The sequence below is a fragment of the Arthrobacter sedimenti genome, from assembly GCF_042652025.1.
In the GTDB taxonomy this organism is placed as follows: Bacteria; Actinomycetota; Actinomycetes; order Actinomycetales; family Micrococcaceae; genus Arthrobacter; species Arthrobacter sedimenti.
Window position 1 is genome coordinate 1 of record NZ_JBHSDQ010000001.1, and the last position, 50,242, is coordinate 50,242.

The 50,242-nt window shown below is 67.2% G+C and carries 47 protein-coding genes and 1 riboswitch; of the genes, 15 read left to right on the forward strand and 32 right to left on the reverse strand.

Going from position 1 to position 50,242, the window contains the following annotated elements:
- The 6 genes from ACFO0G_RS00005 to fabF form a co-directional block, all read left to right on the forward strand.
- On the forward strand, positions 1–1,598 hold a 1,598-nt coding region (locus ACFO0G_RS00005; RefSeq protein WP_417281456.1), incomplete at its 5' end, for a transketolase-like TK C-terminal-containing protein.
- 171 nt (positions 1,599–1,769) lie between these two features.
- A complete protein-coding gene (locus ACFO0G_RS00010) occupies positions 1,770–3,014 on the forward strand; it encodes a PucR family transcriptional regulator (RefSeq protein ID WP_142133576.1) in 1,245 nt (414 codons plus the stop codon).
- A gap of 88 nt (positions 3,015–3,102) precedes the next feature.
- On the forward strand, positions 3,103–4,032 hold the full coding sequence (locus tag ACFO0G_RS00015) for an ACP S-malonyltransferase (RefSeq protein ID WP_376975998.1): 930 nt from the start codon (positions 3,103–3,105) through the stop codon (positions 4,030–4,032).
- Complete coding sequence (locus ACFO0G_RS00020) at positions 4,029–5,090, forward strand: beta-ketoacyl-ACP synthase III (protein ID WP_236798645.1); 1,062 nt, start codon at positions 4,029–4,031, stop codon at positions 5,088–5,090. Before ACFO0G_RS00015 ends, ACFO0G_RS00020 begins: the two co-directional genes overlap by 4 nt.
- Before the next feature lie 77 nt (positions 5,091–5,167).
- Positions 5,168–5,413, forward strand: a complete 246-nt coding sequence (locus tag ACFO0G_RS00025; protein ID WP_009359314.1) for an acyl carrier protein — start codon at positions 5,168–5,170, stop codon at positions 5,411–5,413.
- A gap of 175 nt (positions 5,414–5,588) precedes the next feature.
- Positions 5,589–6,824: a beta-ketoacyl-ACP synthase II gene (fabF, locus tag ACFO0G_RS00030; RefSeq protein WP_286397586.1), complete on the forward strand. Its 1,236-nt coding sequence runs from the start codon at positions 5,589–5,591 to the stop codon at positions 6,822–6,824.
- A gap of 129 nt (positions 6,825–6,953) precedes the next feature.
- Here the strand turns inward: fabF and ACFO0G_RS00035 are convergent, their stop codons facing one another.
- The 17 genes from ACFO0G_RS00035 to ACFO0G_RS00115 form a co-directional block, all read right to left on the reverse strand.
- On the reverse strand, positions 6,954–7,457 hold the full coding sequence (locus ACFO0G_RS00035) for a DUF3145 domain-containing protein (protein WP_142133572.1): 504 nt from the start codon (positions 7,455–7,457) through the stop codon (positions 6,954–6,956).
- A gap of 235 nt (positions 7,458–7,692) precedes the next feature.
- Positions 7,693–8,619, reverse strand: a complete 927-nt coding sequence (locus tag ACFO0G_RS00040) for a tyrosine recombinase XerC (protein WP_376975999.1) — start codon at positions 8,617–8,619, stop codon at positions 7,693–7,695.
- Between the two features lie 46 nt (positions 8,620–8,665).
- Positions 8,666–9,802: a DNA-processing protein DprA gene (dprA, locus tag ACFO0G_RS00045; RefSeq protein WP_286404449.1), complete on the reverse strand. Its 1,137-nt coding sequence runs from the start codon at positions 9,800–9,802 to the stop codon at positions 8,666–8,668.
- Between the two features lie 122 nt (positions 9,803–9,924).
- Complete coding sequence (locus ACFO0G_RS00050; protein ID WP_376976000.1) at positions 9,925–11,469, reverse strand: YifB family Mg chelatase-like AAA ATPase; 1,545 nt, start codon at positions 11,467–11,469, stop codon at positions 9,925–9,927.
- Positions 11,469–11,825, reverse strand: coding sequence for a YraN family protein (locus tag ACFO0G_RS00055; protein ID WP_286397594.1), 357 nt, complete (start codon positions 11,823–11,825; stop codon positions 11,469–11,471). Before ACFO0G_RS00055 ends, ACFO0G_RS00050 begins: the two co-directional genes overlap by 1 nt.
- A 110-nt stretch (positions 11,826–11,935) precedes the next feature.
- Positions 11,936–12,262: a DUF2469 domain-containing protein gene (locus ACFO0G_RS00060; RefSeq protein WP_056335405.1), complete on the reverse strand. Its 327-nt coding sequence runs from the start codon at positions 12,260–12,262 to the stop codon at positions 11,936–11,938.
- Positions 12,263–12,310: 48 nt separating this feature from the next.
- Positions 12,311–13,132 (reverse strand): ribonuclease HII, encoded by an 822-nt coding sequence (locus ACFO0G_RS00065; RefSeq protein ID WP_376976001.1) that lies wholly within the window; start codon positions 13,130–13,132, stop codon positions 12,311–12,313.
- Between the two features lie 2 nt (positions 13,133–13,134).
- Complete coding sequence (lepB, locus tag ACFO0G_RS00070; RefSeq protein ID WP_376976002.1) at positions 13,135–13,968, reverse strand: signal peptidase I; 834 nt, start codon at positions 13,966–13,968, stop codon at positions 13,135–13,137.
- Entirely contained in the window at positions 13,969–14,649 is a 681-nt protein-coding gene (lepB, locus tag ACFO0G_RS00075; RefSeq protein WP_376976003.1) for a signal peptidase I, read from the reverse strand.
- Positions 14,650–14,734: 85 nt separating this feature from the next.
- A complete protein-coding gene (gene rplS, locus ACFO0G_RS00080; RefSeq protein WP_018768283.1) occupies positions 14,735–15,094 on the reverse strand; it encodes a 50S ribosomal protein L19 in 360 nt (119 codons plus the stop codon).
- Between the two features lie 235 nt (positions 15,095–15,329).
- Complete coding sequence (gene trmD / locus ACFO0G_RS00085) at positions 15,330–16,142, reverse strand: tRNA (guanosine(37)-N1)-methyltransferase TrmD (protein WP_376976004.1); 813 nt, start codon at positions 16,140–16,142, stop codon at positions 15,330–15,332.
- Complete coding sequence (gene rimM, locus ACFO0G_RS00090) at positions 16,143–16,688, reverse strand: ribosome maturation factor RimM (RefSeq protein ID WP_376976005.1); 546 nt, start codon at positions 16,686–16,688, stop codon at positions 16,143–16,145. It lies immediately after the preceding gene.
- 118 nt (positions 16,689–16,806) lie between these two features.
- Positions 16,807–17,049, reverse strand: a complete 243-nt coding sequence (locus tag ACFO0G_RS00095; RefSeq protein WP_013601399.1) for an RNA-binding protein — start codon at positions 17,047–17,049, stop codon at positions 16,807–16,809.
- A gap of 1 nt (position 17,050) precedes the next feature.
- A complete protein-coding gene (gene rpsP, locus ACFO0G_RS00100; RefSeq protein WP_056335390.1) occupies positions 17,051–17,473 on the reverse strand; it encodes a 30S ribosomal protein S16 in 423 nt (140 codons plus the stop codon).
- A gap of 171 nt (positions 17,474–17,644) precedes the next feature.
- Positions 17,645–18,100: a hypothetical protein gene (locus ACFO0G_RS00105; RefSeq protein WP_376976006.1), complete on the reverse strand. Its 456-nt coding sequence runs from the start codon at positions 18,098–18,100 to the stop codon at positions 17,645–17,647.
- Between the two features lie 151 nt (positions 18,101–18,251).
- Entirely contained in the window at positions 18,252–19,127 is an 876-nt protein-coding gene (locus tag ACFO0G_RS00110; RefSeq protein ID WP_376976007.1) for a VOC family protein, read from the reverse strand.
- Positions 19,128–19,225: 98 nt separating this feature from the next.
- The gene (locus ACFO0G_RS00115; protein WP_376976008.1) at positions 19,226–20,308 is read right to left on the reverse strand and encodes an amidohydrolase family protein; all 1,083 of its coding nucleotides are present in this window, start codon (positions 20,306–20,308) and stop codon (positions 19,226–19,228) included.
- 79 nt (positions 20,309–20,387) lie between these two features.
- A riboswitch (TPP riboswitch) is annotated at positions 20,388–20,495 on the forward strand.
- Between ACFO0G_RS00115 and thiC the strand changes: the two genes are divergently transcribed.
- Positions 20,491–22,317 (forward strand): phosphomethylpyrimidine synthase ThiC, encoded by a 1,827-nt coding sequence (thiC, locus tag ACFO0G_RS00120; protein ID WP_286397610.1) that lies wholly within the window; start codon positions 20,491–20,493, stop codon positions 22,315–22,317. It overlaps the preceding riboswitch by 5 nt.
- Here the strand turns inward: thiC and ACFO0G_RS00125 are convergent.
- The gene (locus ACFO0G_RS00125) at positions 22,314–23,048 is read right to left on the reverse strand and encodes an alpha/beta fold hydrolase (RefSeq protein ID WP_376976009.1); all 735 of its coding nucleotides are present in this window, start codon (positions 23,046–23,048) and stop codon (positions 22,314–22,316) included. The two genes, thiC and ACFO0G_RS00125, sit on opposite strands and share 4 nt — an antisense overlap.
- Positions 23,049–23,151: 103 nt before the next feature.
- Positions 23,152–24,735, reverse strand: a complete 1,584-nt coding sequence (gene ffh / locus ACFO0G_RS00130; protein ID WP_376976010.1) for a signal recognition particle protein — start codon at positions 24,733–24,735, stop codon at positions 23,152–23,154.
- 84 nt (positions 24,736–24,819) lie between these two features.
- Between ffh and ACFO0G_RS00135 the strand changes: the two genes are divergently transcribed.
- A complete protein-coding gene (locus ACFO0G_RS00135) occupies positions 24,820–26,220 on the forward strand; it encodes a glucose-6-phosphate dehydrogenase (protein ID WP_376976011.1) in 1,401 nt (466 codons plus the stop codon).
- A 120-nt stretch (positions 26,221–26,340) separates the two neighbouring features.
- Here ACFO0G_RS00135 and ACFO0G_RS00140 read toward each other — a convergent pair whose 3' ends face one another.
- Positions 26,341–26,679 carry a P-II family nitrogen regulator gene (locus ACFO0G_RS00140; protein ID WP_159631736.1) on the reverse strand — a complete coding sequence of 113 codons (339 nt, stop codon included), beginning with the start codon at positions 26,677–26,679 and terminating at the stop codon, positions 26,341–26,343.
- Entirely contained in the window at positions 26,676–28,028 is a 1,353-nt protein-coding gene (locus tag ACFO0G_RS00145) for an ammonium transporter (protein ID WP_286397615.1), read from the reverse strand. Before ACFO0G_RS00145 ends, ACFO0G_RS00140 begins: the two co-directional genes overlap by 4 nt.
- Before the next feature lie 226 nt (positions 28,029–28,254).
- On the opposite strand from ACFO0G_RS00145, the gene ACFO0G_RS00150 reads away from it, so the two are divergent.
- Positions 28,255–29,496 carry an MFS transporter gene (locus ACFO0G_RS00150; protein WP_376976012.1) on the forward strand — a complete coding sequence of 414 codons (1,242 nt, stop codon included), beginning with the start codon at positions 28,255–28,257 and terminating at the stop codon, positions 29,494–29,496.
- Between the two features lie 57 nt (positions 29,497–29,553).
- Here ACFO0G_RS00150 and ftsY read toward each other — a convergent pair whose 3' ends face one another.
- Both ftsY and smc read right to left on the reverse strand, forming a co-directional pair.
- On the reverse strand, positions 29,554–30,759 hold the full coding sequence (gene ftsY / locus ACFO0G_RS00155) for a signal recognition particle-docking protein FtsY (RefSeq protein WP_286397618.1): 1,206 nt from the start codon (positions 30,757–30,759) through the stop codon (positions 29,554–29,556).
- 87 nt (positions 30,760–30,846) lie between these two features.
- A complete protein-coding gene (gene smc, locus ACFO0G_RS00160; RefSeq protein WP_376976013.1) occupies positions 30,847–34,434 on the reverse strand; it encodes a chromosome segregation protein SMC in 3,588 nt (1,195 codons plus the stop codon).
- Between the two features lie 231 nt (positions 34,435–34,665).
- Between smc and ACFO0G_RS00165 the strand changes: the two genes are divergently transcribed.
- The 3 genes from ACFO0G_RS00165 to ACFO0G_RS00175 are packed head-to-tail and all read left to right on the forward strand — an operon-like array spanning position 34,666 to position 39,319.
- Positions 34,666–35,688 (forward strand): 3-oxoacyl-ACP synthase III, encoded by a 1,023-nt coding sequence (locus ACFO0G_RS00165; RefSeq protein WP_286397621.1) that lies wholly within the window; start codon positions 34,666–34,668, stop codon positions 35,686–35,688.
- The gene (locus ACFO0G_RS00170) at positions 35,682–38,351 is read left to right on the forward strand and encodes an alpha/beta fold hydrolase (protein WP_376976014.1); all 2,670 of its coding nucleotides are present in this window, start codon (positions 35,682–35,684) and stop codon (positions 38,349–38,351) included. Before ACFO0G_RS00165 ends, ACFO0G_RS00170 begins: the two co-directional genes overlap by 7 nt.
- A complete protein-coding gene (locus ACFO0G_RS00175) occupies positions 38,348–39,319 on the forward strand; it encodes an NAD-dependent epimerase/dehydratase family protein (protein ID WP_376976650.1) in 972 nt (323 codons plus the stop codon). The genes ACFO0G_RS00170 and ACFO0G_RS00175 overlap by 4 nt, the downstream gene beginning before the upstream one ends.
- A gap of 28 nt (positions 39,320–39,347) precedes the next feature.
- Here ACFO0G_RS00175 and mutM read toward each other — a convergent pair whose 3' ends face one another.
- The 5 genes from mutM to coaD form a co-directional block, all read right to left on the reverse strand.
- On the reverse strand, positions 39,348–40,316 hold the full coding sequence (mutM, locus tag ACFO0G_RS00180; protein WP_286397626.1) for a bifunctional DNA-formamidopyrimidine glycosylase/DNA-(apurinic or apyrimidinic site) lyase: 969 nt from the start codon (positions 40,314–40,316) through the stop codon (positions 39,348–39,350).
- Between the two features lie 5 nt (positions 40,317–40,321).
- Positions 40,322–41,050 carry a ribonuclease III gene (gene rnc, locus ACFO0G_RS00185; protein ID WP_376976015.1) on the reverse strand — a complete coding sequence of 243 codons (729 nt, stop codon included), beginning with the start codon at positions 41,048–41,050 and terminating at the stop codon, positions 40,322–40,324.
- A 20-nt stretch (positions 41,051–41,070) separates the two neighbouring features.
- Positions 41,071–41,274 carry a 50S ribosomal protein L32 gene (rpmF, locus tag ACFO0G_RS00190; RefSeq protein ID WP_009356569.1) on the reverse strand — a complete coding sequence of 68 codons (204 nt, stop codon included), beginning with the start codon at positions 41,272–41,274 and terminating at the stop codon, positions 41,071–41,073.
- A gap of 36 nt (positions 41,275–41,310) precedes the next feature.
- Positions 41,311–41,835, reverse strand: a complete 525-nt coding sequence (locus tag ACFO0G_RS00195) for a YceD family protein (protein ID WP_376976651.1) — start codon at positions 41,833–41,835, stop codon at positions 41,311–41,313.
- Positions 41,836–41,957: 122 nt separating this feature from the next.
- Entirely contained in the window at positions 41,958–42,458 is a 501-nt protein-coding gene (coaD, locus tag ACFO0G_RS00200; protein WP_286397630.1) for a pantetheine-phosphate adenylyltransferase, read from the reverse strand.
- 43 nt (positions 42,459–42,501) lie between these two features.
- Between coaD and ACFO0G_RS00205 the strand changes: the two genes are divergently transcribed.
- Complete coding sequence (locus ACFO0G_RS00205; RefSeq protein WP_376976016.1) at positions 42,502–43,731, forward strand: aminotransferase class I/II-fold pyridoxal phosphate-dependent enzyme; 1,230 nt, start codon at positions 42,502–42,504, stop codon at positions 43,729–43,731.
- Positions 43,731–44,519: a spermidine synthase gene (locus ACFO0G_RS00210; RefSeq protein WP_376976017.1), complete on the forward strand. Its 789-nt coding sequence runs from the start codon at positions 43,731–43,733 to the stop codon at positions 44,517–44,519. The genes ACFO0G_RS00205 and ACFO0G_RS00210 overlap by 1 nt, the downstream gene beginning before the upstream one ends.
- Here ACFO0G_RS00210 and rsmD read toward each other — a convergent pair.
- The 4 genes from rsmD to thiL are packed head-to-tail and all read right to left on the reverse strand — an operon-like array spanning position 44,516 to position 49,530.
- The gene (gene rsmD, locus ACFO0G_RS00215) at positions 44,516–45,175 is read right to left on the reverse strand and encodes a 16S rRNA (guanine(966)-N(2))-methyltransferase RsmD (protein WP_376976018.1); all 660 of its coding nucleotides are present in this window, start codon (positions 45,173–45,175) and stop codon (positions 44,516–44,518) included. The two genes, ACFO0G_RS00210 and rsmD, sit on opposite strands and share 4 nt — an antisense overlap.
- A gap of 42 nt (positions 45,176–45,217) precedes the next feature.
- A complete protein-coding gene (locus tag ACFO0G_RS00220) occupies positions 45,218–47,485 on the reverse strand; it encodes an ATP-dependent DNA helicase RecG (protein ID WP_376976019.1) in 2,268 nt (755 codons plus the stop codon).
- Positions 47,475–48,461 carry a DAK2 domain-containing protein gene (locus ACFO0G_RS00225; protein WP_286404454.1) on the reverse strand — a complete coding sequence of 329 codons (987 nt, stop codon included), beginning with the start codon at positions 48,459–48,461 and terminating at the stop codon, positions 47,475–47,477. Before ACFO0G_RS00225 ends, ACFO0G_RS00220 begins: the two co-directional genes overlap by 11 nt.
- 22 nt (positions 48,462–48,483) lie before the next feature.
- Positions 48,484–49,530, reverse strand: a complete 1,047-nt coding sequence (gene thiL / locus ACFO0G_RS00230) for a thiamine-phosphate kinase (protein ID WP_286397639.1) — start codon at positions 49,528–49,530, stop codon at positions 48,484–48,486.
- A 69-nt stretch (positions 49,531–49,599) separates the two neighbouring features.
- Between thiL and ACFO0G_RS00235 the strand changes: the two genes are divergently transcribed.
- Positions 49,600–50,103, forward strand: coding sequence for a DUF3515 domain-containing protein (locus ACFO0G_RS00235; protein WP_286397641.1), 504 nt, complete (start codon positions 49,600–49,602; stop codon positions 50,101–50,103).
- The last annotated feature ends 139 nt before the right edge of the window (positions 50,104–50,242 follow it).

The following is a 50,242-nucleotide window of genomic DNA, read 5'->3' on the forward strand; positions in this document are numbered from 1 at the left end:
AGGTCTACGCCGCCTACAAAGCAGCCACCGAATTCAAGGGCAAACCCACCGTCATCCTCGCCCACACCGTCAAGGGCTACGGCCTCGGCCCCCACTTCGAAGGCCGCAACGCCACCCACCAGATGAAGAAACTCACTCTGGATGACCTGAAGAAATTCCGCGACCACCTCCGGATCCCCGTCACCGACGAGCAGCTGGAGAAGGACTCATACCGGCCGCCGTACTACCACCCCGGTAACGACGCCCCGGAAATCAAGTACATGATGGAGCGCCGCGCCGCGCTGGGCGGATCAGTCCCGGAGCGCCGCAACACCCACGCCGAAATCGTGCTGCCCGAGGCGAAGTCCTACGAGGTTGCCAAGCGCGGTTCCGGCAAGCAGATGGCCGCCACCACCATGGCGTTCGTCCGGCTCCTCAAGGACCTGATGCGGGACAAGAACTTCGGTAAGCACATCGCCCCGATCATCCCCGACGAAGCCCGCACCTTCGGCATGGATGCGTTCTTCCCCACGGCGAAGATCTACAACCCCAAGGGCCAGAACTACTTGTCGGTGGACCGTGACCTGGTCCTGGCGTACAAGGAATCCCCCGCGGGCCAGCTGATCCACCCCGGGATCAACGAAGCCGGCGCCGTGGCAGCGTTCACCGCCGCCGGAACCTCCTACGCCACCCACGGCATCCCCCTGGTCCCGGTCTACGTGTTCTACTCCATGTTCGGCTTCCAGCGCACCGGCGACGCCTTCTGGGCCGCCGCGGACCAAATGACCCGCGGCTTCATCATCGGCGCCACCGCAGGACGGACCACCCTCACCGGCGAAGGCCTCCAGCACGCCGACGGCCACTCCCCCCTGCTGGCCTCCACCAACCCCGCCGTCCTCACCTACGACCCCGCCTATGGCTACGAGATCGGACACATCGTCCGCTCCGGCCTGGAACGGATGTACGGGGAGAACTCCACGGACAAGAACGTCATGTACTACCTCACCGTGTACAACGAACCCATCATCCAGCCCGCAGAACCCGAGAACCTCGACGTCGAAGGCGTCATCAAGGGCATCTACCTGCTCGCTCCGGCAAAGATCGACGGTCCCCGCACCCAGATCCTCGCCTCCGGCGTCTCCGTGCCCTGGGCCCTCGAAGCCCAGCGCGTGCTGGCCGATGACTGGAACGTCTCCGCCGACGTCTGGTCCGTGACCTCCTGGAACGAACTGCGCCGCGACGGCCTCGCCGCCGAAGAGGAAGCCTTCCTCAACCCCGGCCAACCCACCCGCGTCCCCTTCGTCACCCAGCAACTCGAAGGAGCCACCGGCCCCATCGTCGCCGTGTCCGACTACATGAAGGCCGTCCCGGACCAGATCCGGCAATTCGTCCCCAACGAATACGCCACCCTCGGCGCCGACGGCTTCGGCTTCTCCGACACCCGCGCAGCAGCCCGCCGCTACTTCAAAAACGACACCCACTCCGTGGTGGTCCGTGCCCTTGAAATGCTGGCGCGCCGCGGTGAGGTGGATGTCGACGCACCGGTGAAGGCGATCGAGAAGTACAAGCTGCTCAACGTCAACGCCGGCACCACCGGCAACGCCGGAGGCGAAGCCTAGCCCTCCGGCTGGACAGCGGTACCAGAAACGAACGACGGCGGCCCTCACCCCACCAGGTGAGGGCCGCCGTCGTTCGTTTCAAAACCAGCCGGAACGCTGTGACCCAGCGCAAAGCGGATTGTAGCCTTCGCACAAATGGAGCTTGCGCGGCGGTGGCCGTATGCTCAAAGAATGCCAGCACCAGCAAGCCCGTCTTCGAAGCGGAAACCGCCCGCGCCGAAGGTCACCCCGGAGAAGTCCGAGACCCTTAAGCAGCTCCGGGCCAACGTGGGACAACTCTCCACCACCACCATGCGCAAGCTTGAGCAGTCGCTGCCGTGGTACAGCCGGCTCAGCGCTGACGAGCGGTCGGCGCTGGGCATGGTGGCGCAGAACGGAATCGCGGCCTTTGTCACCTGGTATGAGCGGCCCAGTTCGCCGTCATGGATCCTCACCGATGTATTCGGGACTGCTCCCACTGAACTGACCCGTTCCATCAGCCTCCAGAAGGCGCTGCAGCTGATCAGGATCGTGGTGGAGGTGGTGGAGGACCAGGTTCCGGTCATCGCACCGGAGGCAGACCAGCCATCACTTCGGGAGGCGGTGCTGCGCTACTCGCGGGAGGTGGCCTTTGCCGCCGCGGATGTATACGCAAGGGCGGCCGAATCCCGCGGATCCTGGGACACGCGCCTGGAAGCTTTGATCGTGGATGCGATCCTGCGCGGCGAAAACACCGACGCCCTGCGCTCACGCATTGCCGCGCTTGGCTGGAAGGCACAGGAACGGTTCACGGTCATGGTGGGCAATTCACCGTCCGAACCCAGCGCCAGTTACGTCAGCGAGCTGCGCCGAATGGCCGGACGGTACGCCGAGGATGCGCTGGTGGGAATCCAGGGCGACCGGCTGATCCTCATCCTCGGCGGGGTCCAGGACCGCGAAACCGCCTACGTGAAGCTCAGCGACATGTTCGCCCCCGGCCCCGTGGTCTACGGCCCGGAGGCCAGCTCGCTCCTGGAGGCCAGCGGCTCTGCCCAATCAGCGTTTGCCGGGTTGACCGCAGCCCGGGCCTGGCCCTCCGCGCCCCGTCCGGTGGCCGCCGATGACCTGCTGCCGGAACGGGTTATTTCCGGAGACGATGCTGCCCGCCGCTCCCTGGTGAAGAACATCTACCGGCCGCTGCTGGCGGCTTCCAACGGCCTGGTGGAAACGCTGGGAACGTACCTGGAGCTGGGCCACTCGCTGGAGGCCACGGCGCGTGAACTCTTCGTCCACGCCAACACCGTCCGGTACCGCCTGAAGCGGGTCTGCGACGTCACGGGCTGGGACCCGCTGCTGCCGCGTGAGGCCTTCGTGCTGCAGGCGGCACTGGTGGTGGGCCGTCTTTCAGCCCCGCCCAAGGCCGCCACGGAGCGGCAGGCTTCCCGGAACCAGGCCTGAGGCATTGTAGACTTCCTACAACCTGACCCCGTGAGCTTGGTGCGGAGAAACACCGCTGGATCACACAGTAATTTGGAAAGCTGGTTACGTGCTTGCAATAGTCTGCCCTGGACAGGGCTCGCAGACCCCGGGTTTTCTGGCCCCTTGGCTGGAACTACCCTCGGTGGCAGGCCAGCTGGCCTCCCTGAGTGACATCGCAGGCATTGACCTGATAGCCCATGGGACCACCTCCGACGAGGAAACCATCAAGGACACTGCCGTGGCGCAGCCCCTGATCGTTGCCGCGGGGCTGGTTACTGCTGCTTCGCTCTTCGATGTTGAACTCAGTTCCCTCCCGGTGATCCTCGCCGGCCACTCCGTGGGTGAGATCACCGCCGCCGCCCTCGCCGGCGTGCTAACGGAGCAGGAAGCGATGACGTTCGTGCGGGAGCGCGCCAACAGCATGGCTGCCGCGGCAGCCGTCACCCCCACCGGCATGAGCGCCGTCGTCGGCGGCGACCCTGCTGAGGTGCTTGCCGCGATCGAGGCTTCCGGCGCTGCCCCGGCGAATGTCAACGGCGCCGGCCAGACCGTTGCCGCAGGTACGTTTGAACAGCTCAAGGCGCTGGCTGACAACCCGCCCGCCAAGGCGCGCGTCATTCCCCTTAAAGTCGCCGGCGCCTTCCACACCAGCCACATGGCGCCTGCAGTGGACGCCCTGAAGGCCCTGGAGCCCCAGCTGAACCCCGTGGCGCCCAAGGTGCCCCTGCTGTCCAATTACGACGGCGGGGAAGTCACCGACGGAGGTGCCGCCGTCGAAAGCCTGATCGCCCAGGTGTCCCGCCCGGTGCGCTGGGACCTCTGCATGGAAACCATGGTGAAGCGCGGCGTCACAGGGCTTATCGAGCTCGCTCCCGCAGGCACGCTGGCCGGACTCGCCAAGCGCGGGATGCCCGGCGTCAAGACCGTTGCGGTCAAGACCCCCGACGACCTTTCCGCCGCGCTGGCACTCTTCGCAGAACTGGAGGGCAACGCATGAGCGTTCCCACGCTGAAGCAGGCTCCCATCCAGGAGCACACCCGGATCGTGGGCCTGGGGGCCTACCGGCCGGACGTCATCGTCACCAACGAGGACGTATGCCAATGGATCGATTCCTCGGATGAGTGGATCCGCCAGCGTACGGGCATCATCACCCGCCACCGCGCTGCCGCGGATGTCAGCGTAATCGATATGGCTGAGGGCGCCGCCCGCGAAGCCATGGAGAAGGCCGGCATTGACGGCTCGGACCTCGGTGCCGTGATTGTCTCCACCGTGACCCACCCCTACGCCACACCGTCGGCCGCGGCAAGCCTGGCCGACCGGATCGGCGCCACCCCGGCTCCCGCCTTTGACATCTCCGCAGCGTGTGCCGGCTACTGCTACGGCATTGCCCAGGCCGACGCCCTGGTCCGCTCCGGCGCCGCGAAGTACGTCCTGGTGGTCGGCGCGGAGAAGCTGTCGGACGTCATCGACAACCGCGAACGCACCATTTCCTTCCTCCTCGGTGACGGTGCCGGCGCCGTCGTCGTCGGCCCCTCCGACACCCCGGGCATCGCCCCGTCGGTGTGGGGTTCGGACGGCAGCAAATGGAATGCCATCGGCATGACCCGCTCCCTGCTGGATGTCCGCGACCTGGGACTCGCCGCCCGCCAGTCCGACTCCACGGGCGACCTTGCACTCCTTGAAGAAGCCCAGGAGCTGTACCCCACCCTCCGGCAGGACGGCCAGACCGTTTTCCGCTGGGCGGTGTGGGAAATGGCCAAGGTGGCCCAGCAGGCACTCGATGCCGCAGGCATCGAAGCCGAGGACCTGGTGGCCTTCATCCCCCACCAGGCCAACATGCGCATCATCGACGAAATGGTGAAGAAGCTGAAGCTGCCCGAGACGGTTACAGTGGCACGGGACATCGCCGAGGCCGGCAACACCTCCGCTGCCTCCATCCCGCTGGCAACGCACCGGCTCCTGCAGGAGAACCCCGGACTGAGCGGCGGGCTGGCCCTGCAGATCGGTTTCGGTGCCGGGCTGGTCTTCGGCGCACAGGTAGTTGTCCTTCCCTAGATACGCCCAAGGGCCGCAACCGCGGCCTGGACCGTTTCCGGCAGCCCCTGCCGGCAATACAAGAAAAGGAGCCACCAATGGCTAGCAACGAAGAGATCCTGGCCGGTCTGGCTGAAATCGTCAACGAGGAAACCGGCCTGGCCCCGGAGGCCGTCGAGCTGGACAAGTCCTTCACCGAGGACCTGGACATCGACTCCATCTCCATGATGACCATCGTGGTCAACGCCGAGGAAAAGTTCGGCGTCCGCATCCCGGACGAAGAGGTCAAGAACCTCAAGACTGTCGGCGACGCTGTCAGCTTCATCGCCGGAGCACAGGCCTAGTCACAGGCTTTTCGCCGTCTTACGGCTTGGCAGGGCTGCCGGTCCGGATTGACCGGGCCGGCAGCCCGCCGCATTTATCCGGCGCAGTACCCCGACCGGGACTGGCCGATCATCAACATGTGCGGGACCCTGCGACCGACGCAGCCGGATTCCCCACCGACGAAAGAGTGATCCCATGACACGCAAAGTAGTCATTACCGGTCTGGGTGCCACCACGCCCATCGGCGGCGATGTACCCACCATGTGGAACAACGCCCTCAAAGGGGTCTCCGGTGCCCGCACCCTGGAGGACGACTGGGTAGCCAAGTACGAGCTTCCGGTCCACTTCGCCGCCCGGTGCAGCACGCCGGCACTCGACGTGCTGAGCCGTGTTGAGGCCAAGCGCATGGACCCTTCCACCCAGTTCGGCGTCATCGCCGCCCGTGAAGCCTGGGCTGATTCCGGCATCACGGAAATCGACCAGGACCGGCTCGCCGTGGCCTTCGCCACCGGCATCGGCGGCGTCTGGACCCTGCTGGACGCCTGGGACACCCTCAAGGAAAAGGGCCCGCGCCGCGTCCTGCCCATGACCGTTCCCATGCTGATGCCCAACGGTGTGGCCGCGGCAGTCAGCCTTGACCTTGGTGCCCGGGCCGGCGCCCACACCCCTGTCTCCGCCTGCGCTTCCGGCACCGAGGCCATGCACCTTGGCCTGGAGCTCATCCGGTCCGGAAAGGCCGACGTGGTGATGTGCGGCGGCGCGGAAGCTGCCATCCACCCCATGCCGCTGGCAGCGTTCGCCTCCATGCAGGCACTGTCCCGCCGGAATGATGAACCCGAGCGGGCCTCCCGTCCGTACGACACCGCCCGTGACGGCTTTGTCATGGGTGAAGGCGCGGGAGCCCTGGTCCTCGAAGCAGAGGAACACGCCCTTGCCCGCGGAGCCCGCATCTACGCCGAGCTCGCCGGAACGTCGGTCACTGCGGACGCCTACCACATCACTGCACCGGACCCCGAAGGGCTCGGCGCAACCCGCGCCTTGAAGGCTGCCATGTTCGATGGCCGGATCCACGCTGAAGACGTGGTGCACGTGAACGCGCACGCCACCTCAACCCCTGTTGGCGACAAGCCCGAGTACACGGCGCTGCGTGCCGCCCTGGGCACCCACGTGGACAACGTGGCCGTGTCCGCCACCAAGTCGCAGATGGGCCACCTCCTGGGCGCTTCCGGTGCCGTGGAGGCTGTCCTTACCGTCCTGGCCGTCCACGAGCGCAAGGCGCCGGTCACCATCAACCTCGAAAACCAGGACCCCGAAATCCCGCTCGACGTTGTCACCTCCGCCCGCGACCTGCCCGCCGGCAGCATCGTGGCATTGAGCAACTCGTTCGGTTTCGGCGGCCACAACGCGGTGGTGGCTATCCGCAGCGTGTAGCCGCTGTGGGCTAGCTGTCCCCGGGTACGAAAGGAGGCCCCGCCGGCTTGGCGGGGCCTCCTTTGTGCTATGGAAGTGTCGGTGCGGTTTTGGCCACCCTGGGGTCGCCCTGGAAAAGAACGACGGCGGTCAGCCCACCTGGTGAAGCCAGCGGACGGGAGCGCCCTCCGCGGCATGCCGGAACGGCTCCAGTTCCTCATCCCAGGCTTCGCCCAGGGCGAGGGAGAGCTCATGATAGACGGCGGAGGGGTCCCCGGCGCCGGACTCATAGGCGTACCGGATGCGGTCCTCCGACACCATGATGTTGCCGTGCACGTCAGTGACGGCATGGAAGATCCCCAGCTCGGGGGTGTGCGACCAGCGGCCGCCGTCCACGCCCTGGCTCGGCTCCTCAGTCACCTCATACCGAAGATGCGCCCAGCCACGGAGGCAGGACGCCAATTTGGATCCTGTGCCGGGTGCGCCGGTCCAGGACAACTCGGCCCGGAACATTCCGGGCGCGGCAGGCTGAGCGGTCCACTCAAGGTCCGTCCGCTTGTCCACCACAGCGCCGACCGCCCACTCAACGTGTGGGCACAGCGCCGTAGGGGCCGAGTGAACAAACAGCACACCGCGGGTCATTGCAACAGACATTCCATCCTCCATAGCTCTAGGTACGTCTTCCCCAACGACCTCTGCCTGGATGGAACTGCCATGCCCTTCACTGCGGCGGTGGTTCCCTGTATTTAGATGTATCAGATTAAGCTATGTCCGGGCTTGCCGCGCCGCGCAAAACCCTAAGGGCTTCAAGCGGTACTTGAAAGTTGCCGGACGTGACTCTTATTGTGCCGTACCTCATGGAATTACGCCAGTGCGATTAGTGCGGTGGTCAAGCCCTGGGGTGGGCCTGCTGATAACTCTTCCGCAGGCGGTCCACGGAGACGTGGGTGTAGATCTGGGTGGTGGCCAGGCTGCTGTGGCCCAGGATCTCCTGGACGGCGCGAAGGTCCGCGCCGCCGTCGAGCAGATGGGTGGCGGCGGAGTGCCGGAGGGCGTGGGGTCCTGTCGCAGAGGTATCTCCCAGCGCCTCAAAGAGCTTGTTGACCAGGGTGCGGACCTGGCGCTGGTCGACCCGCGCACCTCGGGCCCCGAGAAAAAGCGCCGGTCCGCTGGTGTCCTTGGCCAAAGCCGTGCGCCCCCGCCGGAGCCAGTCGTCGAGGGCTACGGCAGCGGGAACTCCGAACGGGACGGTACGTTCCTTGTTGCCCTTGCCGATGACCCTCAGCGTCCGGCGGTCCGGGTCCAGGTCATCAACGTCAAGGCCCACGAGTTCGCCCACACGGATGCCTGTGGCATAGAGGAGTTCGACCATGGCGCGGTTCCGCACAGCCATGGGTTCGCCCTCCATGGCGGAGACTTCGAGCCGCTCCAGGATGCGCGTGAGCTGGGAGGCCTGCAGGACACCCGGCAACGACCCTTCGCGTTTGGGCGCCTTCAAGCGCAGCGCAGGGTCCACGTCGATAAGTTCCTCACGAAGTGCCCAGGCCGTGAAAGTCCGGGCCGTGGCAGACCGGCGCGCGAGGGTGGCCCGGGAGGCACCCGATGAACTTTGGCTGCCGAGCCATCGGCGGAACGTTCCGAGTTCAAGGTCCTTCAGCGCTGCCACGCCTTCCGATGCCGCGTGGGACAGGAGGCTGCGCAGATCGCCCAGGTAGGCACGGCGGGTATGGGCCGACACCGCACGTTCTCCCGACAAGTAACCGGCAAAGCCGTCCAGGGCCTTGCCGAGTTCCATCGGCAGTTCGTCATTCTCCACTCCTCTACTTTCCCAGTTGCCTGGCCTCCGCCCCAGGGGGACACGGTCATCCCTTGCCGCGTTTCCACCCGCCCCGTTCGGACACCGCGAGTCCCAGCAGTCCCAGCCGGCCCAGTCCTGCCCGCACCGAGTCCTGGCCGAGGCCGGCCACGGCCGAGAGCTTTTCCACGGAAGTGGTGGAACGCAGCGGCAGCGCGTCCAGCAGGATCAGGTCCTCCAGGGTCAGGCCGTCCTGTACTGCTGCTTCCGCCGTGCGCTGTTCCGGCAGGGCCGTTCCGCTGGGTGACGCCAGCTCGGCCACCTCCGCCGCGTCCGTCACACAGACGGCACCCCCGTCCCGAAGGAGCCGGTGGCAGCCTGCGGAATTGGCGCTGTGCACCGATCCAGGGACGGCGCCGACGGCGCGTCCCAGGGACTCAGCGTGGTGGGCCGTATTGAGTGCCCCAGAGCGCCAGCGTGCCTCCACCACCACAGTCACCGCGGAGAGGGCAGCTATCAGGCGGTTCCGTTGCAGGAACCGGTACCGGGTGGGCGCCGACCCCGGCGGCACCTCAGCCAGCACCGCGCCCTGGTTGGCCACGATGCGGAGCAGGTCATCGTTGCCTGAGGGATAGAACCGGTCCACTCCCCCGGCCATGACTGCCATGGTGGGGACAGCGGACGAGCCGCCGGCAAGGGCTGCCCGGTGCGCATGGGCATCAATCCCGTAGGCCCCGCCCGAAACCACCGTAAAGCCCCGCTGCGCCAGAGAGTACGCAAGGTCCCCCGTCACGGCGGCTCCATAACTGGTGCTGTCCCTGGATCCCACCAGGGCGATGCACCTGTCCACCGCCGGCAATGGCTGCTGCCCGCCCCGCCACCAAAGACAGATAGGCTCCTGGATTCCCAGGTCCGCGAGTTGGGCGGGCCACAGCTCATCACCCGGAATGATGAGGCGGCCACCAAGGCGGGCCATGGTGGCAAGGTCACGTTCCGGTGCAAGATCGGGAAGCCGCGGCTGCCAGCGCTTCAGCGCGGCGGCCAGTCCCGCCCAGCTTTCGCCGGCGCCGCTGTCTGCCAGCAGCAGGGTGATCTCGCGCTCCAGGTCCGGCCCTGCCGCTACCTGGCCGGTGGCGATGCGCAGGGCGTCGGTTGCCCCTGCAATCTGAACGAGGGCCAGGCCGGCGGTGTCCTGGGGCTCCATCAGCCGTGAAAGCGCAGCCCGGGCCACTCGTTCCGCATCCAAACCCGGTTCCCTTTTCAAGCCCGGCCCCTCTTCCACGCCCAGTTCCTTCACCTTCAGCCCGTTCTGTCCTGCCACGCCTGTCATGCCGCAACCGCCGCAGCCTGCCGCAGGCCCAGCGCCTGTCCGATGTCGTTTGTGTCCGGCGCGTCCCGGTGCCCCAGGTCCGCCAGCGTCCATGCAAGCCGGAGGACCCGGTCATACCCCCGGGCGGTCAGCACTCCCCGCTCGAGGGACTGGTCCAGGATCCGGGTGGCACCTGCTGGAAGCCGCAGTTCGCCGCGAAGGACCCGCCCCGGCACCTGCGAATTCGTTTCGAGGCCGAAGCCGTGCAGGCGTTCGGCCTGCCTGGCCCGGGCGTCCAGCACCCGTCGTGCTATCGATGAGGTGTCCTCTTCCGTGCCGGCCTGTCCAAACTCGGCCAGGGACACCCGCTCCACCTGCAGCTGGATATCTACCCGGTCCAGCAGTGGCCCGGACATCCTGGCCAGGTACCGGCGGCGCATCATGGGCGTACAGGTGCAGTCCAGGCCCTTGCCCGGTGCCTTACCGCAGGGGCAGGGATTGGCGGCGAGCACCAGCTGGAACCGTGCCGGATAGGCTGCCGTCCCGGCAGAGCGGTGGATCACCAGCTCGCCGCTCTCCAGCGGCTGCCGCAGGGCATCCAGGACGCGCCGTTCGTATTCAGGCGCCTCGTCAAGGAAGAGCACGCCGCGGTGGGCCCTGGAAGCAGCGCCGGGCCGGGGCATGCCCGAGCCGCCGCCGATGATGGCTGCAGCGGTGGCTGAATGATGGGGGTTCTCGAAGGGCGGCCGGCGCAGGAGCTGTACCGAAGAGGCCGGCAGGCCGCACAGCGAGTGGATGGCCGTGACCTCCATGGACTCATGGTCGCCAAGGTCCGGCAGCAGTCCGGGCAGCCGCTCGGCCAGCATTGTCTTGCCCGCGCCCGGCGGCCCGGTGAGAAGCAGATGGTGGGCCCCTGCGGCTGCGACTTCCAATGCCCTGCGGGCATCGCCCTGGCCGGAGACATCTGCCATGTCCGGACACGGCCCAGGCTGTGGAGTCCCGTCCGCGTCATCGTCGGCGTCGTCCGGTTCGAAATCCAGGGCAAGCTCCTGGGGATCAGCCCCAAAGTCGAGGGCCAGCCGGGCAAGTGTGCGGTAGCCGCGCACCTTGGCGCCCGGGACAAGGGAAGCCTCGGCAAAATTTGCTTGTGCCACCACGATCTCCGGGTAGCCGGCCCGGACCGACGCCATGACTGCGGGCAAGATGCCCCGGACGGGGCGCAGCCTTCCATCGAGTCCAAGCTCGGCGACAAAGACAGTGCGTCCAGTGGGCTTGATGTCATTCGCCGCCCGAAGCACGGCCATGGTCACGGCGAGGTCGAACCCGGAACCACGCTTGGGCAGCGAGGCCGGAATGAGGTTGGCGGTGATCTTCCTGCGGCTGAGCGGGATGCCGGAGTTCTTTGCCGCTGAACGGATACGCTCCTTGGCCTCATTCAGCGAAGCATCCGGCAGGCCCAGGATGACAAATGCCGGCAGGGTCTGGCCGATGTCCGCCTCGACCTCGACCATGTAGCCGTTCAGTCCCACCAGGGCGATGGAGTAGGTGCGGCCGAGCGCCATCACCCCACCCCCTTGAGGTGCTCCACCACGGGTTCGCCGCCGCCGTCGTCCACTACGGCGATGACGTCCACCCGGCGCAGCGGCATCCGCAGTTCCCGGTCCCGGCACCACGCGCCGCCCAGGCGGTGCAGCCGTGCCAGCTTTTCCGGGCCCACCGCCTCAAAGGGGTGGCCGTAGTCCAGGGAGCGGCGGGTCTTTACCTCGGCGATGACCAGGGCGTCGCCGTCAAGGGCAACGATATCGATCTCACCCTCGGCGCACCGCCAGTTGCGCTCCACCACGAGCATGCCCAAAGCTTCCAGGAAGCCGGCGGCGAGGTCTTCGCCGCGCCTGCCCAACAGGTCTTTTGATTTCATTTCTACCTCCGCAACCAGCCTGGCGGCGGAGGTATACGGAGGACAGAAGGGCCTTGCCGTATGTGGACAGGGCCTGGTGTGGAGGGGAAGTGTGCCGCCTCCGCTGGGTCCTAGTTGCCCAGGTCCACGTCCTTGGGCAGGGCCAGCTCCTCATTGCGGGGCAGTTCCTCGACGTTGACGTCCTTGAAGGTCAGGACCCTGACGCTTTTGACGAACCGGGCCGAGCGGTAGACGTCCCATACCCAGGCATCCTGGAGGGTTAGGTCGAAGTAGACCTCGCCGTCGGCGCTGCGGGCCTGGAGGTCCACGTGGTTGGCAAGGTAGAAGCGGCGCTCGGTCTCGACAACGTAGCTGAACAGGCCGACGACGTCGCGGTATTCACGGTAGAGCTGAAGCTCCATGTCGGTTTCATAGTTCTCAAGATCTTCAGCACTCATGCTTCCATCTTGCACCATGTCCGGCACCCCTGGCGCCGGGCGCAGGAGTCAGTCTTCGTACGGCTCTTCCCCGTCAGGGACGTCCGCAGCCTGCAACTCCCCGCCGAGCAGCCGCCAGCTGACGCGGTGGTAGGGGGTGGGGCCGGCAGCGCGGAGCACGTTCCGATGGGCAGCGGTGGCGTAGCCCTTGTTGATGTCCCAGCCGTAATCGGGATACTCAATGTGCAGTTCCCGCATCATCCGGTCCCGCTCCACCTTGGCGATGACACTGGCGGCGGCCACGCTGAGGCACTGCATGTCCGCCTTGACCTTGGTGTGGACCGGGGCCTCGCACCCCGCTTCCAGCACGGGCTGGTCGAACAGGGACAACTGCTCCGCCGGGGAAAGCCAGTTGTGGCTTCCATCCAGCAAAACCGCGTCCGGGATGATTCCGGCACCCACAATGGTTGCCCACGCCCGGGTTCCGGCCAGCCGCAGGGCGGCAATGATCCCCAGCGAATCGATCTCATTCGCGCTGGCATGCCCCACCGCCGAGGCGACGCTCCACCGGCGCACCAGGGGATCCAGCCGTTCCCGCTCGGCCGGACTGAGCAGTTTGCTGTCCCGGACACCTGCCAGAGGCTTCTGGCGTTCCAGGTCAACGACGGCGATTCCCACACTGACAGGGCCGGCGAGGGCCCCGCGGCCCACCTCATCCACTCCGGCCAGGAACCGCACCCCCTGCGCCTTGAAGGTCCGCTCATGCCGCAGGGTGGGGGCCTTGCCGCCACGTGCCGCCGGCTTCGAGCCTGCGCGCGCCTTCGACGCCGGAGCAGCCTGTACTGCCGGAGCGGCCGGCACCGCCGAAGAAGCCTGTACTGCCGGGGACATGGTCAGCGTGCCGCCGGAACGCTCTTGAACACGTCCGGGTAGTTGTCCAAGGTTTTGATCCTGTTCAGCGGCCAGGCGATCACTGCAGCCTTGCCTTCCAGGTCCTTGAGGTCGATAAAGCCGCCGTCGGTTTCCATATGGGCGCGTGAATCAGCGGAGTGGTTCCGGTTGTCACCCATGACCCACACCTTGCCTTCCGGGACGGTGACGTCAAAGTTGCGGACCTGCGGCACTTCGGCGGGGTTGATGTAGGTCTCGTCGATGGAGGTTCCGTTAATGGTCAGTTTACCGCCGGCGTCACAGCAGACCACGTGGTCGCCGGGCAGCCCGATGACACGCTTGACCAGGTGCTGGTCGGTGTTGTCCGGCAGGAGGCCAACGAACGTCAGGCCGTCCTGGACCCAGGTGAACGGGCCCTGTGCCTTGGGCGGGGCCGGGGGCAGCCAGCCCTTCGTGTCGCGGAACACCACAACGTCCCCGCGGCTCAGGGCAAACGGTTCCGGGACCAGCAGGTTGACGAAAATCCGGTCGTCCACGTCCAGGGTGTTCACCATGGATTCGGAGGGGATGAAGAATGCCCGGAAGAGGAAGGTCTTGATCAGGAAGGACAACACCACCGCGATGACCACCACAGTGGCGATTTCCTTCAGCCACCCGAGGAAGGGGTTGCCGGTGGACTTGCCGGCAGCCTTCGACTCCGCGCGGTTCCGCCGGTGGACCGGTGCGGTTTCCTCCGGGCCCTCCCCCGAAGCCGACGTGGAGGAGGCCTGGACGGCCGGCGTTTCTGAAGCGCCGTCGTGGCGCGGTTCAGGTTTCCGCGCGTGGTTCTCGGGCATTTACCGTCCGTTCTGTGTTGTTGGCCCCGTTGCGGGCGGCCGTGCTACAGGAGCAAATCTATCAAGCGGCCAAAGGATCTGGACCGGGCGGCCGATCACCCGGTCCATTGGCACCAGCCCGCCGCCCGGGGCGCCGAGCAGGCTGCGGGAGTCAGCGGAGACGGAGCGGTGGTCCCCCAATAGCCACAGCCTGCCTTCCGGAACCACGGTGCTGAATTTTTGCGTGCTGGGCACATCCCCGGGGAAGACGTAGGGCTCGTCAAGGGGCACGCCGTTGACGTTGACCTTCCCGGCGGCGTCGCAGCAGACCACGGTATCGCCTGGAACGCCGATGGCCCGTTTAACGTAGGTGGTGTCGCTGCCGGCGATGCCGAGCCATTGCAGGGCGGAGGCGGCGGCATCCACCAGGGGGCCCTTGCCGCTGTTCAGGGGGGCGAAGCTGCCCCTGCCGTCAAAGACCACCACGTCCCCGCGCCGGATGGGTTCGGACTGGAAGTCCGTGCGCGATACCAGGATGCGGTCCCCGCCTTCCAGGAGCGGCTCCATGGACTCCGACGGGATGAAGTAGACGTCCAGCCACAGTGACCGGACCAGCCCGCTGATGGCAACGGCAAGGAGGAGCGCCGCTACAACGACAAAACGCCAGCCCTTTTTGCGGGGCTGGCGTTTTGTCTGGTGCATGGTCCGTATCCCTGGCGCTGGTGCATTGCTCCGGCGCTTGCCGGCTACGGCCGCGCTCCGGCCTGGCAATAAGTCCGGGCAGGACTTACTTGGCGGAGCTGAAGTCGCGCTTTTCCTTGATCTTGGCGGCCTTACCGCGCAGTGCACGCATGTAGTACAGCTTGGCCCGGCGGACGTCACCCTTGGTGACAACCTCGATCTTTTCGATGATCGGGGAGTGCACCGGGAAGGTACGCTCCACGCCGACACCGAAGGAAACCTTGCGGACGGTGAAGGTCTCGCGCACGCCATCGCCCTGGCGGCCCAGGACGAAGCCCTGGAAGACCTGGACACGGGTGTTCTTGCCTTCGATGATGTTCACGTGCACCTTGAGGGTGTCGCCCGCGCGGAACTCGGGAACATCGTTGCGCAGCGAGGCTGCATCGACGGAGTCGAGAATATGCATGATTGCACTCCTGGTGAACGCCACAGGTCATTCACTTTGGGTCACGGCAGGCAAGTCGGCCCGCTTAAAAGCGGGACGGGCATCACCGCCGAAGTAAAGTGGTCCGGCCGCTTCAAGGGTTGATGGGGCCGGTTGTCAGGCTGTTGGCCGCGCTACCCCCTGTGGCAGGTGCGGACCCAGCAGACACAAGGGTTAATTTTGCCACAGCAGCAGGGTTACGCCAATTCCGCCGGAGTTAGTCCTGCTGTACGGCGTCCGGTTCCGGGCGGCGGACCAGGCGGCCGTCCACGACGTCGTAACCCAGGTTGTGCAATTCGGTGCGGTCGGCACGCGGGAGGCTGCCGGCGTCGAACTCCTGCAGGAGGTCCGGGCGGCGGTCCGCCGTCCGGCGGTACTGTTCGTGGCGGCGCCACTGGGCGATCCTGCCGTGGTTGCCGCTGAGGAGCACCGGCGGCACTTCGCGGTCCCGCCACACGGAAGGCTTGGTGTAGACCGGATACTCCAGGAGCCCGTCGGAGTGGGATTCCTCCACCAGGGACTCGGGGTTGCCGACAACGCCGGGAAGCAGGCGGCCGATGGCCTCCACCATGGCAAGGACGGCCACTTCCCCGCCGTTGAGCACGTAGTCGCCCAGGCTGATGGGCCGGACGGTGAAGTGTTCCTGCGCCCATTCGATGACGCGTTCATCGATGCCTTCGTAACGCCCGCAGGCAAATGCCAGGTGCTGCTCCTCCGCCAGCTCATAGGCGAGGGCCTGCGTGAACCGTTCGCCGGCAGGGGACGGAACGATGAGCACGGGCTTGCGCTGGGCGTCCGGGCGCCCTTCCGCCACGGCGGTGAGGGCCTGCGCCCAGGGTTCGGGCTTCATGACCATTCCGGCACCGCCGCCGTACGGCGTGTCGTCCACGGAACGGTGCTTGTCGGTGGTGAAGCTGCGCAGGTCGTGGACGTGCAGGTCCAGGATTCCATCCTGGCGGGCCTTGCCAATCAGCGACAGTTCCAGCGGGGCAAGGTATTCAGGAAAAATGCTGACGACGTCGATGCGCATCTAGTCCCTGTCTTCCGTTTCGGGGGCTGCGGCTTCGTCGGAGTTCAGTTCAAAGAGTCCGTCCGGAGGGGTGAGGAGGATGTAGCCTTCCCCGACGTTGACCTCGGGCACGATTTGCTCCACGAACGGGATGAGGATTTCTTCACCGCCGGGGGTGGTCACCATGAGCAGGTCCTGGACGGGCATGGTGTTCAGCGCCGTCACCTTGCCCACCACCTGTGAGCCGACCCGTGCCTCAAGGCCGACGAGTTCATGCTCGTACCAGCCCTCGTCGTCGTCCTCGTCAAGCTCCTCGGTTTCGATGAACAGCTTGGCGCCGCGGAGGGTCTCTGCCCGGTTGCGGTCGGCCACTTCCTCGAAGCCGAGCAGGAGGATGTCCTTGTTCCAGCGTGCGCTGCTCACGGTGAGGGGACCGGACGCTGCAGGCTCAACGACGAACGTGGTGCCGGGGACAAACCGGTCCTCCGGGGCGTCCGTCAGCACCTGGACCGTGACTTCCCCGCGAATGCCGTGCGGCTTGCCGATCCGCGCCACCTGAAGCTGCATCTGTTCCTCTGTTCCGGGTTGTGGTGTTTCTGCTGAAAGAACTGTGTTGTTGAAAGCAAACCGGCCCCTCCACCTGATGGTGGAGGGGCCGGAGCAAGAACTGAATGTTGCCGAGCGCTCAGCGGCGGCGGTCGGTGTCGACGACGTCGACGCGGACCGGTTCGCCGCCGGCCAGTGCTGCCACCACGGTGCGCAATGCGCGGGCCGTGCGGCCCTGGCGACCGATCACCCGTCCAAGGTCGTCCTGGTGAACGCGCACCTCGAGGGTGTCCCCGCGGCGGTTGCTCTTGGAACTGACCTTGACGTCATCCGGGGAATCGACGATTCCGCGGACCAGGTGCTCCAGCGCTTCTGCCAGCAATCTACTCAGCCTCGGTGGTCTCAGCTTCGGCGTCGGCCGGGGCCTCGGCAGCGTCAGACTTGGATGCCTTCTTGGTGATGGCTTCCGGGATGATGACCGAGCCCTTCTCCGGCGCAACGAAGGCTTCCTTCTCGACCTTGGTCTTGAGGGTGCCTTCCTGGCCCGGCAGGCCCTTGAACTTCTGCCAGTCACCGGTGATCTTCAGGATCGCGGCAACCTGCTCGGACGGCTGGGCGCCGACGGACAGCCAGTACTGGGCACGCTCGGAGTTGACCTCGATGTATGAGGGCTCTTCGGTGGGGTGGTACTTGCCGATCTCCTCGATGGCGCGGCCATCACGCTTGGTGCGTGAGTCCGCGACGACGATGCGGTAGTACGGGGCGCGCATCTTGCCGAAGCGCTTAAGGCGAATCTTTACGGCCACTTTTGTGGTCACTCCTGTTTCAGAAAAAGGGGTGAACCCGGCTTTCTGCACCCGTGGGGCGGGCCGTACTTGCGGGTTCGAAGGACAGGATCCGGACGCGGAGAGAGGGGCCACGCAGATCGAGTACCTGTTTATTGTGCCAGATGAACGGCGTTATTTCGACTTGGCAGCTCAGGCGGACCAGACGTACAGGCCTGTCCGCTCCGAATCGTCGATGCCGGCGGCAAGCTGTGCCAGTTGCTGCACATAGGTCCGGGCCTGGCCGGCGTCGAACGGCATGTCCTCCTGGCCGGCCCACTGTTCGGCCACGTCGTCGAGGACGTTGCCTTCGCCTTCGGTTTCGTACGTGAGCAGGTCCGCAAGGGCGCGGACCATGGCCGGCGGAACGGCGAGGAGCGAATCGCTGGAGACATCCACCATGGTCAGCTCGTAGTCGGCCCCGCCTGCGTGGACGGCCGTGCCCGCCAGGTCACCCAGCTGCTCGACCTCGAAGTCGCTGATTCCCTGGATCCGCACTGCCTGGCCGGCAGGGCCGGCGGCCGCTGCGGAGCCGCTTCCTTCATCGAGGATGCCGGCGCGTTTCAGCGCGGCGTCATGGGTGGCGACAAAGATCTCGGTGAAGCCCATGGCGGTTGCCCTTCTTCCGTTGGCGGAACAGCGCGCCGGGCGCTGGTGCAGCCCGGCCGTACGGGATCAGCCTAGTAGTTGCCCGGCTGCCGGTGCACGCCGGAGCCCTTTTCTGCCGCCCTTGTGCTCAAACGGCCGCCAAGGCCGCCGCTCAGCGGACGGCGACCCGGATCCTGTTGCGCCACGGGTCCTCGAAGCGGAGCTCGGCACCGGTGTGGTGCGAGGCCACTCCGGCAACCTTGAGCCGGTCGGCCAGCGCCCCGACGTCGTCCCCTGACGGAACCTCGATCAGCACTTCCCCGAGCCCCAGCGTGTCCTTGCGGGGCCCGGCACCGCGGCTGTTCCAGACGTTCATTGCCATGTGGTGGTGGTAGCGGCCGGCGGATACGAACAACGCCTGCCCGTGCCAGCCCGCCGTCTTTTCGAAGCCGAGGGTGCCTACGTAGAAGTCCCGGGCAGTCTGGACGTCGCCCACCTGCAGGTGCACGTGCCCAACGCCCGCGGACGTCTGCCGTTGGCCTTCCAAAGACTGCTCTGTGAGGTACTGCTCCAGGTACCGCTGCGGCGGCAGGGCAAGGCTGTCCATGACCACGTCCGTCCCGTTCCAGGACCAGTTGCTGCGCGGGCGGTCCCAGTACAGCTCGATGCCGTTGCCCTCGGGATCGGTGAAGTAGAAGGCCTCGCTCACCAGATGGTCGGCGCTGCCGGTGAAGGACCGCGGCTCATACTGGGCGGCCGTGGCGACGGTGGCGGCCAGGGAAGCCTGGTCCTCGAACAGCAGCGCCGTGTGGAACAGGCCCGCCTCTCCCCTGCCGGGAAGGTGCAGCCCGGGCGCCGGCGCCAGGTGGACCAAGGGAGTGCCGAGGCGGCCAAGGTAGAGCCCGCCGTCCTGTTCGGCCACCACCTCGAGTCCCAATGCGCGCTGGTAGTAGTCGGTCATGAGCTTCATGTCGCCCACCTTGAGCATCACAGTGCCCATGGCGAGGTCGGCAGGAAGCAGATCCCGGCTGGTGGCTGCTGAGGTCATTGAAGGCTCCTTGTGTTGGAGGCCGTCCCGTTGGCGGCCTGTCACATATTAAAATTACTTGAAGCTTCAATTTATTCCAAGTTCCCGGGCCCTTCCGGTCAGCGGACGACGCGGCCTCCCAGCACCACGTGTTCCAGGCCCTTGATAGTTTCCGGTACGGCCCGCGGGTCTTCCCGGCACACCACGACATCGGCCCGCGCCCCTTCGGCCAGGCCGTCTGACCCCAGCCACGCGCGGGCTGCCCAGCAACCTGCATCCAGTGCTGCTGCCATTGGCAGGCCGGCGCTGTGCAGGGCCAGGATCTCGTCCGCGATCCTGCCGTGCCGGATCACGCTGCCGGCGTCGGTGCCGGCGAAGATGCGCACGCCAGCTGCGTAGGCTTCCGCCACGCGTTCCAGCCGGCGTTCCCACAGGGCACGCATGTGGGCGGCGTACCGGGGGAACTTTGCATCCGCCTGTGCGGCGATGTCCGGGAAGGTGGCGATGTTGACCAGCGTGGGCACGATCGGCACGCCCTGTTCGGCAAACCGGGGCAGGTGCCGCGGCAGGAGCCCGGTGGCGTGCTCGATGCAGTCGATGTCCGCGTCCAGCATCTGGTCCAGTGTGTCCTCGGCGAAACAGTGCGCTGTCACGCGCGCACCTTCGTCATGCGCTGCCTGGACGGCATCCCGTACGACGGCGGCGGGAAAGGAAGGCGCCAGGTCGCCGGCGCTTCGGTCAATCCAGTCCCCCACGAGCTTGACCCAGCCGTCGCCGTCGCGCGCCTGCTTGCGGACGGCCTCCACGAGGCCCTCCGGCTCCACCTCCTCAGCGAAGCCGCGCAAATAGCGGCGCGTCCGCGCCACGTGGCGCCCGGCACGGATCAGTATGGGGAAGTCCCGGCCGCCCTGCATCCAGCGGGTATCGGCCGGCGAGCCGGCGTCGCGGACCAGCAGGGTTCCGGCGTTGAGGTCGGCCAGCGCCTGCTCCTCAGCAGTGGCGGCGTCAACGGGGCCGGCCGGGCCCAGCCCGATGTGGCAGTGCGCGTCAACGAACCCCGGCAGTACCCAGCCATGAAGGACCCTGCCCGGCTCCGTCTCAGGCCGGGTGAAGGTGAGGCTCCCGTCCACGGACCAAAGCCCGTTCCGGACGCTGTCCGGTTCGGTAAGGACCGGACCGCGGAATTCAATGACTTCTGGCATAAGGACTTCCTTTCGCTGCCCGGACAGGCTACACCCGGGAATGTGACAAGGCAGTTCCAGCGGCCTGTGGTAGCTTCGTTCCTGACCACACGGGTGCCCCTGCAGGGGCTGAGATCGGGCTGACGCGGCCTGCGACCGTTGAACCTGTCCGGGTAATGCCGGCGAAGGAAGTGAGTATTCCCTTGAGTACGCAAAATACCCAGTTGAACCCTGCCCAAATCCAGGCCGAAGCAGCGGCGGACGGTCAGTCAGCCCTCCAGGTGACCCAATCCCTGAAGTCGCATTCGTTGGCCTTCATTGAAGATGCCGGCGCCGGAATCCGGGTGCCGGTCACGGAGATTTCCCTTGAGCCGTCCCCCAACGGCCGGCCCAACAAACCGTTCCGGACCTACCGGACGGCGGGACCGGGCAGCGACCCCGTCCGCGGCCTTCAGCCCTTCCGCTCCGAGTGGATCGCGGCACGCGCGGACACCGAGCCGTACACCGGCAGGCAGCGCAACCTGCTCGACGACGGCCGCTCGGCTGTCCGCCGCGGTGCCGCCTCCGCGGAGTGGCAGGGTGGGCAGCCGGTGCCCCGCCGCGCCGTCGACGGCCACACCGTGACGCAGATGCACTACGCCCGGCAGGGAATCATCACCCAGGAGATGCGCTTCGTGGCGCTGCGCGAAAACTGCGATGTGGAACTGGTGCGGAGTGAGCTCGCGGCGGGCCGCGCGATTATCCCCAGCAACATCAACCACCCGGAGTCCGAGCCGATGATCATCGGCAAGGCGTTCCTGGTGAAGATCAACGCCAACATCGGCAACTCGGCAGTCACCAGCTCGATCGCTGAGGAGGTGGACAAGCTGCAGTGGGCCACGCAGTGGGGCGCCGACACTGTGATGGATCTGTCCACCGGCGATGACATCCACACCACGAGGGAATGGATCATCCGCAACTCCCCTGTCCCCATCGGCACCGTGCCCATCTACCAGGCGCTGGAAAAGGTCAACGGCGAGGCCAACGCCCTGACGTGGGAAATCTTCCGGGACACCGTGATCGAACAGTGCGAACAGGGTGTGGACTACATGACCATCCACGCCGGCGTGCTGCTGCGCTACGTTCCCCTGACAGCCAACCGGGTGACGGGCATCGTCTCGCGCGGCGGCTCCATCATGGCCGGCTGGTGCCTGGCCCACCACCGGGAGAACTTCCTGTACACGCACTTCGACGAGCTATGCGAAATCTTCGCCAAATACGACGTCGCCTTCTCGCTGGGCGACGGCCTCCGCCCCGGTTCGACGGCTGACGCCAACGACGCCGCACAGTTCGCGGAGCTGGACACGCTCGCCGAGCTGACGCAGCGGGCGTGGGAGTACGACGTGCAGGTGATGGTGGAAGGACCTGGCCACGTTCCCTTCCACCTGGTCCGCGAGAACGTGGAGCGGCAGCAGGAGCTGTGCAAGGGCGCTCCGTTCTACACACTGGGGCCGCTGGTGACCGACGTTGCCCCCGGCTATGACCACATCACCTCCGCCATCGGTGCCACCGAGATTGCCCGGTACGGGACCGCAATGCTCTGCTACGTCACCCCGAAGGAACACCTGGGCCTGCCCAACAAGGACGACGTGAAGACCGGCGTGATCACCTACAAGATCGCCGCTCACGCGGCAGACCTCGCCAAGGGCCATCCGGGGGCGCACGAACGGGACGACGCACTGTCCAAGGCCCGCTTCGAGTTCCGCTGGCGCGACCAGTTCGCGCTGTCCCTGGATCCCGTCACTGCCGAGGCCTTCCACGACGAGACCCTGCCGGCGGAGCCTGCCAAGACGGCACATTTCTGTTCCATGTGCGGGCCGAAGTTCTGTTCCATGCGGATCAGCCAGGACATCCGGGACGAATTCGGCTCAGCGGAGGCCCAGGCGGCGCTCGCCGGTGTGGCGTCGGGGATGCGGGAGAAGAGCGAGGAGTTCCTGGCTGCGGGCGGCAAGGTGTACCTGCCGGAGCCTCGGGTTCCCGCGGAAAGCTAGGACGCCCGGGCCGGCTGGCTTCGGCTGACCCCGGCGATGAACTGCCGGATGGCCCGGTCGCCGTCCGGCGAGTCCTGGGGCCGGTGCCCTCCCGCGGCAACGTGGTGCAGGGCACCGGTCTCACGCAGGTAGCCGGCGATTTCCTCGTACAGCGGTTCCCATCCCCCGGTCAACACCAGCGTGGGTACGCCGGGAACGATGTGGAGCGGTGCTTCCCACGACGGTGCCTGAAGCCGGAGCCTGCGGGCAGACCGCTTCTCCTCCGTCGTGGCGGGCTGCTGGAGGTCCGTGGCGTAGACCCGCCGCACGAATTCGCGCTGGAAGTCTTCGTCGCTGAGCTGGTGGCGCACGTCGAAGAGGGGCTGCATCAGGCTGATGTGGGCGGCTGTGGCCGGCAGTTCCGCGGTCAGCGAGAGGCACGCCGGTTCCACCAGGGTCAATGAAAAGACCAGGTCCGGGCGTTCGACGGCGGCGATCATGGCGGCGATGGCCCCTTGGGAGTGTGCCACCACGTGACCGCCGGCGGCGCCGCGGCCGTCGTCCGCCAAGGACCGCAAAATGATCGCGGTGTCTTCCGCGAAGGAGGATTCCACCGGTTCCGCAACGGGATCGTAGCCGTACCGGCGCAGGAACAGCGCGTCATAGGACAGTGCCATGCCGTGCTGGCGGGGCCACGCTGCGGCGCCGAAGTTTCCGGCGCCGTGCACGAACACTACCCTCTGCTTGAACATGTCCCAACCCTATTCCACGGCACCGGCATCCCAACGAAGAAGCGCCAGGTGTCGTCTTGAGCGATCAAAACGACACCTGGCGCTGCACGATGATGGTGACCTGCTACTTACCCAGGAACTTGTCGAAGCCCTTGGGGAGGTTCAGCTGGGAGGGATCGAAGTCGCCACCCTGCTGGCCGAAGGCGGCCCCGGTGGGCAGTGCCTTGGCAGCATTGGCGCGGCGGGCTTCGGCTTCCTTGCGCTCCTGCGCCGCCTTGGCCGGGTTGCCGGACTTTGCCTTCTTCTTGGGCGCATTCTTGGCGTTCTTCCGCGCACCGCCGCCGGCTCCTGGCATGCCGGGCATCCCGGGCATTCCCGGCATGCCGCCCTGGGCCATCTTCTTCATCATCTTCTGGGCCTGTGCAAAGCGCTCCAGCAGGCCGTTGACCTCGGACACGTGGACGCCCGAACCACGGGCGATGCGGGCGCGGCGCGAGCCGTTGATGATCTTCGGGGCAAGCCGCTCGTGCGGGGTCATGGACCGGACAATCGCCTCGACACGGTCGATCTCCCGCTCGTCGAACTGCTCCAGCTGCTGCCGGATGTTCTGCGCGCCCGGCATCATCATGAGCATCTTCTTCATGGAGCCCATGTTGCGGATCTGCTGCATCTGGGCCAGGAAGTCCTCAAGGGTGAAGTCTTCCTGGTCGGCGAACTTCTTCGCCATCCGGGCGGCTTCATCCTTGTCCCAGGCCTTTTCAGCCTGTTCGATGAGCGTGAGGATGTCGCCCATGTCCAGGATGCGCGAGGCCATCCGGTCCGGGTGGAAGAGCTCGAAGTCGTCCAGGCCTTCGCCGGTGGAGGCGAACATGACCGGCTTGCCGGTGACCGACGCGACTGACAGCGCGGCACCACCGCGGGCATCGCCGTCGAGCTTGGACAACACAATGCCGGTGAAGTTCACGCCTTCGTCGAAGGCGAGGGCCGTGTTCACGGCGTCCTGGCCGATCATGGAGTCGATCACGAACAGGACTTCGTTGGGCACGATGGCGCGGCGGATCTGGCGGGCCTGCTCCATCATGCCGGCGTCCACGCCAAGGCGGCCTGCGGTGTCGACGATCACCACATCGTGCAGCTTCTGGCGTGCTTCCTCGACGCCGGCACGTGCCACGGCGACCGGGTCACCGGCAGGCTGGTCCAGCTCCGTGGAGGTGGCGCCCGGGTGCGGTGCGAACACCGGGACATTGGCGCGCTGGCCCACCACCTGGAGCTGGGTAACGGCGTTGGGGCGCTGGAGGTCGCAGGCCACCAGCATGGGGCTGTGGCCCTGGGCCTTCAGCCACTTGGACAGCTTGCCCGCGAGGGTGGTCTTGCCGGCACCCTGAAGGCCGGCAAGCATGATGATGGTGGGGCCGTTCTTGGCCAGCCTGATGCGCCGGGTCTCGCCGCCGAGGATCTCCTGGAGTTCCTCGTTGACGATCTTGACGATCTGCTGGCTGGGGTTCAGCGCGGCAGAGACCTCCGCACCCAGGGCCCGTTCGCGGACCCGTCCCGTGAATTCACGGACCACCGGTACGGCGACGTCCGCGTCCAGGAGGGCACGGCGGATCTCGCGGACGGTGGCATCAACATCGGCCTCCGTGAGGCGGCCCTTGCCGCGGAGATTCTTGAAGGTTGCTGTCAACCGGTCAGAGAGTGAATTGAACACGCGCCGTGAACTTCTTTCAGGAGATGATCGGGACTCGACTATCTAGGGTATCAAGTCAGGCACGGAAGGTGGCATGCTGGCGAAATGACGAGCCAAACAACTGTCAAGACCCTGCTCATCCTCGGCGCCTCGGGCGACCTCACCGGCCGCCTCCTCCTGCCGGGCCTGGCGCGGCTGGTTGCGGCCGGCCGGGCCGCGGGCCTCAGCCTGGTGGGGGCCGGTTCAGACCCATGGACGCCCGAACAGTGGCGGGAGCGGGTCCAGTCATCGTTCGCGGCGGCAGCCGGGGCAGCGGATGAGCCGGGCAAGGAAGCCCTGGAGTTGCTGCAGAAGGAGACGGTGTACCACCAGGTGGATGTCACGGCCAAGGGCGCCCTGGCAGGACTGCTTGGCGGCCTTGAAGGCCCGGTGGCCGTGTACTTCGCTCTTCCGCCCCGGATCAGCCAGCTGGCGTGCGAAACGCTTCAGCCCGGGGAGGTTCCGGCCGGTACCCGGCTGGTGATGGAGAAGCCTTTCGGCTCCAGCGAGGAGTCCGCACGCTCCCTCAACCAGACGTTGGCGCGGCTTGTCCCGGAGGACCACATCCACCGGGTGGACCACTTCCTGGGCAAGGCCACGGTCCTCAACATCCTGGGCCTGCGGTTCGCGAACAACTTCCTGGAGCCGGTGTGGAACCGGCAGCACGTGGAAAAGGTGGAGATCTTCTTCGACGAGGACCTGGCCCTGGAGGGGCGTGCCCGCTACTACGACGGCGCCGGCGCCCTGCGGGACATGATCCAAAGCCACCTCCTGCAGGTCATGGCGGTGATGGCCATCGAGCCCCCGGCCACCATCGGCGAGCGCGACCTCCGCGACGCGGTCTCCGCCGTCCTTCGCGCCAGCAGCGTCAAGGACCCCGTCACTGACTCCCGCCGTGCCCGCTACACGGCTGGTTCAGTAGCGGGAAAGCAGGTCCCCGACTACGCCGCGGAGGAAGGCGTGGATGCCGGCCGGGAGACGGAGACACTTGCCGAGATCCAGGTGGGCATCGACAACTGGCGCTGGCGCGGCGTTCCGTTCATCCTGCGCTCGGGCAAGGCCCTGGGCGACAAGCGCAAGGAGGCCGTGGTCACCTTCCTTCCTGTGCCCCACCTCCCCCAGGGCTTCACCGGGGTGGACTCCCCCAACCAGCTGCGGATCGGTTTTGGCCCGGACACGCTGGAGTTCGACGTCGACGTCAACGGTCCCGGAAACATCTTCAGCCTGGGCCGGGTCACCCTGGAAGCGGAACTGAGTGCCTCCGACCTGCTGCCCTACGGCGAGGTGCTCGAAGGCGTGCTGTCCGGCGACCCGCTGCTGTCCGTCCGGAGCGATACTGCAGAGGATTGCTGGCGGATTGTTGAACCGGTGCTCTTGGCATGGACGCACGGGGAGGTCCCGCTGGAAGAGTACGACGCCGGCTCGGCCGGCCCGGCATCATGGCCAACCAACCGGCATCAGGACTGAGCCGTCCACCGTAACGTGGGCGCGGCACCTTAAACGTCAGCAGGACGGGCGGGACCTTCCGGTTCCTGCCCGTCCTGCTTTCGTTTTCGGTTGCCGCCCCAGTGCCGGTGGTGGTCCGCCCTAGATGGCGGCCACCCCGCGTTCCCCTGTGCGGACCCGCACTGCCTCGTGGACGTCCATGGTCCAGACCTTGCCGTCCCCGGCCCTGCCGGTGTTGGAGCTGGCAATGATCACGTCCAGGATGTCATCGGCCTGTTCGTCCGTGGCCAGCACTTCCACCCGGATCTTGGGCAGGAGGTCTACGTTGTATTCCGCCCCGCGGTACACCTCGGTGTAGCCGCGCTGCCGGCCGTAGCCGCTGGCCGCGCTGACGGTGAGGCCCTGGACGCCGTAGGCTTCCAGCCCTTCCCTGATGGCTTCGAGCTTTTCCGGCCTGACGATTGCAGTGATCAGTTTCATGCCCCCACGCTTTCCTTGCCTGTTGCTGACTGTGCCTTCTGCGCTTCCGATGCCTGCACGGCTTCAGGGGATACGCCCTTGCCGGTGATCAGGTCGTGCAGCGGCTGGAAGCTTCCGCCGTGGCCGCTGAGGCCGAACTCGTAGGCGGTCTCGGCGTGCAGGCTGAGGTCCACACCCACCGTTTCCTGTTCCTGCGAGACGCGGAAGCCCATGGTCTTGTGGATGGCCAGGGCGATGATGGTGGTCAGGATCGCGGAGTAGGCGATGGCGATGCCGGCTGCCGCGAGCTGCGCCCAGAGCTGGGTGAGTCCGCCGCCGTAGAAAAGGCCGCCGCCAACACCGTCGGTGGGCAGTGCGATGAAGCCCAGGGCCACGGTGCCGATGATGCCGGAGACCAGGTGCACGCCGACGACGTCCAACGAGTCATCGAAGCCCCAGCGGAACTTCAGGCCAACGGCCAGGGCGGAGGCCACGCCGGCGACCACGCCGAGGCCCAGGGCACCCACGGGGCTGACGTTGGCGCAGGCGGGGGTGATGGCAACCAGGCCCGCAACGACACCGGACGCGGCGCCGAGCGAGGTGGGGTGACCGTCGCGAATCCGCTCGGTGACGAGCCAGCCGAGCATGGCAGCTGCCGGGGCTGCGAGGGTGTTGACCCAGATCAGGCCGCCCTGTTCGGCAGTGGTGGCTGCACCGCCGTTGAAGCCGAACCAGCCGAACCAGAGGATGGCCGCCCCGAGCATGACGAACGGGATGTTGTGCGGGCGGTGGTTGGGGTCCTTGCCGAAGCCCTTGCGGTTGCCGATGATCAGGACCAGGATGAGCGCGGCCACGCCTGCGTTGATGTGGACCACAGTGCCGCCGGCGAAGTCGATGGCGGGGCCGAGGGCCTTGCCGATGGCGCCTTCGGGGCCGAAGAGGCCGCCGCCCCACACCATGTAGGCAAGCGGGCAGTACACCAGGGTGACCCACACCGGGACGAACACGGACCAGGCGCCGAACTTGGCACGGTCTGCAATGGCGCCGCTGATCAGCGCCACCGTGATGATGGCGAACGTGGCGGCGTAGCCCACCTTGATCAGGCCGTCGGGGGTGTTGATTCCCTCAAGGCCGAAGGTGGCGAACGGGTTGCCGACGATCTCCATGAACCCTTCCCCGGAGCTCATGGAGGCGCCCCACAGAACCCAGACAACGCCCACCATGCCGATGGAGATGAAGCTCATCATCATCATGTTCAGGGCTGCCTTGGCGCGGGTCATGCCGCCGTAGAAGAATGCCAGACCGGGTGTCATGAACAGCACAAGGGCTGCCGCCACCATGACCCAAACGTGACCTGCGGTAAGTTCCATGGTGCACGTCCTCTCTCATCGAATCTTGCGGAAGTACTCCGCCTTCCAACGCCTTTTGCGTCCTGTAAAGAGTTTGTGGGTGGCGTGTTTCGCCCGCAGAGGATTTAGATTGCCGGTCTGTTACAACAATCTCTAGGAAGTAAATGGTGCATATCCGCCTTGTTACGGTTATGTTTCCGCATTCGCGCAGCCACCCGGCTCCCCTTCCAGCAAGGACTCCCCCAGCATGACGGCACCACCCCGCGCCAGCGGCGCCACTTCAAGGTTCTTGGCACGGCTGCGGCCGCAGCGGGAGAAGCTCCCCCGCGACATCAAGGTGATGCTGGCCGCGGCCTTCCTCATCGCGCTTGGATTCGGGCTTGTTGCGCCCGTATTGCCGCAGTTCGCCACAACCTTCGGGGTGGGCAACACCGAGGCTGCCGTCATTGTGGCGATCTTCGCGTTCATGCGCCTGGCTTTTGCTCCTGCCGGCGGCGCCCTGATCGGCAAGCGGGGAGAACGCCCTATCTACGTCGCGGGGCTGTTGATCGTGGCACTGTCCACGGCCGCGTGCGCCTTCGCCCAGGACTACTGGCAGCTGCTGCTGTTCCGCGGCCTTGGCGGGGCAGGCTCGGTGATGTTCACCGTGGCGTCCATGGCCCTGGTGGTCCGGCTGGCGCCGCCTCAAAGCAGGGGCAGGGTTTCCGGAGCCTACGCGTCGGCATTCCTGATCGGGAATGTGTGCGGGCCGATCGTGGGCGGGCTCCTGGCCGGCCTGGGCCTGCGGGTGCCGTTCCTCGCCTACGCCGCGGCCCTGCTGGTTGCCGCGTTCGTCGTTCAGACCCAACTCAGCCACCAGCGCAGGGACAGCGGAGATGCCCAAAAGCGGGCCCCGGACATGCGCTTTGGCGAAGCACTTGGCACGGGCACCTACCGTTCGGCGCTCACCTCCAGCTTCGCCAACGGGTGGGCCACCTTTGGCGTGCGGATGGCAACGGTGCCGCTGTTCGCCGCGGCCGCCTTCGGGGCAGGCCCGCAGGCGGCCGGCCTGGCCCTGGCCGTGTTCGCTGCCGGCAACGCCGCCGCGCTTACGTTCTCGGGCCGCCTGGCCGACTCAGTGGGACGCAAGCCCATGATGATTGCGGGCCTGCTGGTGGCGGCCCTGGCCACCGCGGCGATCGGCATCACCACCGACCTGCCCTGGTTCCTTGCGGCGTCGACGCTCGCCGGCGTCGGCTCCGGCCTCTTCGGCCCCGCCCAGCAGGCTGCAGTGGCAGATGTGATCGGCAACGGCCGTTCCGGCGGCAAGGTGCTGGCCGTCTACCAGATGATGTCCGACGTCGGCGCGATCGTTGGGCCCGTAGTGGCAGGCTTGCTGGCGGACCGGTTGGGCTTCGGCTGGGCCTTCGGGCTGACCGGCGGCATCATGCTCCTGGCCGCCGTCACTTGGCTTCCGACCCGGGAGACGCTTCGTACGGCCGGGTCGTAGTTTGCGGTGCAGGCCGGGAACCAGGCCAACTCAGCGGTTAGCCTGTTCAGCAGTGAGCTAGTTCAGCAGGGCGTCTACGAAGCCTTCGGTGTCGAACGGGGCCAGGTCGTCGGCGCCTTCGCCCAGTCCGATGAGCTTGACGGGCACGCCAAGTGTCTTCTGGATGGCGACGACGATGCCGCCCTTGGCGGTTCCGTCCAGCTTGGTCAGGACGATGCCGGTGATGTTGACCACCTCGGAGAAAACCCGGGCCTGGTTCAGGCCGTTCTGGCCGGTGGTGGCGTCAAGGACCAGCAGGACCTCGTCCACCTCTGCCAGCTTCTCCACCACGCGCTTGACCTTGCCCAGTTCGTCCATCAGGCCCACCTTGTTCTGCAGGCGTCCGGCGGTGTCGATCATCACAACGTCGACTTCCTGCTCGATGCCTGCCTTCACGGCCTCGTAGGCAACCGAGGCGGGGTCGGCGCCGTCGATGTCCGACTTGACGGTGGGGACTCCCACGCGCTGGCCCCACGTGGCCAGTTGCTCGGCGGCGGCGGCGCGGAACGTGTCCGCGGCGCCGAGCAGGACGTCCTTGTCCTCGGCAACCAGCACGCGGGCCAGCTTGCCCACGGTGGTGGTCTTGCCTACGCCGTTCACGCCCACCACCATCATTACGGCGGGCTTCTCGGCATGGCGCTGGACGTTTAGGCTGCGGTCCATGGTGGGATCGACGAGCTTGATGAGTTCTTCACGCAGCATGGTCTTGACGTGTTCCGGGGTACGGGTACCCAGGACCTTGACCCGCTCCCGCAGGGCGTCCACGAGCTGCATGGTGGGTTCTGTTCCCAGGTCAGCCAGCAGGAGGGTTTCCTCCACCTCGTCCCAGACACTCTCGTCGATCCGGTCGCTGGACAGCAGCGCCAGCAGGCCCTTGCCCATGATGTTGTTGGAGCGGACCAGCCGTTCGCGCAGGCGCGTGAGGCGCCCTGCGACCGGGAGCGGTGTTTCGACGGGAATGGTTTCCAGTCCGGCCGCATTGTCCGGAACCGTTGTGGTGTCCAGGCCCTCGAGGTCGACGCCCTCGGGGGCCTTGCGTTCAATGGTTCCGTCACGGTCCGCCACCGCCGTGCTGCCGCCGGAGCGGATCTCGGGGTCGTTCGCGTCGCGGGTTCCGGGGTACCGGGTGATGTTCCTTCGCGTCTTGAGCAGGACCGGAATCAGAGCGCCGATGACCACCAGCGCAGCAAGAATGGACAGGACAATGGGAAGGATGTCATTCACTCCCCTAGCTTCTCATAAACGGCATGCCCCACTGCGGCGCGTGCCAGGCGCCTGACCTGCCCCTTCGCACCGTTCCCCGCGCTGCTGCTACACCTCCGCGCCGAGGCGCTGGCTGATCACGGTGGAGACGCCGTCGCCCCTCATGGTCACGCCGTACAACGCATCCGCCACTTCCATGGTGCGCTTCTGGTGGGTAATCACGATGAGCTGGCTGGATTCCCGGAGTTCTTCGAAGATGGTGATCAGCCGGCCCAGGTTGGTGTCATCCAGCGCCGCTTCCACCTCGTCCATGACGTAGAACGGCGAGGGCCGGGCCTTGAAGATGGCCACCAGCAGCGCCACCGCGGTCAGGGACCGCTCGCCGCCGGAGAGCAGCGACAGCCGCTTGATCTTTTTGCCCGCGGGACGGGCCTCCACTTCGATGCCGGTGGTCAGCATGTCCGCGGGGTCGGTGAGGACCAGCCGGCCTTCGCCGCCGGGAAAAAGGCGGTCGAACACCCTGGTGAATTGCGCCTGGGTGTCCTTAAAGGCTTCGGCGAAGACGCGCTGGACGCGGTCGTCCACTTCCTTGATGATGTCCAGCAGGTCCCGGCGGCTGGCCTTCAGGTCTTCGAGCTGGGAGCTGAGGAACTGGTGCCGCTCCTCCAGCGCCGCGAATTCCTCGAGTGCCAGGGGGTTGACCTTGCCCAGGCTCGCCAGGTCCCGTTCTGCCTTCCGCAGCCGCTTCTCCTGTTCCTGACGGACGTAGGGCTTACCTTCAACGATCTCCTGCCCTCCCGCATCAACGGGGGCGCGGAGGGCGGCCCATTTGTCGCCTGATTCCTCCGCCGGAACGGGAACGGGGACGTGCGGGCCAAATTCCTCCACCAGCGCCTCGGGGGTGATGCCCAGCTCGTCCACGGAGCGGGTTTCCACCGCTTCGATCCTTGCCCGCTGCTGGGCCCGGGCCAGCTCATCACGGTGCACATTGTCGGTGAGCTGGGCCAGTTCCCGGGCCAGGGCCTCGTTTGCTTCCCGGATGCCACGCAGTCCGCGGTCACGCAGCTCGCGGTTCTCCTCGGCCAAGTCCCGTTCGTGCCGGGCCAGGTCCACGGAGACATCCACGAAGCCGAGTGCCAATTCCACGCCCGCGGAAACGGCGGCTGCCCGTTTGGCCTGGATCCGGCGGCGCCGGGCGCGCTCCGCGGCTTCCTCCCGGGCACGCCGCTCGGTAGCGGCGGCGCGTTCCAGCGATGCAACCCGGTTGCGGGTGGCCGCCAGCTGCTCCTCGGCACTGCGCAGGGACAGCCGTGCCTCAACTTCAGCCGCACGGGCGGCGGATGCGGCACGCGCCAGGGCATCGCGCTGTTCCGTTGAGGGTTCCTCTTCAACGGGTGCTTCCTGGGCTGCCGCCAGGCGGGCGGTGACGGCCGCGAGCGCTTCCTGCTCGGCAGCGACGTTCTCCTCCGCCCGCGCCAAGGACGCGGCCATCCGTTCGCTCTCCCCCACGGCACTGCGGAGGACGGAGTTCAGGTGGCCCAGGCGCTCAGCGACCGCGGCGAGGCGGGCGTCGGATTCGTGCAGCTTGTCCAGGGCAGCGTCCGCTTCCTCCTGGGCACCAGCGCGCCGTGCCTCGGCGCCGGCCAGGGCGAACCTGTTCCGCTCCAGGTCCGCGGTGACCGCAGAAAGGCTGCGGCCGGCGTCGTCCACTGCCGCCTGCACCTCGAGCAATGACGGTGCCTTGGCCGAACCACCGGTCACCGCTAATGCCGTGAAGACGTCCCCCTCAGGGGTGACCACCGTGAGTCCGGGCACCGAGTCCACGACCGTGGCCGCGGCGTCGATCCCGGGGACGACGGCGGTTCGGGCCAGCAGGTGCCGGACCAAGGCGACGTGCTCCGCGGGCCCGTTTACGAGGCCGGCAGCCCACTGCGCACCGTCAGGCAGCGGCTGGTCCGGCCCGTCCTCCGGCTGGCCCGCCGCAGCCGAGGCGAGGAGCAACGACGCCCGCCCGGCGTCGTCGTCCTTGAGCCGCTGCAGCACCTCAACGGCCGTGTCCTTGTCCTGGACCAGCACTGCCTCGGATGCCTGCCCGAGCGCGGCGGCAATGGCCGCTTCATAGCCGGCCTGCACGGTGATCGCGGCGGCAACGCTTCCCTGCACCCCCGGGAGGCGGGACTCCAGCACGTGCCGGGCGCCGTCCTTCCGCTCAAGGCCCAGCTTGAGGGCGTCGAGCCGGGCGGCCAGGGCATCCCGTTTGCGGACCCCTTCGTTGACGGCGGCCTTGAGGTCAGTGATCTCCTGGAGGACAGCGTCCAAGGCTTCGCTTGCAGCCTCGTAGTCGGCGTCAAGGGATTCTTCCCCCTCCTCCACGCCCGCCACCTGGTTCTCCAGTGCCGTGAACTCGGCCTGGGCACGGGCGCGGCGTTCCGTTCCGGCGGTAAGGGATTCGCGCAGCCGTCCCAGTTCCGCCTGCGCGGACTCCACCCGGGATCGGGCGGCCGCCACCTGGCCGGCCAGCCGCGCCAGTCCTTCCCGGCGGTCGGCTGCAGCACGGAGCTGGGCGGTGAGCCGCTGGTCCTCGGCCAGGGCCGCCTGCTCCGCCTCGGCCTTTGCAGCGCTGGCCGTCGCCAGGGCACTGCGCCTTGTTTCGATGTCCTGTTCAAGCTCGGCGAGCTCCTGCCGCACCCGGGCTGCCTGGCGTTCGAGCTGTTCGGGGTCCCGGCCCGGGGAAGGGGCGGCGTCTTCGGAACCCAGCAGGCGGCTGCGTTCAGTGGCCAGCGAGCCGAGCGACCTCAGCCGCTCCCGCGCCGTGGAGAGCCGGTACCAGGTGTCACGGGCGGCATTCAGGCGCGGTGTGGCCTCTGCCGCAAGTTGCTCCATGGCTGCCTGCTGCCTGCGGCCCGCTTCGAGTTCCTGTTCGACGGCGGTCCGCCGGGCTTTGAGCGCGGCTTCGTCCGCCACGTCCTGCTCCAGCGCCAGCTGCAGCTGGACGAGGTCGTCGGCGAGCAGGCGGGCGCGGGCGTCCCTGACGTCGAACTGGACGCGCTGGGCGCGGCGGGCCACCTCCGCCTGCTTGCCCAAGGGCGTGAGCTGGCGCCGGATTTCCCCGGTGAGGTCGGTGAGGCGCTGGAGGTTGGCCTGCATGGCTTCCAGTTTCCGGACCGTTCGTTCCTTGCGCCGGCGGTGCTTGAGGATCCCCGCTGCCTCCTCAATGAAGCCGCGGCGGTCCTCGGGGGTGGCGTGCAGCACGCGGTCCAGCTGGCCCTGCCCCACGATGACGTGCATCTCCCGGCCCAGCCCTGAGTCGGAAAGCAGTTCCTGGATATCCAGCAGCCGGCAGCCGGCACCGTTGATGGCGTACTCCGAGCCGCCCGTACGGAACAGCGTCCGGGAAATGGTGACTTCGCTGTATTCGATGGGCAGGGCGCCGTCGGTGTTGTCGATGGTGAGCGAAACGTGGGCCCGTCCCAGGGGCGGCCGTCCGGACGTCCCGGCGAAAATGACGTCCTCCATCTTGCCGCCGCGGAGGGTCTTGGCGCCTTGCTCGCCCATGACCCAGGCCAGGGCGTCCACCACGTTGGACTTCCCGGATCCGTTGGGACCCACCACGGCGGTGACGCCGGGTTCGAAGTCGAAGGTGGTGGCAGACGCAAAGGACTTGAACCCCCGGACGGTGAGGCTTTTGAGGTGCAAGGCTTTTCTGGTCTCCTGGAGCGGGTAGGGCATGATTGCGGGAACCGGCTCACTACAATCTACTGCGCAGGACCGACATTTCCCCGCAGCAGCGCCCGGAAGCCAACGCCTGCGCCACGGGTGAATATGCATGATCCGGGCAGGCAAAGGCATAGTTAAGCTCTTGAGCCTGCGTTTTTGTGGGTACAGTCACCGCAGGAATGCGGGACGGAAACGAAGAGGGGCTTGAAATTGGCAGGTAATGCAACCTTCCGCCACAGCAACACCGCGCTGCTCTCGGTCAGCAGCGTCGAAGCTCCAAGGATTGTGAGCTCCACCGACTTTGACCGGCGCCTGGCGTCAACCCTGCAGCGGCTGAAGTTCCCGCCGCGGCTGCTGGAACGCGTCGCAGGCATCACGCACCGCCGCTGGTGGGCCGCCGGCACGTCGTTCGACGACGCTGCGGTGGAAGCCGGCGCCAAGGCCCTGGCCGAGGCAGGCATCGAAGCATCCGAGATCGGCCTGCTGATCAACACCTCGGTGACCAGGCGCAACCTGGAACCGTCCGTAGCGGTGAAGATCCATCACGGACTCAGCCTGCCGTCGTCGGCCATGAACTTTGACCTTGCCAACGCCTGCCTGGGGTTCGTCAACGCCCTGACCCTGGCCGCCAACATGATCGACTCGGGCCAGATCAGGTACGCCGTCATTGTCAATGGCGAGGACGCCCAGCTGACCCAGGAGGCCACCCTGGAGCGCCTCCAGCGGCCCGAAACCACCCGTGCCGACTTTAACCGGGAGTTCGCCACGCTGACGCTCGGCTCCGGAGCGGCCGCCGCCGTCCTGGGACCGGCGGACGAGCACCCGGGCGCCCACCGCGTGGTGGGCGGCGTAATGCGAGCCGGCACCGAGCACCACGAGCTGTGCGTGGGCGGCATCGACGGCATGCACACCGACACAAAGGGACTGCTCGACGGCGGCCTGCAGCTCGTCGTCGACGCCTGGCATGAGGCCCAGCCGGAGTGGGACTGGGCGGCCATGGACCGCTACGTCACCCACCAGGTCAGCAATGCCTACACTCAGGCCATCATCGAGGCGATCGACCTGGATGCCGACAAGGTGCCCATCACGTTCCCGCACTGGGGCAATGTGGGTCCCGCCTCCCTCCCCATGACGCTTGCAGCCGAGTCGCAGTCGCTGGCAAGCGGTGACCGGGTCCTGTGCATGGGCGTTGGGTCCGGACTCAACACTGCGATGCTGGAAATCGTTTGGTGATGGCGGACTGGCCCGGCGTCAACGCCGAATGGTCACGCGAACTCGATGTCCCCTCCACCTCCGGCGCTGATGCGCCGGGCACCGTGCGCCGCTGGCACCTGCTGGATAACGGCGCGGAACTGGCCCGCCACGGATTGACTCCTTTGGGGACGCTGCTGTGCGTGCACGGCAACCCCACCTGGTCCTACCTGTGGCGGAGCCTGCTGGCCGCGGGTTCCAACTCCGCGCATCCGTGGCGTGTGGTGGCCGTGGACCAGCTGGACATGGGCTTTTCGGAGCGGACCGGTACGTTCCGGCGGCTGGCCGATCGGATCAACGACCTGGGCGACCTCACGGACGTGCTGGGCCTGGAGGGGCCTGTCGTTTCGGTGGGCCATGACTGGGGCGGCGCCATCAGCCTGGGCTGGGCGCTGGCGCATGAAAACCAGCTGGCCGGCGTTGTCCTGACCAACACCGCCGTGCACCAGCCTGAAGGCAGCCCCATCCCGGCGGCCCTGCGGCTTGCCCTGCATCCTGCCGTCCACAAGTGGGGAACCACCACCTCTGACGCCTTCCTGCGGGTGACGCATTCGTTGGCACACCCGCCACTGCCCGCGGAAATCCGGAACGCTTACATGGCCCCCTATCGTGGAGCGTCCCGGCGTGCCGGAGTAGGCAACTTTGTTGCGGACATTCCCGTTGACGCATCCCATCCCAGCTTTGCAGCGCTCACCGGGGTGGCTGAAGGCGTACGCGGGCTGGATGTTCCAGCCCTGATGCTGTGGGGCCCGCGCGACCCCATCTTCTCCGACCGCTACCTCAAGGACCTCATCGGCCGGCTTCCGCATGCGGACGTGCACCGCTACGAGGGCGCCGGGCACCTGGTGGCCGAGGACCGGGACATTGCCGCGCCGGTCCTCGACTGGCTTGCGGGGCGCGTCACCGGCGGCCGGATCGGTCCGGCCGGCACCCCCGCCGTGGAAGGCACTGACGGCTTTGAGCCCCTGTGGGCGCCCCTTGCCGGACTGGCGGCGGGACCAGCGGGCGACGGGAGGGCCGTCGTCGAAACGGCAACGGACGGTACCGTGGCCCGCTTCCTGACGTGGAAGCAACTGGCGGCGGATGTTGACCACCTGGCCGCGGGCCTGGCGACGGCGGGTGTTGGGCCCGGCAGCCGGGTGAGCCTGATGGTTCCGCCCGGGGTAGACCTCACCGTGGCCTTGTACGCCTGCCTGCGGCTCGGGGCCGTGGTAGTAGTCGCCGACGCGGGCCTGGGCACCAAAGGCCTGAGCCGGGCAGTCAAGGGCGCCACCCCCGATGTCCTGATCGGGATTGACAAGGCCCTGGCCGCCGCCCGGGCCCTCGGATGGGCGGCCCGCCGCATCAGCGTCCGTGAGCTCACCCCGCGGCGCCGCCGGCTCCTCGGGGTGGAAACCTCCCTCGCCGCCCTTGCCAGGGCAGGTTCAGCACGGGCCGGAGCGGCGGGGAAGGCCGCATTGTCCCTGCCGGGGCCCGACTCCCCCGCCGCCGTCCTCTTTACCTCCGGTTCCACCGGCCCCGCCAAGGGCGTGCTCTATACCCACCGGCAGCTTGCCGCCATGCGGGACACCGTGGCACAAACCTTTGGAATCCGTCCCGGGCAGCGCCTGGTGGCCGGCTTCGCGCCCTTTGCCCTGCTGGGTCCCGCACTGGGGGCAGTCTCGGTGACGCCGGCGATGGATGTCACGGCACCCCGCACCCTGACTGCACGCGCCCTGGCCGATGCCGCGGCGGCCATCGATGCCACGGTGGTCTTCGCGTCCCCCGCTGCGCTGCGAAATGTCGTTGCCACCCGCGGCGGACTCACCCCGGACGGTACCGCGGCCCTCGGACGCATTGACCTGCTCCTCTCCGCCGGCGCACCCGTTCCGGAAGCACTCCTTGCGGAGGTGCAGCAGCTGGTGCCCCGCGCCTCCCTGCACACCCCGTACGGGATGACCGAGGCGCTGCCCGTCACCGACATCAGCCTCGAACAGATTCAGGCCGCGGCCGCTGATGCCGCTGCGGGAACGATGACGGGCGCCGGCAACGGCGTTTGCGTGGGCCGGCCCGTCCACGGCACCCGCGTAGCCGTCATCCCCCTGGCGGCGGACGGCACGGCAGCCGGAGCCGCGCCGGTCACCGACGCGGGCATCACGGGGGAGATCCTGGTCAGTGCGCCGCACGTCAAAGACGCTTATGACCGCCTCTGGCTGACGCAGGAGCTGAGCAGTGGCCCCACCGGATGGCACCGCACCGGGGACGTGGGCCACTTCGACGTCCAGGGACGGCTGTGGGTGGAAGGCCGGCTGGCACACGTGGTCACGGCACCCGGCGGAGTGGTGACCCCGGTGGGCCCGGAACAGGCCATCGAAGGCGTGGACGAGGTCCGTATGGCAGCCGTGGTGGGTGTGGGACCGGCAGGGACGCAGGCCGTCGCCGCCGTCGTCGAAACCGTCCCGCCGACCTCCAAAGCCGGCCTTGCCGGGGCTGAGTTGGCGGGCAGGGTACGGGCAGCTGCCCGCAGCGCAGGCGTGTCCGTCGCTGCCGTCCTGGTTGTCCCCGCGCAGCCCACCGACATCCGCCACAACGCAAAAATCGACAGGACGCGGCTGTCGCGATGGGCCTCGTCCGTGCTGGCCGGCGGCCGTCCGGGGACGCCGTGAGGGTGCTGGTCACCGGTGCCAGCGGGCTGCTGGGCCGGGAGGTGGCAAGCCTCCTGGTCCGGAAGGGACATGCAGTCACCACCTTCCAGCGGCGCTCCTCGGGGGTCGACGGCGCAACGGACCACAGTGGCTCCCTCACCGATGATGCAGCGGTCACCGCCGCCGTCCGGGGCGTTGATGGTGTCATCCACCTGGCCGCCAAGGTTTCCTTTACCGGCCGTGCGCAGGAGTTCGACGAAGTTAACGTCCAGGGAACCCGGCGGCTGCTCCAGGCAGCACGCGAAGCGGGCGTCAGGGACTTCGTTTTCGTGTCCTCCCCGTCGGTGGCCAACTCGGGCGCCGCCATTGCAGGGCTGGGCGCAGAAAAGGCTGACCCGGTGCATGCCCACGGCGACTACTCACGCACCAAGGCGGAGGCGGAACTGCTGGCCCTTGCCACGGACGGACCGGACTTCCGTGTCGCCGCGGTGCGGCCGCACGTGGTGTGGGGGCCCGGTGACACCCAACTCGTGGAACGCGTGCTGGCACGGGCGGCGCGGAAGCGGTTGCCGCTGTTGGATGTCGGCGCTGCACTGATCGACACCACGTATGTGGACAACGCTGCTGCCGCCATTGTTGCCGCGCTCGAGCGCATGGGCCACATCCACGGCCGGGCGTTGGTGGTCACCAACGCCGAGCCCCGGCCCGTGGGCGAACTCATTGCAGGCATCTGTGCTGCCGGCGGCGTGCCCGCGCCGGCTTGGTCCGTGCCGGGCCCTGTGGCGCGGCTGGCAGGATCAGTGGTGGAGCGGGCGTGGCTTCGGCTCGGTAAGCAGGACGAGCCGCCCATGACCAGGTTCCTCGCCGAGCAGTTGTCCACGGCGCACTGGTTCGACCAGCGGGAAACCCACGCGCTCCTGGCCTGGACCCCCGCAGTATCCATCGACGAAGGCCTCGCGCGGCTGGCGGACTACTACGGCTCCCGGTGAGCGGGCCTGCTGCCAGGCGGACGGGCCGCTACCAGCGGCCGTTGCGGGGCCGCGGTTGGCACACGGGGCAGGTATGGGACGAACGGTTCATGAACTGGTCCCGGCGGATGGTCGCATTGATACCCGCTGCGGCGCACCGCCTGCACGGCTCCCCCTGCCGGCCGTAGGCATTGAGGGACCGGTCAAAGTAGCCTGATGCGCCGTTGACGTTGACGTACAGCGAATCGAAGCTGGTCCCGCCTGCGGCCAGGGCATCAAGCATCACCTCGCGGGCGCTGTCGAGGACTCGCTGGGCTTCACTGCGGCGCAGCGTGTCGGTGGCCCGGGCGAAATGCAGCCGGGCGCGCCACAGTGCTTCGTCGGCATAGATGTTGCCGATGCCGGACACCAGGCCCTGGTCCAGCAGCGCCCGCTTCAGCCCCGTTTTGCGCTTCCGGAGGCGCTGGTAGAAGAGATCGAAGGAGAAGGCAGGATCCAGGGGGTCCCGGGCGATGTGTGCTGCTTCCTCCGCAATCAGGGGAAGGGGCGATTCCGCCAGGCCGCCTGGAGCGCCGTCGTCCGTGGGGACGAGCGTGGTGACGAAGAGGCCGCCGAAAATCCGCTGGTCCACGAACCGCAGTTGCTCCGGCATCCCGTCCCGAGGGCTGAGCCGGAACCGGACTTTGAGGTGCTTCTCATCCGGGACGGCTGAGTCCTGCATCAGCAGCTGCCCGCTCATGCCCAGGTGCGCCATCAGGGCAACTTCGGGCAGGCCACCGGTTTTCGGGTTCTCCAATCCGGCAGCAGCGGTGTCCACCAGGGGCAGCCAAAGGAACTTTCCCCGGCGCACGACGTCGGACACGGTGGCACCTTCGAGGTTGCCGATGAAGTCCTCAACGCCAAGGGCATGGCGGCGGATGGAACGCGGATCGAGGACTTCGACGGCACGAATCGTCCTGCCGCGGACCCAGTTCACCAGGCCACGGCGGACAACCTCCACCTCGGGCAGTTCGGGCATGGACGCTACTGGGCGGCCACGGAGCTCGCGCCGGCACTGGACGCCTCTTGGGCCCCGGCGCCGGAAAGCACCCGCCACGCGTCTGCCGCTGCTTCCTGTTCCGCTTCCTTCTTGGAGTGCCCGGAACCCTTGCCGTAGGCGGTTCCGCCGATATTCAGGACAGCGGTGAAGGTACGGGCGTGGTCGGGGCCGGACCCCTCCACTGCGTAGTGGATGCTGCCCAACTGCCGGCTGGCTGCGAGTTCCTGGATGCTGGTCTTCCAGTCGGTGCCGGCGCCCAGGACGGCGGCATCCTTCAGCAGCGGACCGATCAGCCGCATGACCAGTTGCCGCGCCGTCTCGATGTCGTTGGAGACATAGGTGGCCCCGATCAGGGCTTCCATGGTGTCCGCCAGGATGGAGGCTTTGTTCTTGCCATGGGTGAGCTTCTCGCCCTGGCCAAGGTAGATGTATTCCCCAATGCCCAGGCTGCGGCCGATGCCGGCCAGTGCCCGGGTACTGACGACGGCGGACCGGCGCTTGGCGAGTTCGCCTTCGGGCAGGTCCGGGTTGTCCCGGTAGAGGGCGTCGGTGACGGAGAATCCCAGGATGGAGTCGCCCAGGAACTCGAGCCGCTCGTTGGTGGGGATGCCGCCGTTCTCGTAGGCGTACGAACGGTGGGTGAGCGCAAGACGAAGCGTCCCGGCGTCAATAGAGACACCGAGACGCTTCAGAAGCTCTTCAGTTGAAGACATCAGTCAGCCTGTTGGGCCGATTAGACGTCAGCGACCTTGCGGCCCTTGTACTCAAGGAACAGCGCGGTGCCAGCAGAGTCGGTAACGACCTTTGCCTGGTGCGGCAGGCTGTAGGTGACCTGGCCGTTCTCAACGGTCTTCACCAGGTGGGGGGCGGTCGCCTTCCACTGCGAGCGGCGGGCGCGGGTATTCGAGCGAGACATTTTCCGCTTGGGAACAGCCACGGCTAACTCATTTCTCTCTAGACAAACACGTACGAATCAATTTTGCCGGTCAGGCTTAGCCATATTAGCTAGGGCAGCCCAGCGAGGATCCAGGACCTCGTGGTGGTGCCCCGGCTCGTCTTCCAGGCGAACTCCGCATTCGGAGCAAAGGCCCTGGCAGTCTTCCCGGCACACCGGCTGGAACGGCAGGTTGGTGACAACCGCGTCCCGCAACACCGGTTCAAGATCGATTACATCGTGCTCGACTCGACGTTGCTCTTCATCTTCTTCTCCGTCCGAGAACTCAGTGCCCTCGTAGAAGAAAAGTTCTTGCACATTGACCTCAAGGTCATACGCAAGGGGATCCAGGCATCGGCCGCACTCGCCGGTTACTTCGGCGACAACGGTTCCTGATACCAGAATTCCTTCGTGTACGGCCTCAAGCTTCAGGTCGAGCTCGACATCCGAGCCTTCCTGAACACCAATGAGCGCCACACCAAGATCACCCGGTGCGGGTACATGTTCCTTCAGCGTCCGCATGCTTCCCGGGCTGCGCCCGAGGTCCTTGACGTCGAACGCCAGGGGCGAACCAGCATCTCTTTTAATGAGAACTCCTGTTGAACATATGACCGACGCACCATCTTAGCCTGAAGAGCCATGGCGACTCAAACCGGCAGGAGGCAGCGCCGAAGTACCGATCCAGCCTACCGCCTTGGCTGCTGATCAGGCGAAGGCTCGCCGGCAACCATGCGGCGGTGCACGGACCGGGGCACGTAGTCCGAGACGCTGCCGCCCAGGCTTGCCACCTCTTTGATCAGGGTGGAGGACAAGTGGACGTAGCTTGCCTCGGCCGGGAGGAAGACAGTCTCCACGCCGCTCAGCTGGCGGTTCATGGTGGCCATCGGAAGCTCGTAGTCGAAGTCCGACGATGACCTCAGTCCCTTGACGATGGCGGACACACCCCGTTGGCGGCAATATTCCGCCAGGAGGCCCTCACCCACCGGTTCCACCACGATGCCCTTGAGCGATGCGAGGGTTTCGCGTGCCATCTCCAGCCGTTCCTCGAGGCTGAACATGTACTTCTTGGCGTAGTTGGTGGAGATGGCCACAATGACCTCGTCGAAAAGACCGGCAGCCCGTGCAATGACTTCGAGATGGCCGTTGTGGATGGGGTCGAAGGATCCGGGGCACACAGCGCGTCTCATGGTTCGAACCTACCCCATGGGAAGGCCGGGATAACATGACTGGATGCATCCACCACGGGAACTTTCCACCCCCCTGGCACCTGCTCCCTGGCAGCGGACCGCGCTCGGAGCCAACCTCCTCGCTCCGGACGGCGGCCTGGGTGTCACCATCTTCGAGGAGATGACCACCCTGGCCGTCCAGACCGGCGCCATCAACCTGGGACAGGGTTTCCCTGATGAGGACGGGCCGGCGGAGATTAGGGAGGCCGCCCGCGCAGCCATCGCTGCAGGGGCCAACCAGTACGCGCCCGGCAAGGGACTGCCCCAACTCCGGGAGGCGGTAGCCGCGCACCAGGAACGCTTCTATGGGCTGGCACCGGACCCCGCAACCGAAGTCATCATCACCACCGGGGCCACCGAAGGGATCGCCGCCTCCCTCCTGGCATTTGCCGGGCCAGGGGACGAGGTCCTGACCTTCGAGCCGTTCTACGACTCCTACGGCGCCGTCATCGGCCTCTCGGGCGCCACACACACCACCGTGCCCCTGGCCGCCCCGGACTTCCTGCCCGACCCCGCGGCACTCGAGGCTGCCTTCAACGAGCGGACGCGGGTGGTCCTGCTGAACAATCCGCACAATCCCACGGGCGCCGTGTTTCCTCCGGAGATCCTGCAGCGCGTGGTGGACCTTGCGGAAAAGCACGACAGCATCATCATCACCGACGAGGTGTACGAACACCTCACGTTCGGCGTCCGCCATACCCCGGTGGCGACACTACCGGGGGCCGCCGGCCGGACCATCACCATTTCCTCCGCCGGCAAGACCTTCTCCCTGACCGGTTGGAAAATCGGCTGGTTGAGCGGCCCCGAGGACCTGGTCGCGGCCGTCCGCACGGTGAAGCAGTTCCTCACCTACAGTTCGGGAACTCCCTTCCAGGCTGCGATCGCCACAGGGCTGACCCTGGCGGACGACTTCTACACCGGCATCGCAGCCGCGCTGGAACAGAAGCGCGACATCCTCAGCGCCGGACTCCGGGCCGCGGGCTTTGACGTCTTCACCCCAAAAGGAACCTACTTCGTCAATGTGGACACGGCACCGCTGGGCATCACCGACGCGCTGGACCTCGCCCGGCGGCTGCCTGCGCTGGTGGGGGTGGCCGCCATCCCCGTTCCGGTGTTCTGCCATCCGGAGGGAGCCGAACGCACGCGAAGCCTGCTCCGGTTTGCCTTCTGCAAGAAGACGGAAGTCCTTGAGGAGGCTGCCGCGCGGCTGGCAACACTGCGCGGCAGGCTCTGATGTCCGGCGGGAGCGGCAAGGCCGCCAGCCGGTTCCTCCGGACAACAGGCCAGCATGCCACAATCGAGCCTGACGCATTCACCGATGGCAGTTTTCTGCTCACTATCGGCGGAGCCGAACAGTCCCATGTGAACCTGGACCGCCCCTCGGAGATTTTTTACGAGTACCTACGCAGGATCGGGCATCTGGTGGATCTCGCAGCACCGCCCGGAGAACCCATCAGGGCCCTGCACCTCGGAGCAGGCGCACTGACCCTGGCACGGTACATCCAGGCCACCCGTCCCGGTTCCATCCAGTACGCGGTGGAGCTGGAACGCGAACTGCTCGACTTTGTCCTCCGGCACCTTCCCATACCTGAGGGAACGGACCTCACCACGATCATCGGCGACGCCCGCGAGGCACTCGGCACGCTTGCCCCGGACCTCACGTTCGACGTCGTGATCCTGGATATCTTTTCCGGTCCGGAAGCCCCGGCCCACATCGCTACGAGCGGCTTCTACCGGGAAGCCCGGGAACGCTTGCGCCCCGATGGACTGCTGATCGTCAACGTCGGCGATGAAGCGGCCCTCACACTGGTCAGGAGCCAGGTGGCCGCGATGCGCGAAGCCATGGGCGATGTTGGCGCCTTCGCGGAAGCGGGAATGTTCGAGGGCCGGTACCCGGGCAACATCATCCTGGCAGGGACCCAGGGCCCCTGGCCGGAAGCCTGGACAGCCGAACTGACCGCGCGGGGTCCGCACCCAGCGCGGGTCCTGGCGGGAGTAGACCTGGACCCCTTCTCCGGCTAGCCCCGCAGGGAACCCGGCCCTTCCGCACCCGGCACGGCATCTTCAGCCCCTGCGCCGTCAGGCACGTCGTCCGCGGCGATGGCGTCGGGCACGAACGGCTCCGCGTACCATAGCCGCGTCTCCCCGTACTTCTTCTCGGCGAACCTGGTCAGGCTCTCCGGCCACCCTGGTTCGGGGGAACGGGAGGAGCGTTCCACCACCACAACGGCCCCTGGGGCCAGGTGCGCGGCAAGTTTCCCGAGCACCGCGGACAGCCCGGCCTCCTCCAGCGGGTACGGCGGATCAAGGAACACCAGGTCCCACGCCGCGTCTTCTGCGGCGCGGTCCAGGAAAGGATCGGCTTTGGTGCGGTGCACGGTGACCGCTTTGCGGCCCAGCACACCGTTGATGAGGTCCGCATTGCGCTGGCACACGGCGCTGGCCCTGGCATCGGATTCCACCAGCTCCACGGTCCGCGCTCCCCTGCTGCCGCTTTCCACGCCCAGGGCACCGGAGCCGGCGTACAGGTCCAGCACGCGGGCTCCCGCGATCACGTCGAAGGCATCCAGGCGGGAAAACAGCGCTTCCTTGACCCGGTCCGTGGTGGGCCTGGTCAGGGATCCCGGGACCGCTGTCAGCGGAGTGCCCCCTGCGGCACCGGCGATGATCCGGGTCACCGCGACCACCACGATCCGCCGGCGCCCTGCAGGCTTTGGTTGCTAACCGCGTTCAAGGAACGCCTCCTTCTCGGGGTTGAGGTACTTTTCGATGGCATCGGCAAGTTCGGGGTGGCCGGACAGCAGCGGATCGCGGCCGACGATGGCCTGGGCGTCTTCCCTGGCCCGGGCAATGACGTCTTCATGGTCGAGGACCCGCAGCAGCTTCAATGTTGACCGTCCGCCGGACTGGGAAGCACCCAGGATGTCGCCTTCACGCCGGAGCTTGAGGTCCTCCTGTGACAGGACAAAGCCGTCTGTGGTGGCGGCAACGGCTTCCAGGCGCCGCCTGCTGGGGTGGCCGGGTTCCAGGGCAGTGACCAGCAGGCAGGTACCGGGCAGGCCGCCACGGCCAACCCGGCCTCGGAGCTGGTGCAGCTGTGAAATCCCGAACCTGTCGGCGTCCAGGATGACCATCAGGGTGGCGTTGTGCACGTCCACGCCCACCTCGATCACCGTGGTGGAGACCAGCAGCTTGATGCGGTTGGCAGTGAACCCGGCCATGGTGTCCGTTTTCAGCTCCGGATCCTGGCGTCCGTGGAGCGGGGCCAGGGCAACCCCTGCCAGCGAGGGTTCGGCCAGCAGGTAATCCACGACGCCGGTGACCGACGCCAGCTCCCGGCCTTCCTCCGCCTCCACGCCCGGCGGCGCGGCCTCCCCTGGACTGAAGTCGCCGTCGTCGTCCGTTCCAATCTTGGGACACACGACATACACCTGGTGGCCGGCGTCGATCTCCTCCCGGGCGCGGGCCCAGATCCGTGCCGCCCAGGCCGGGTTCTCCGCAAGGCCCACGAGGTGGGTGCTGATCGGGGCCCTGCCCTTGGGCAGTTCATTGAGGGTGGAGGTTTCCAGGTCGCCAAACACGGTCATGGCCACGGTCCGGGGAATGGGTGTGGCGGTCATGACCAGCAGGTGCGGCGGCTTCCGAGCCTTGGCCCGGAGGGCGTCGCGCTGTTCAACGCCGAAGCGGTGCTGCTCGTCCACCACGATCAGGCCGAGGTCGTAGAAGGATACGTTGTCGCTGAGCAGGGCGTGCGTGCCGATGATGATCCCCGCCGTGCCGGATGCCGCATCCAGCAGCGCCTGTTTCCGGGCCGCAGTGGGCATGGATCCGGTCAGCAGCGTGACCTGGACGGAAGACCCGCCACCGGCCAGTCCGCCCAGGAGCCCATCGCTGGACAGCGGCCCCAGGGTGCGGCGGATGGAGTCGTAGTGCTGGGCGGCCAGCACTTCGGTGGGGGCCAGCAGCGCGGCCTGTCCCCCGGCGTCCACCACCTGGAGCATGGCCCGCAGCGCCACGACAGTCTTGCCGGAGCCTACCTCGCCCTGCAGCAGGCGGTTCATGGGCGCGTCCTGCGCAAGTTCCGTTGCCAGGGTCTTCCCGACGGCGGCCTGGCCGGCTGTGAGGGTGAACGGCAGGTTTTGGTCGAACGCGGACAGGATCCCTTCGTTGACAGGGCGCCGTGCGGTGGCTTCCTCGGCGGCGAGTTGGGCACGGCGGCGGGCCAGCGCGGACTGCAGCACCAGGGCTTCCTGGTAGCGGAGCCTGTCCCTGGCGCGTTTCCAGTCGGCGGCTGTTTCAGGCGCATGGATGAGCCGGTAGGCGTCCGCTACGGGAAGGAAGCCTTCCCTCGCTGCGACCTCCTGCGGGACCGGATCGGGCAGCGAGCCAAGGTCGGAGGTTTCGAGCAGCGTGGCGATCACCTTCTGGATCTTCCAGCTGGGCAGCTTGGCAGTGGCCGGATAGACCGGTATTGGCATGGCGGCAAGTTTCTCCGGGTCTTGTCCGGCGTCGCTGAACGGATCTTCGTCCAGGAGCTGGAAGTCGGGGTTGGTAAGGCCCAGCTTCCCCTTGAAACTGGTCACCCTGCCCGAGAACAAGGCGCGGCGTCCCTGCAGGAGCTCGTTCTTCGCCTTGAACCCGTTGAAGAAGCTGATTTTCAGGGTGCCCGGAACTTTGCCGGTGTAATCCCGGCCGCCGACCAGGCGCAGCCCCTGCTTCCCGTCGTCGTCCGACACGATGACGTCGGTGATGGTCCCGCGGCGTGCCTGCATCTGCCGGGTGCTGCTGGAAAGGACCCGGGCTATGAGCGTCACGTCCTCATCGAGCGGAAGCTCCGCGATGGGAGTCAGCTCGCCGCGGCTCATGTAGCGGCGGGGGTAGTAGTTCAGGAGCCCCTCAACGCTGGTGATGCCGAGGTGTTTCTCGATGACCGCGGCGGACCTTTTTCCAATCCGCCGTTCAAGGGCCAGGTCCAGCTCAGCGTTCATGCCCGCCGGTATTCACCGCATCCACGGCCGGGTCCCGGGGAAGCGCCAGTTCACTGATGCTGATCTGGGACGGCTCGCCGAGGGACCTGATGATGGCCACTGCGGGGTCCGGGTCCGGGACGTGCACGTGGACCCGCCACCGGTAGTTGCCGTCCGGGTCCGGGCCGCTGCCCACCTGGCTCATGATCACGGACTCGCCGATCTCGTCGAGCCGCTGCCGAAGAGTGGCCGCGTTCAGGGGTGAGAGGGTGATGGTGCACATGACTTCCACGCCGTCGTCGTCCGGCATTGACGCGTGGATGTGGGGATCTGAAACGTCGTACCCATGCAGCCCGTCGAGGAGCTCGTCCTGCAACTCCTGGCCCATGACGGCGGAACGGAGGCAGTCGAGGATCAGCAGCATGCCCACGCCGCCGGCGTCCACCACCCTGGCGGTCTGCAGCGCATCGAGCTGCTCCTCGGTGTGGACCACCGCGGCCAGCGCTCCCTCCACGGCGGCGTCGAGGGTGAGCCCCAAGGCATGGTTGCTGTCATCGCCGTCCTGGCCCGCGTCGACGGCGGCTGCCGCGCGGGCCGCCGCTTCCATGACGGACAGCATGGTTCCAGGAACGGGGTCGCTCAAGGCGGACCATGCGCGGATCTGGGCACGGTTGAGGGCCGCCGCGAGGAGAGTGGACGTCATCCGGGTGTGTCCGGCCAACGGCTCGGCCGCAGCGCAAAGGAACACCGAGAAAAGCGTTCCGGAGTTTCCGCGCGCCTCCTCCATGGCTGCCTGCCCGGCGGTGGCCAGGACTTCCCCGACGTCGACCGGGGCGGGCTGGTCTTCGCCAAGCACCAGGGAACGGGCCGCAGCGCGGACGGTGAGATACAGGTTGGTACCCGTATCACCATCGGCTACCGGGAAGATGTTAATGGCGTTCAGGCGGTCGCTGTGGTTGCCCAGGGCAGTTTCAGCCTTGCCCAGCCACCTCTTCATCGCCAGCGCGTTGGCGGCAACCTTAGTGTGCAAAGTGATCCCATCCCCCGGTGTCCGCGGCCCGGCCCGCTGTCAGGACGCCCGGGCCATCGTCGGTACCGAGTGCATGTATCGAGCCTAGCGCAGTGAATCCGGGTGGCAGCTGAACATCGTCAGGGAATGTGGCCAGCAGCCCGTGGTCCTCACCGCCGCCCAGCACCCACTGCGCAGGATCGACACCCAGAAGGACGGCAGCAGGGGCCAGGACCTCCGCGAGTTCGGCCAGGCGGGCAGGGTCGAGGGCGATGGCGACATTGCTGGCGGCAGCCAGCCTCCTGCCGTCCCGGAGGAGGCCGTCCGAGATGTCGAGCATTGCCGTGGCCCCTGCGGCCCGGGCCGCCGGACCCGCCCCCAGCGGCGGACGCGGGCGGCACTGCAGGTCCAGGAAGACACGCTCGGCGGGACCCAGGGTGTCCGCGGGGACATCCGCTTCAAGCAGGGCGAGGCCGGCCGCTGCATGGCCCACTGTGCCGGCCAGCGCCAGGATGTCCCCCGCGCGGGCGCCGGAGCGGAGGACCGGCCGCCCGCCGTCGAGCGTTCCCAACACGGCCACCGTCACCGAAATTTCCCGGCCACGGCCCAGGTCCCCGCCGGCCACGGAACAGCGGACTGCCCCGAGCTCCCGGATGCCGGCTGTGAGGCCGTCTGCCAGGTCCTCCACCCAGCTCACGGGCGTGTCAACGGGAAGGGTGAGGCTGACCACCATGGACGTGGCCTGGGCTCCCATGGCATTGATATCGCTGAGGTTCTGCGCGGCAGCTTTCCAGCCGACGTCGAACCCGGTGGTGCGGTAGCCGTTGGGCCACAGGAGCCGGAAATCCTGGTCTTGGACCTGGGTGTCGATGCTGATAACCGTCTTCCCGTCCGGGGCGGCGACGACGGCGGCGTCATCCCCGGGGCCCAGCAGCGTGCTGGCGGTGTGTCCGGCCTCCATTTGAAGGCGCGGAAAGATCCGGGCCAGCAGGTCGGCTTCGGAAAGGCCGGCGACGGAGGGCTGGCGGTCAACGCGGCTACGGAGGTCTTCAGGCACGCCCCTACGCTACCGCGCCGGACTGACATTGTGTCCTGGCGGGGACGGCGGCGGCGATAGGCTGGAAGCATGCACCAGCCCCACCTGCCCCTGTCCGCCCGCGCCGCCAGGATGGCGGTGGTGGGGGCGGTCGCCGCTCTTTCCCTGACAGCCTGCTCTCCCGCGGTGGACGTCACTGCCGCCAAGGACGCCGCCAACCCGGCATGTGCGCCGATGATGCTGGCGCTGCCCGATTCCATTGGCGATTCAAAGCTGCGGAAGACCAACAGCCAGGCCACCGCGGCGTGGGGCGATCCCTCGCTGGTCATCCTCCGCTGCGGCGTCAACGTTCCAGGGCCCACCACCGACCGGTGCGTCACCGTCAACGGCGTCGACTGGGTCATCAAGGAAGGCGACCCGGTGTGGACGCTGACCACCTACGGCCGCGAACCGGCCACGGAAATCCTGATGGACCCGGACAAGATCAGCTCCGCAACGGTGCTGGCGGACCTTGCAGCAGCAGCCGCGAAGGTCCCGTCCGTCCGGAACTGCGTGGGCCAGGAGGACCTGCAGAACCTGCCGAAGAGCCAGTAGCCAGCCCCCGCCGGTGGGTGGGCCCACGCCGGCAGGGTTCCCTGACCGAAGCGAAGCGAGGTTAGGGTGCCGGTGGGTGGGCCCACGCCGGCAGGGTTCCCTGACCGAAGCGAAGCGAGGTTAGGGTGCCGGTGGGTGG

Excerpts from the sequence above, each read along its gene's own strand:
- ACFO0G_RS00010 (WP_142133576.1), top strand. The coding sequence starts at position 1,770 with ATGCCAGCACCAGCAAGCCCGTCTTCGAAGCGGAAACCGCCCGCGCCG.
- ACFO0G_RS00020 (WP_236798645.1), top strand. The coding sequence starts at position 4,029 with ATGAGCGTTCCCACGCTGAAGCAGGCTCCCATCCAGGAGCACACCCGG.
- ACFO0G_RS00025 (WP_009359314.1), top strand. The coding sequence starts at position 5,168 with ATGGCTAGCAACGAAGAGATCCTGGCCGGTCTGGCTGAAATCGTCAAC.
- fabF (WP_286397586.1), top strand. The coding sequence starts at position 5,589 with ATGACACGCAAAGTAGTCATTACCGGTCTGGGTGCCACCACGCCCATC.
- ACFO0G_RS00035 (WP_142133572.1), bottom strand. The coding sequence starts at position 7,457 with ATGTCTGTTGCAATGACCCGCGGTGTGCTGTTTGTTCACTCGGCCCCT.
- dprA (WP_286404449.1), bottom strand. The coding sequence starts at position 9,802 with ATGGAGCCCCAGGACACCGCCGGCCTGGCCCTCGTTCAGATTGCAGGG.
- ACFO0G_RS00050 (WP_376976000.1), bottom strand. The coding sequence starts at position 11,469 with ATGGCGCTCGGCCGCACCTACTCCATCGCCCTGGTGGGACTGAACGGC.
- ACFO0G_RS00055 (WP_286397594.1), bottom strand. The coding sequence starts at position 11,825 with ATGAAATCAAAAGACCTGTTGGGCAGGCGCGGCGAAGACCTCGCCGCC.
- ACFO0G_RS00060 (WP_056335405.1), bottom strand. The coding sequence starts at position 12,262 with ATGAGTGCTGAAGATCTTGAGAACTATGAAACCGACATGGAGCTTCAG.
- ACFO0G_RS00065 (WP_376976001.1), bottom strand. The coding sequence starts at position 13,132 with ATGTCCCCGGCAGTACAGGCTTCTTCGGCGGTGCCGGCCGCTCCGGCA.
- lepB (WP_376976002.1), bottom strand. The coding sequence starts at position 13,968 with ATGCCCGAGAACCACGCGCGGAAACCTGAACCGCGCCACGACGGCGCT.
- lepB (WP_376976003.1), bottom strand. The coding sequence starts at position 14,649 with ATGCACCAGACAAAACGCCAGCCCCGCAAAAAGGGCTGGCGTTTTGTC.
- rplS (WP_018768283.1), bottom strand. The coding sequence starts at position 15,094 with ATGCATATTCTCGACTCCGTCGATGCAGCCTCGCTGCGCAACGATGTT.
- trmD (WP_376976004.1), bottom strand. The coding sequence starts at position 16,142 with ATGCGCATCGACGTCGTCAGCATTTTTCCTGAATACCTTGCCCCGCTG.
- rimM (WP_376976005.1), bottom strand. The coding sequence starts at position 16,688 with ATGCAGCTTCAGGTGGCGCGGATCGGCAAGCCGCACGGCATTCGCGGG.
- ACFO0G_RS00105 (WP_376976006.1), bottom strand. The coding sequence starts at position 18,100 with ATGGGCTTCACCGAGATCTTTGTCGCCACCCATGACGCCGCGCTGAAA.
- ACFO0G_RS00110 (WP_376976007.1), bottom strand. The coding sequence starts at position 19,127 with ATGACCTCAGCAGCCACCAGCCGGGATCTGCTTCCTGCCGACCTCGCC.
- ACFO0G_RS00115 (WP_376976008.1), bottom strand. The coding sequence starts at position 20,308 with ATGCCAGAAGTCATTGAATTCCGCGGTCCGGTCCTTACCGAACCGGAC.
- ACFO0G_RS00125 (WP_376976009.1), bottom strand. The coding sequence starts at position 23,048 with ATGTTCAAGCAGAGGGTAGTGTTCGTGCACGGCGCCGGAAACTTCGGC.
- ACFO0G_RS00135 (WP_376976011.1), top strand. The coding sequence starts at position 24,820 with ATGACGAGCCAAACAACTGTCAAGACCCTGCTCATCCTCGGCGCCTCG.
- ACFO0G_RS00140 (WP_159631736.1), bottom strand. The coding sequence starts at position 26,679 with ATGAAACTGATCACTGCAATCGTCAGGCCGGAAAAGCTCGAAGCCATC.
- ACFO0G_RS00145 (WP_286397615.1), bottom strand. The coding sequence starts at position 28,028 with ATGGAACTTACCGCAGGTCACGTTTGGGTCATGGTGGCGGCAGCCCTT.
- ACFO0G_RS00150 (WP_376976012.1), top strand. The coding sequence starts at position 28,255 with ATGACGGCACCACCCCGCGCCAGCGGCGCCACTTCAAGGTTCTTGGCA.
- mutM (WP_286397626.1), bottom strand. The coding sequence starts at position 40,316 with ATGCCCGAACTGCCCGAGGTGGAGGTTGTCCGCCGTGGCCTGGTGAAC.
- rnc (WP_376976015.1), bottom strand. The coding sequence starts at position 41,050 with ATGTCTTCAACTGAAGAGCTTCTGAAGCGTCTCGGTGTCTCTATTGAC.
- coaD (WP_286397630.1), bottom strand. The coding sequence starts at position 42,458 with ATGAGACGCGCTGTGTGCCCCGGATCCTTCGACCCCATCCACAACGGC.
- ACFO0G_RS00205 (WP_376976016.1), top strand. The coding sequence starts at position 42,502 with ATGCATCCACCACGGGAACTTTCCACCCCCCTGGCACCTGCTCCCTGG.
- ACFO0G_RS00210 (WP_376976017.1), top strand. The coding sequence starts at position 43,731 with ATGTCCGGCGGGAGCGGCAAGGCCGCCAGCCGGTTCCTCCGGACAACA.
- ACFO0G_RS00220 (WP_376976019.1), bottom strand. The coding sequence starts at position 47,485 with ATGAACGCTGAGCTGGACCTGGCCCTTGAACGGCGGATTGGAAAAAGG.
- ACFO0G_RS00225 (WP_286404454.1), bottom strand. The coding sequence starts at position 48,461 with ATGAAGAGGTGGCTGGGCAAGGCTGAAACTGCCCTGGGCAACCACAGC.
- ACFO0G_RS00235 (WP_286397641.1), top strand. The coding sequence starts at position 49,600 with ATGCACCAGCCCCACCTGCCCCTGTCCGCCCGCGCCGCCAGGATGGCG.